This is a genomic window from Psychrobacter sp. APC 3279, from assembly GCF_030407795.1.
Lineage (GTDB): Bacteria > Pseudomonadota > Gammaproteobacteria > Pseudomonadales > Moraxellaceae > Psychrobacter.
This window is the reverse complement of record NZ_JASDCR010000003.1, coordinates 1-57671: the sequence shown is the minus strand read 5'-3', so window position 1 is coordinate 57671 and position 57671 is coordinate 1. Positions and strand designations below refer to the sequence as shown.

Below are 57671 nucleotides of genomic sequence, written 5' to 3'. Positions count from 1 at the left end.
GAGTCGCGCTCAGCAGTATCCAGCGCTCTCATTGAGCCAGCAGCAGCGCCATCAAGCACTGTTTGATTTACTGTATTGGCGTGTGCAAGTGACTGGTAAACATGCATCCGAAGTCACACTGACAACGGCTGCCAAAAACAGTCTCGGGGCCAAACTTGCGCTAATGCATTGGTATGGAGAACAGCAGCGCTTTACAGATGCTAATAAGGTATTGGCCGAGATAAATGCGTTATCAAGCACGCAGCGTCAAAATTTAGAGCCTCTATTGTCGATTACCCACAGTCAGCTACTAAGTGAACAAGGTAAGTGGCAACAAACCGTAGATGTCTTAGAGAGTCAACAGCGCCTATATCCTGAGCGCCGTGACTTACGCCTCTATCTAGCCGAAGCGCTGACTAATAGTAATCAACCGATAAAAGCTCAAGCCTTGTTAAAACCAATAACAGAACAGCAGCCAAGCGATCGTTATGCATGGCAAAGCTTACAACTTGCCAATGAAAAACTTGCTAAGACCACCACCTCACCACAGTTAGCCAATATCGCGACGATTAATGCATTGCGCTATCGCAGTTATGATCAGCTATGGAACGGGCGTTATGAGAGTGCGCTGACCTCTTTGACACAAGCCAAACAGTTGACGGAAAATCTGCAAACCACAGATCAGGCCAATAGTGCGCGTCCGTTATTGGCCAATATTAACGCAGAACTCAAAGCAATAAAAACCGCCAAAGACTTTAAGCCTTAGGCGGTTATTTATACAGATTAGCCTGCCAATCAATAGCAAGTGCTAGCCTTGTAACGCGTCTTTAACCATTTTAGAAATCAAAGCAGGATCAGCACGGCCAGCTGTTTTATTCTTCAAAACACCCATGACGCTGCCCATATCACGCATAGACGTAGCACCTTGCTCAGCGATTTCAGCATTTACCAATGCCATAATCTCGTCTTGATTCATTTGCTGCGGCATAAACTCGTTGATGATATCAATCTCAAACTGCTCTTTGGTAGCCAAATCATCACGGCCATTTTCTGTAAAGATAGTTAGTGATTCTTGACGCTGCTTTAGCTGCTTTTGCAAAACTTCTAATACTTGCGCATCATCAAGCTCTGTCTGACGGTCAATCTCGATTTGTTTCACTACTGACTGTACATTGCGCAGTACTTTAACGCGCTCAAGCTCACGAGCTTTCATTGAAACTTTGATATTGTCTGATAACGTCTGTTTAAGTTGGCTCACTGCTATTATCCTTATCGATCTGTTAAATGCTATTCGTTAGAGGTTGTTTGTTAAATTTTTAGAACGAAACCTGCTGATAGTGGTTTTAATAAAAAATTATGTCAGCAGTAATAACAAAAATTGTAGCATAAAAAACGCCACTGATATCGATTGATAACAGTGGCGTTAGTGTAGCGCTTGTACTTAGCTAATCAGATTACTGATTAGTACATACGAGTGGTACGAATAGTTTCGCGTTGTAACTTCTTCTTATAACGCTTTACGGCAGCAGCTTTTTTACGCTTACGTACTTGCGTTGGTTTTTCATAAAACTCACGCTTACGTACGTCTGATAATACACCAGCTTTTTCACAAGCACGTTTGAAACGACGGATAGCGATATCAACTGGTTCGTTTTCTTTAACCTTAACTGCAGGCATGAAGACTCCTCGATTAGGATGAGATATAAGGGCATTAGTTTGGCTGTATATTAGTATTTAGCCGTAATATCTCAAGATTACAGGCATCAGCTCAAACTAGGACAATTCTCACGCATTAGCGTAAGGGCAGGTATTTTAATAAAAAATACCAACAAAGTCAATGATTTTAAGTATTTATTGCCGATAGGTTGTTCAATTAGATAGCTATTTGAATTTGGCTCTCAAACTATGAATTCGACATATATACAACGCTTTATCAATAAAAAATCCCTACCGTCTATAACGGTTTGATTGGAGTTTATGCTATGATAATTCCCATATTATAGGGTCTATTGAACATTCAAATATTAGGACTGCTGATAGCTAAAGTTACACTAAACTAGGCGAAAACCGACGATAATGTCGAGATCTTAGCTAGGTTTTCAACAACGGTTGGGGTAATTTTAGCATCAGCCTTTCAGGGCAGTACTCTTTTTTGTCAATATATGGCGAAATAGTTTGACCTAGAATGACTAGGCTTCAACAATTTCACTGCATATTGTCTAAAAAATAGTGACTGTCAGCACCCCATTTGAAAGTTCGATAGACCCTAGTAAGCCTATGAACCGTCTTGTGTGTATTTTATTGAGGATGTTGGAATGAAAAAAACAGTATTTAACACGGCATTAAGCACCGCACTTATCGTAGCTTTAGGTATGAGCGTGAGCGCTTGTAGTGGCGGCGAAGAGCATGAAGAAATAATGGCAATCGATCGCGTTGACGAAGCTGCTGAACTTGCCATCAAAAATGCACCACCAGCTGAAGAAATGGAGTTCCCAGAGACAGCACCAATGCCAGCGGCTGATGCAGTGGGTACAGAAGCTGACGCTGATACTACAGAAGCAGCAGCTACCGATAGTATGGATACAGCCGCTGCTCCTACTGACAGCGCTGATATGGCGGCTACTGACGATACAGCTGCAGCCATTGCTGAATAATTTAGTGGTTAATGGACTATTAACTCAATGGACTATTAAACAGTCGTTGGTCGTATACGTAAGTACTTTAAGCTTATATAACGCACCTCTAATTGATTGCAGACTGACTAAGTAAGGGTAAAACCATGATTGATATACAACCGTATATGAACAAGCTGAAATTGTCTGTGATCAGCATGAGTGTGGTATTTGCTGTGAGTGCTTGTAGCGGTGATAACACAGCTACGGAAGAGTCTACAGCAGCCAATGAGCCTGTTACCGCTATAGAAGAGAAAGCTGTAGCAGAAACCGAAGGCACGACGCCTGAGTCTGTGGTTGAGCCAGAAACAGATACAGATACAGAACCAAAAGCAGCAACAGAGTCTGCCGACATAGTAGATGACGCAGTGGCAACACCTGAAACTGATTCTGAGCCTGAAGTGTTGGCAGCAGATGCAGGTGCCAAACTGTATGAATCAAATTGTCAGGTGTGTCATGCTGCAGGTTTGCTCGATGCGCCAAAGTATGGTGATACAGCGGCTTGGACAGCTCGTCTGACCAAAGATAAAGAAACACTGTATATGCACTCGGCTAAAGGCTTTAATAAAATGCCAGCGCAAGCAGTAAACGGTGTGACCGAAGCACAAGTTAAAGCAGCTGTTGATTATATGCTAGCGTCGGTAAGCTGATACTCTATATTAGAGTATGTCAGCTATTGAAATTTGCTAAACTGGCCGTCATTGTGACTGACAATGACGGTTTTTTTATGCACGTTTTTTGTCATGTCAGTCTGAGAATATACAGCTGTATCAAGCGAATTCGAGATAGTGTGTGGCTGATTGTATTATAGTCGGTGAACTACTAAACCGCTACGGCGTTACCCTCCTTAGATGTACTACTTGTACAATCTGCAGTCGGCTGCCTTGTACTCATTTTAGAGTTCTTTGACTATAGTTATCCAGTTTCTCAAAATGATGTAAGATAAAAGTGCGATAAAAATAGCACGAAAACGAAAGTATAAAGGCAAAAGTATGAAAGTATTGGGCTTAGAGACCTCTTGTGATGAGACGGGGCTAGCGATTTTTGATAGTGAGCAAATAAATAGCGACAACCAAGGTTTGGTCGGGCAAGTACTGTACTCTCAGATTGAGCTGCACGCCCTTTATGGTGGCGTTGTGCCTGAGCTTGCTAGCCGCGATCATATTCGTAAGCTAGTACCGTTACTTAATGAGCTACTCGAACAGTGCGATATGACAAAAAGCGAGATCGATGCGATTGCCTATACCAAAGGGCCTGGACTTATTGGTGCATTGATGACAGGTGCATTATTTGGACGTAGCTTGGCATATGGTTTAGATATCCCAGCGATTGGTATTCATCATATGGAAGGGCACTTACTTGCGCCGCTGATGGGTGCAAACCCTCCAGCATTTCCTTTTGTCTCTCTACTAGTATCTGGTGGGCATACGTTACTCATTGCTGCCCATGGCGTAGGGCAGTATGAGATATTGGGTGAGTCGATCGATGACGCGGCGGGAGAGTGCTTTGATAAAGCGGCTAAAATGCTGGGTTTACCTTATCCTGGCGGCCCTAATATAGCCAAGCTGGCAGAAACTGGTAACCCTGACGCTTACGCACTACCAAGACCAATGCTCCATCGGGGTCTAGACTTTTCGTTTAGTGGTATGAAAACAGCCGTGCATAATCTTATTAAAGATACGCCACATTCAGGAGGGTCGGGTAATGGTGCTGACAGCGATCCAAAAATTCGTGCTGATATTGCCGCTAGCTTTCAGCATGCAGTGGTCGATACACTGGTGAAAAAATGCGTCAAAGCACTCAAGCAAGCAGATATGAGCCGCTTAGTAATTGCGGGCGGGGTCAGTGCCAATACTCATCTGCGTGAGATGTTAGAGGCTGAACTGGCTAAGATCAATGCGACGGTTCATTATGCACCGCCTGCGCTATGTACGGATAATGGCGCGATGATTGCTTATGCAGGTTTTGAGCGCTTGCAAGCAGGACAGTCTGATGATTTGGCCGTTAGCTGTATTCCGCGTTGGCCGATGACAGAATTGCCAGCTGTGTAATTGAGCCTTTTGTTCAATACGTTTATATGAATTAAGGACAGTCTATGCAGTGGCTTGCTATTGGCTTGGGCGCAGCATTCGGTGCTTGTTTGCGAGCTTGGCTATCGCGTTTTAATGCTTTGCACGGTTGGGTGCCACTCGGTACCCTGAGCGCCAATATCTTAGGCGGACTGCTGATAGGGCTTGCGCTAGTATGGTTTGAGCGCATGGGAAGCAATTTATCTGATCATGTACGCGTGTTTGTGATTACCGGATTTTTGGGCGGGCTAACGACCTTTAGTACGTTTAGTGCAGAGGTATTTGGCTTTATCCATGACGGGCGGCTGCTGGCAGGATTAGCGCTCATCGGCCTGCACGTTGGACTGACATTATTAGCAACCGCGCTTGGCTTTTATTTCTTTAAGCTAGTTTTGTAGGCGTTGATAGATATTAATCGTTTAAGAGTCTGTTATAAGTGGTTCCATTATACCAGTCTGTTTTAAGTAGTCTGTTAATAGGTTTTTGGGGTGAAATAGCTGGTTCCGCTGGGGTATACGCAAGACGAAACCCGTAGCTTTGATTATGTTTGAGTTCGATGTTTATTTTGCAACATTGCCAAGGATTTTAAAAAATTATTTTTCCAAAAAACAAACCAGCCATAAAAAAACCGGATACCAAAAACGATAAATATGTATAAACCGTTGATGTATAAATTATGAAACCATGCTTCTTGGTCTATCAAACCTAACGTGAACCAGTTTGCATTGGTTAAAAACGCTAACATGCCAATGGCCATAAAAAATCCAAAAATAAGTGACCAAGCACAACTACGTAAAAAAGACATGAAGCTATGAATACTTCTAGGGTCAATCTGCTGCATTCCCATCCATTTCAATGGCTTCCACAATACGATCGACAATGCCGCTAAGATAGGAACAAACATCATCACTCGGATAAAGTGGTAAAACATTGCGGCATCACCAAATGGAGAAGCCAAAAACGCCCATTCATCGCCAAACTGTTGCTTCAGTTTGGTATCTGCACTATTACCACTAAAATATAAATCAAAAAATTTTCTGTTCTCATTAATTGGTGGTAGCGTCAAGTTATTATGTATCCAACCAATGCACATATTGACCCAGTCAGGCTGCCACACTAGGCTCAGATCTCTTATCCAGCAGCGGGTATACAATATATCGAAGAGTATGAATGCAAATAAAAATGCCAGTGATAGCGTTTCTAATCGGTTAGGTGGCAACTTGCCATTGCTAGTAATCTGCTTATGTACCTGCTTTCTTTGCTCAATATCCTCTATGCTGTCTAATATTTCATACACTTTGGCAGTGGCTTGAAACAGGTACGCATTTTTGCCTTTTATCAGCCGATACCAAAACTTAGGAACACTTAAGGCCACACATAAGAGCAAGAATCATACTGAGTTGAGGATTAGGTTTTGAATATCGTTGAATACTGGTATGCGTATACCAATAGAAAACAAACCAACGAAAAACCAAAATAGGCAGATGAGTAAGTAGTAGAAGAGATACTCTTCATAGAGACGGCCTGATGTCATCCATTCTTGGATAGATTCGTTATCGGAAGATGTCTGCATTAGGGTTTTAATCTTTTTTCTTAGGTAAATTGGTATGTATATTAATAATTGTCTACTTTAATTAAAAGTGATTTAAAAAAAGTGATTTTTTAAAGCGAAAGCACCCCAATTTTCACTCAGAAAGCTCGCTTCGTGTACATTACCAAGTACACCGCGACCACCTAAATAGCTAAAGATACTGATACCACTAGCCTATAGCCTTATATTCAAGTCCTCACTAGGGAACCATTATTTTCCCCAATGCCTATCATAACGTAAGAAAGCGAACGATATTTTATAACCAAAAAATGTAATAAACAGTGTAATATTAAACTGGCTTTACAATACCCTCTAACAAATTCGCAAACCCCTGCATATACGCCGTATCTCGACTTGAGGTACGCGTCGCTGCGTACAGCTGACAATGAACCCCTTCTCCTAGTGGTCGTGATACGACCCAGCCTTTTTTCTCGTATTCAGCAACCACCCAATCAGGCAATGCTGCTACGCCGCGTTCACTGGCGACCAACTGAATTAGCATCGCGGTCAGCTCTGTCGTACGAACACTCTCAAAGCTTACTTGTGCTGGCGTCATAAAATTGGCAATGATGTCGAGACGCTTGGCCTCTACGGGATAGGCAATCAATGTCTCGTTAATCAAATCATTGGGGTCAATAAATTTTTGAGTAGCTAAATCATGTGTTGGTGAAAGTACCAAACGACTCTCATATTCAAACAATGGCTGATAGCTGATACCATCGAGCGGTAAATCACTGGTAGTAATAAGCAGATCAATATCACCTTCCATGAGTAGATGATGCGGCTCAGGCTCAAACCCTGTGGCAAAGTCCAGCTCGACATCTGACCATTCACGGCGATAGTGGTTAAGTATCGGCATCAGCCAATCAAAGCAGCTGTGACACTCTGATGCTAGGCGTAATCTACCTGCTTGACCATGTGCTAAGCGTTTGAGGTTAGATTTGGTACGAGTAACTTGCGGTAGGATGTTGTCTGCCAATGCCAATACTGCTTTACCAGCTGGCGTAAAACTAAGCGGGCGCGTCCGGCGATTGACCAAGCTGATGTCGTAATAGTTCTCAAGCTCTTTTAATTGATGCGAAACGGCCGAGGCAGTAACGTGCAGCTCATCCGCCGCTGCTGCAAGTGAACCATGCGCTCGTAGCGCGGTTAATGTATTAAGATGACGTAGCTCAAGCATAATGTAACCTAACCGCTAAGGTGAGAAAAATTCATTATAGTCAATATAGCGCTGACTTTCACTCATAGTCCATTATTAATGAGTAGTTCATAAGCAATTAGTCAGCAATTAACATCTAGCGCTTGCGTAACAACAACTGTGAGATAACGACCAATACTAGTGAAGCGACCAGCAATAACGTACCAATGGCGTTGACTTCTGGCTTGAGTCCTACGCGCACCATAGAATAAATGCGCAGCGGTAAAATCTCATAGCTAGGCCCTGTAACAAAGGTCGATACCACTACATCATCTAGCGATAAAGTGAAAGCTAGCAACCAACCTGCCATGACCGCAGGCAAGATAACGGGAATCAATACGGTGCGCACCATGGTTGATTCGTTAGCACCCAAGTCGCGTGCCGCTTCCATTAAACGCTCATCTAAACTATTCAATCGTGCAAAGACGGTAATGACAACAAAGGGTAGGCAAAAAGTAATGTGCGCCAATAGCAGTGAGACAAAGCCCAACTGCAAACCAATCAGTAAGAACAATGCTAATAATGAGATAGCGAGTACAATCTCAGGCGACATCATCAGGACAAACAGCAGACCGTTTAGCAAGCCTTTACCGCGAAAATTATAACGGTGTAATGCCAGCGCTGTAAGCGTACCTATCAAAGTTGAGACGGTGGCTGCCACCAATCCTAATACAATAGAGTGCCAAAACGCATCGAGCATTGCTTGGTTATTGAATAGTGATTCATACCACTTTAAGCTAAAGCCGCCCCAGTTGTAGCCAATTTTTGACTTATTAAAGGACATTACCACTAAGACGATGATGGGCAGGTACAACAAGGCATAAATCAGTCCGAGATAGCCTTTGGCGGCGATACTGCCAATTTTGAGCGTACGATTTTTTTTATTCGGTGAGCTATAAGACATTAGGCCACCTCGTTAAAGTCAGTCTTGCCAATGCGGCGGCTACTGGCACGGTAGGCAAGTAATAATACTGCCATTGCCAGTGTCAATAACACGCTGGCCGCAGCACCAAAGGGCCAATCACGCGCATCCAAAAATTGGTTTTTGATAATATTACCGACCAATAAGTTACGAGAACCACCCAAGATATCTGCCACATAAAACATGCCCATCGCAGGCAATAGCACGAGCAGTACACCAGAGATAATTCCCGGTGTCGTTAATGGCAATACCACATGCCAAAAGGTCTGTGTTTTAGTTGCACCCAAATCCTGAGAAGCCAATAGCATGTCATTACGCAAATCGGTAAATACGGCATATAGCGGTAGCACCATAAACGGGAATAACAAGTAAGTTAGTCCTGCAATCACCGCGCCTTGGGTATATAGAATATCGATAGGGGTGTCGATTACGCCAATTGCCAATAGCAATTTATTAATCAAGCCATTGTTAGCAAATAGTAATTTGAGCGCATAAGTCCGTACCAAAGAGTTGGTCCAAAAGGGCAGGATCAATAGCAGCATAAGCAGCGGTTGCCATCGTACTTTTACCCTAGATACTAGCCACGCAAAAGGATAGCCCAGTAGCAAGCAGATGATCGTTGTGATACCTGCCATCCATAATGAGTGGACAAATACCTCAAAATACAATGGATCAATCATCCGCACATAGCTGTCGATGCTAACAGGTAAGCTAATAAACGCACTGCTATCACGGGTCAAAAAACTGACAGCGATGACTAGGATATTTGGTAATAGTGCAAATATCAGTAGCCACCCCCAGATTAGCCAAAGCGTAGCGGTACGAAATGGACTTTTACTGCCTAAGTGGTTGCGGGCCATCAGCTACCATCCTTTTGTACAGTCTTGTCTGGCACAGCTTCAGAGTCTTCTGGCAATACCCATTCCCAGCCATCTACCCATGAGACTTTGACGCCCTCGTTTAGTTTGTAATCAAAGCTCGGGTCATCCTCATCAAAAAACTCAGAGGCCTTAATGATATGACCATTTGCCAGTTCGATAATCGAGTCTAAGGTGCTACCTTTATAGTTACTCTCGATGACACGGCCTAACAGTCCGCTATGTTCGTTGTCTTTTGGATCGTATATACGCAGGTCTTCGGGGCGAAGTAGTAAGTTGACGATATCGCCCACTTGTACATCGTTGGCAAAATTGGGACGACGTAAGTTGCGTAAGGTGGTTGGCCCTTCTTGTGCTTGCGCTTCACAGACTTCGACCTCGATACGTCCGTTAGTCACTTTGCCATCGCGATCTGGCTGGTCTGGATGGACACCTTTGACCTGAGCTTTAAACAGATTGGTCTCGCCGATGAATTTTGCAGTAAACAAATTGGCAGGGGTTTCATAAATCTCGATAGGCGTACCGATTTGCTGGAACGTACCGTCTTTCATCACGGCAATACGGTCTGACATCGAGAGCGCCTCTTCTTGGTCATGGGTCACGAAAACAAAGGTGATGCCTAGCTCACGTTGCAGACGCTTCAGCTCAGATTGCATTTGCAGGCGCAGTTTGTGATCGAGCGCGGATAATGGCTCATCAAGCAATAGTAGTTTAGGACGGTTAATCACCGCACGTGCAATCGCAACTCGTTGCTGCTGACCTCCAGACAAATCTTGCGGCTTACGGTTGGCTAAATGTTCTAGCTGTACCATCGCTAGCATCTCGCTAACACGTCTTTGGATTTCATCTTTTGGGACTTTCTTTAGCTTTAGACCATAAGCCACGTTTTGGGCGATGCTCATGTGAGGGAACAGCGCATACTGCTGAAATACGGTATTGACCGGACGTTTATCAGCGGACAAGCCTGCCATCTGTACGCCATCCAAATATATCGCCCCAGCATTAGGCTGTTCAAAGCCTGCAATCAAGCGTAGTAATGTCGTCTTACCACAGCCTGATGGGCCAAGTAACGTCAGAAACTCACCATGCTTAATATCAAGGTTAATGTCTTTTAGGACTTCGGTTTGATCATAGGTTTTTTTTAGACCAGTCAGTTGCAGCAGCACCTGATCATCATGAGGTGACGCAGAGGTGTTATGCGTATTTTGAGATAAATCGGTCATAATATCTGTTCCTAAGCGTCTAACATCTATATGCAGCTGGCTGTCATTATAGGGATTGGCATGAGCGTAAGCACGATTTGATTACGGTCTAAATGCTGCCTGAGTGCTGCGTATTATAACAAACCCTTGATATAAGTCAGTGCAAGTTCGTTATAAGTTACGCGAGTCATACTGTCGTAGCAGCGATATATACAGCTGTATTTTTAGATGTGACTACATTCACCTAGCGATATTTAGACAAATTTTTTTACCGTTTTTTGGTTTTTATTCCTATACAATCACGTTATGGCTGACAAACATGATTAGCCTGATAGTTTGGCGATAAATAGCCAATGTATGCTTGAATACATGTATGCAAAACAGCTTATAACTCTAATATTATTGATGATAAAGGATCTCTCATGCCTACCGATATACGTCCAACCACAGGTCAAGAAGCGCTTGAGCTTTTAAAAGCAGGTAATGCACGCTACGTTGATAGCCTCACCAGTACCGATGAGTATATGCAGCGCCGTCCAGAGTTGGTCAAGGATCAAAATCCATTGGCTATTATTTTGGGTTGTTCAGATGCACGAGTACCAGTTGAGATTGTTTTTGATCAAGGTTTGGGAGATTTGTTTGTTATACGAGTCGCAGGTAACGTGGTTGCACCATCGCAGATTGGTTCAATCGAGTTTGCAGCTGAAGCCTTTGGTACGCAATTGGTAGTGGTACTTGGACATTCAAAATGTGGCGCTGTCACGGCTTGCGTTGAGACATTGATTAACCCTGAGCAGAACTATTCACCTAACTTGCAATCTATCGTTGATCGTATTCGTCCAAGCGTTTATAACTTGCACGAACTAGCAACCGCCAATGGTCAAGACGTCGATGCAGACGAGCTGGTCGATCGCTCAATCCGAGCTAACGTACGTATGTCAGTCAGTCAACTAAAGCATGGCTCACGTGCATTAGAGGACTTAACCAATAGTGGGCAGCTATTGGTAGTCGGTGCTGAGTATGATCTCGAGACAGGAAAAGTGCGTTTTTTAGATAGCTAGTCAGTCTTAGATAGCTTCAGACAACTAGCTAGTTAGGGCATACAGACGAACACACCTTGTTCATATTCTTACAAAACCCTATCAGTTATTTCGCCATTTTTTATTATGATAAGAGAACGACGCAAATCACGACAATCGTGACTTGCGTATTTATACATTTATTTTTTGAATTATATTAGGATAATTATGTCTACTTCATCTAACAACAATAACCACGCAATAGACCAGCCTGCTAGCAGCGTTAATACTGATGGTGTTCAGCCAATTTCGTCACAGACGACCGGTTTTACTTTTAACCACACCATGCTGCGTGTTAAAGACCCTGTTAAATCGCTAGCGTTTTACACTGGCGTCTTGGGCATGACCTTGCTTGCTGTTAAGAAGTTTCCTGACATGGGATTCGATTTATATTTCTTGGCTAAGTTGACCGAGAGCGAGCGCGAAAACTTGCCAACTGGCGATGATCTAGAAATTTTCGCTTTCCGTCAACGTGGTATTTTGGAGTTGACACACAACTACGGTACCGAGACAAAAGCTGACTTTAGCTATCATGATGGCAATCAAGATCCACAAGGTTTTGGTCATATTTGTTTTAGCGTTCCAAGCTTGGATGAAGCGGTTGCTTGGTTCGATAAAAACAACGTCGAATTCAAAAAACGTCCAGAAGATGGCAGCATGAAAAACATTGCCTTTATCAAAGATGTGGACGGCTACTGGATCGAAATCGTACAGGCCAATTTGATGGGCTAAGTAACAGAACGACAGCCCCTATTAAGATAAGTGCGCTAATAGAAATAAATAGAATAAAGGAGTATCACCCATATGCCTACCTCTGAGGCAGACACGACACTGAGTGCTGAGACAGCTGCGCAGGCTACGACGACAGATGGATTGACCTATCAAAGCATCCTTGGTTCGGCAAATGAGATATGGATTGGCTTTGTTGAACGCATCCCATATTTTGTCGCATCAATTATCGTTATCCTAATTTTTTGGTTTTTATCGATTGTCTTTAAAAAAATCGTTCACAAATTATTAGGTAGTCGTAGTCGGCATCAGAACTTGGTTAAAGTGTTTCAGCGGGTAGGCGGGGCGCTTATTTTCTTTATTGGCTTTATGATAGCGATGGTTATTGCAGTACCGGGGTTCACCCCTGCTAAGTTGATTGGCGCGCTCGGTATTGGTTCTGTGGCTATCGGTTTTGCTTTTAAGGATATCTTCCAAAATTTGCTCTCTGGTATTTTGCTGCTGATTTCAGAGCCATTTCGTATCGGTGATCAAATCGTTTCAGGCGACTATGAAGGAACAGTCGAAGATATCAAAATCCGTGCAACCACCATCAAGACTTATGATGGCAGGCAAGTGGTGATTCCAAACTCAGATCTCTATACTTCAGCATTGACTGTCAATACCGCTTATAAGCAGCGCCGTCTACAAGTCGCAGTTGGTATCGGTTATGAAGATGATATCGAAGCGGCCAAAGCTGAAATTATAAAAGCGCTAGATAAGATAGAGAGCGTCTCAAAGAAAGCAACGCCAAGTGTGATCGCTACTGGTTTTGGTGGTTCATCCATTGATCTAATGGTACGCTGGTTCATCGAAGATGGTACGCAAGCCAATAAGGTTGCCTCGATTCATCAAGTAATTGTAGGTATCAAAACCTCATTGGATGCAGCGGGCGTAAATATTCCATTCCCAATACGTACGATCGATTTGAGTGATCCTTCAGTAAGTGCAATCGTTAATAAAATGAACGAGCAACAAGACGCTGTGGATGTGAATAAGACAGTGGCAGAGTAGCGCGCTCAGTGAAATGTTTATTTAGTTTCGAAACCTTAATTCCCACAATAGTTAGAAAATTAAAAAACCGCCATATCAATTGATATGGCGGTTTTTATACGTGTCTACTTGCTATAAATGTAGAGGCTTATTCGTCTTTTGCTCTAAAGTCGGTATGGCACGATTTACAGCTTGCACCAACTTGTCCAAAGGCAGGTTTAACATCGTCCATACTAGTGGCATTTTGAGCGGCGGCGTTTAGCTCAGCAGTGACTTTTTGAAAGTTTTCAGCTTCAGCACTGAATCCATCAGCATTAGACCAAACCGCTTCGGTTGCATTACCTACCGCTTCTGAATCTTCAAAATGACTCCAAGGCTTGGCGGCATCTTCCGCCAAGAACGCCGCTTGCTCTTTAAATACATCGGCATCAAATGTGTCAGGTGCTTTTGCCATATCACCCATAACGCCCATTGCATCGCCCCAGTTTTTCATGGCGTCTTGACGCGCTTGCACGTCAGGGTTAGATCCTGTTGAGGTGCTACAGGCCGTTAGACCCAGTGCAGCCGCTATCAAAGTAACGCTAAACAGAGATTTGAAAGATTTGTTGGTATGAACCTGTGCCATATGACTTACTCCTTTAAACTTGGCTAATAGTAAGCGCGATTATAAACGCTCGCTTTGACTTAAAATATAGTTATACAAAATACTGCCTAAAATTCTTCTGAGCACAGTTGCTAATAAAGAACGTCTTCTATTGTAACGGTTATCTGCGCGATGGGAATTATATAGTTGTTATATCCTCGTAATATTTTAAATAAGCATACCTTAACTTGGTTGTGTGTGCTTAAGGTTGATTGCGATAATTGTATAGTAGCTGCACAACGTATTTCTGTACGATAACAACGTGAGAATGGTTCATTTGGATAGTACTGACAATAAAAAAGGCCAGCGAATAGTAGCTGACCTTTTTAATATTTTCCAAAAATATGAATGCTGTGATATTTACGAAACTTATAGTGCTAACCAATCACGCGGTTTTAGATAATAATCGGTCAACTCAAATTCAGGCGTTCCTTCAGCAGGCTCAAAACGATAATGCCAACTGGCAAGCGGTGGCATACTGACTAGGATGGATTCAATACGTCCGTTGCTTTGTAGTCCAAATAGCGTGCCACGATCGTAGACCAGATTGTATTCGACGTAGCGGCCACGGCGATAGAGCTGAAACTCGCGCTGCGCTTCAGTATAAGGCGTATTTTTACGTTGTTCAAAAATCGGCATGATACCGTCAAGATAACCGTTGCCAACTGCTTTCATAAAGTTAAAGCAAGTCTCAAAGTCCCAACCACGACTTTCAGTACTGACGTCATCATAAAACAAACCACCAATGCCGCGCTGCTCATCACGATGGCGCAGATGGAAATACTCGTCACACCACTGTTTAAAATCAGCGTAAATATTGTCTCCAAAAGGTGCACATAGATCATGACAGACTTGATGCCAGTGTACACAATCAGCGAGTACCGGATAGAATGGCGTTAAGTCAAAACCACCGCCAAACCACCAGATAGGTGCTTCACCTTCCGCTTCTGCTACGAATAAACGCACATTGGCATGGCTCGTAGGCACGTTTGGATTTTTGGGATGGACAACCAGTGACACGCCCATTGCTTGGGCTTTACGCCCAGCGATATTAGGATGACGCGCGGTCGCAGAAGCAGGGAGGTTATGTACATGAATATGACTAAACATGACGCCCGCTTTTTCGATGACCTCGCCATCTGCCAATACACACGACCGACCACCGCCGCCTTCAGGACGTTCCCAGTCATCAGGTACAAAGGTCGCATACTCGTTGTCATTAGTGCTGCCGTCACGCTCTTGTGCTTCTAGCGATTCACAGATACGTGCTTGTAAATCAACCAAAAACTCACGCACTCGCATGATGTCGTTATTGGTTGGCGTCGTCACGGACGCTACCGTTGATAAGTCTGTTTCGTTATTTGTATTTGTAATACTCATAAGATATCTATTTATTCAGGTGTATGGCGGTATTAAGGTCTGTATCGAGAGAAGCGTCTATATCAAGATTGATATTTTTATCAAACAAGTGGCCCATGCGATCACGTTTGGTTGCTAGATATTCCGCATTCATATCATTGACACCAACCAACAATGGCACCCGTTCAACAACATCAATACCATGCTCAGTCAGATAAGCGACTTTGTTTGGATTGTTGGTAATGAGCCTGACAGCGTCAACACCGACATGGGCAAGCATCGGACCACACATATCATAGATACGCGCATCGGCAGGCAAGCCCAACATGAGATTAGCATCCAACGTATCATGCCCTTGATCTTGGAGGGCATACGCACGAATCTTATTGGTCAAACCAATACCGCGGCCTTCTTGACGCAAATACAAAATTGCACCGCAACCGGACTCTTGGATAGCTTGCATGGCAGTATTGAGCTGTGGACCACAGTCGCATTTCAATGAGCTAAACGCGTCGCCTGTCAGACATTCAGAATGAATACGAATGAGCGGTACTTGCTTCGCTATCGATTCGTTCTTTTGGTTCAATATCGTGTCGTTTGAGGATTGGCTAGCCATGACATCTGTCTGTTGATCGACCACATCTAGACCAACCGTCAGCATGACATGCTCTTGACCTTCGCTATTTTCAAAGATATGAATATCAAACTCGCCGTGACGAGTGGGTAATTTGGCACTAGTGATAAATTGATATGACATTGCTGTCCTACATAAGCCTAAAGTCGTGGCGGTGAAAAGTATGTTATTGCTGTTTGAAACGAGCACTGTTTGAGTCGGTTACTGTTCGAGATAACTATTGTTCGAGATAACTACTGTTTTCGAAATAACTATTAGTTGAGATGAGCATGTCACCTAAACTTTGCTGCTAAGATTAAGATGATACCAGTATAACCTGTTCATAAAGACAGCGTGCTCATTGTATTTTTTATAAAAACACACAAAGTTCACAGACGACGCACGATGATTAAAGCGACAATTAAAAAAAAATGCTATTATGCCATACTATTTTGACGGATACAGTGACAAGTCTTTACCCTTACATTACTATGTCGTCACTAACATCCGCTATTGATGCAAAATAATAGGGCATAATGTCACCCCTCAGTAGTCAATAGTATAAAAGCATCAATATTTTGATATCAAAACGTTGGTATTGACGCGCAGTCTATTGTGCTAGCGTGTGTACTGTCGTAAGTAGCGCAGCTATACAAATACGAAAGTTGCATGAATAATTATATGGTCGATTACATCAATGATGATGTAGGTATTATTGACGTCTTTTGATTATAGTCACCGCTATATTTTAAAGACACGTCTTGTCAGCAGATTGGTAGGTATCGTACGGTTTATGCAGCAGTCACCTCATTCTCCAAAGTCTCAGTCCCTATCTACATCAGTGCTGGATTCTGCTGCTCAGCTATCGAGCTTACAGCAGACCTATACTGTGATTCCACGTGTGCGTCCTCATACGCCATTGCTTGATGCAATTGATACACCCACTGACCTCAGCACGCTTTCGGCTGCCAAGCTTATTACGCTGGCTGATGAATTGCGCCTTTTTCTATTGTATTCAGCTGGTCAGAGCGGTGGGCATTTTGGTGCCAATTTGGGCGTGGTTGAGCTGACCATAGTATTGCATTATTTGTTAGAGACGCCGCAAGATCAAATCGTCTGGGACGTGGGTCATCAGGCTTATGCTCATAAAGTACTGACAGGTCGCCGTGAGCAGCTAGGTACTATCAGATCTAAAGACGGTCTGACGGCATTTCCCGAGCGCGCAGAGTCTGTCTACGATACATTTGGCGTTGGGCATTCATCGACCTCTATCTCAGCTGGTCTGGGCATGAGCCTCGCATTGCGTTATCAAGGCCGCGAGCAAACGGTTGCTTGCATCATCGGTGATGGCGCAATGACAGGCGGTATGGCATTTGAAGCCATGAATGACGCAGTACAGCAAAATGCTGATTTGCTAGTCATTCTAAACGACAATGATATGTCGATATCTTGCTCTATTGGCGGATTTTCACGACATCTAGCGATGCTTTGGGAATCAGGTTATCAAGTTGATATCTCTGAGTCAGGTGAGCCAGTACTCTGTCACCGTCCTGATATGCAAGCGTTCGATCGCCGCAAACGTCATAAAGAGATGCGTGATGTTCCGCAGCTAGAAGACAACTTATTCAAAGCCATTGGTTTTACCTATTTTGGTCCATTTGATGGGCATAATATTCCTGAGCTATTGCGTGTATTGTCATTGGCAAAGCAAGTATCAGGTCCCGTATTGGTGCATATCTATACCACTAAGGGTAAAGGGTTTGCACCCGCAGAATTGGATCCAGTGGGTTATCACGCAATTAGTAAGTTGCCTGTCGAAGATAACGAAGCAAAAACCAACGCAGCTAATACTTCAATAGCAAAGGCTTCAAAAGATAAGCCAGCGTTAAAATATTCGCAAGTGTTTGGCCAGTTCTTATGTGATAAAGCGGCCGAAGACGATAAGCTACTAGCTGTCACCCCTGCCATGGAAGAAGGCTCAGGGATGACGGACTTTGCTCGTCACTTTCCAGAGCGTTTCTTTGATGTGGCCATTGCTGAGCAACATGCTGTCACGCTAGCGGCTGGGATGGCAACTCAGGGTGTCAAACCTATTGTTGCAATTTACTCAACGTTCCTGCAGCGTGGATATGATCAGCTGATTCATGACGTTGCGTTGCAGAATTTAGACGTAATGTTTGCCATAGATCGAGCGGGCCTAGTCGGTGAAGACGGTGCGACGCATGCTGGCGTGTTTGATTTTGGATTTTTACGTTGTGTGCCTAATATGGTGATTGCAGCGCCAAAAGATGAGAACGAATGCTACCATTTGCTCAATACTTGCTATGAATATCCAGGCTGTACGGCGGTACGTTATCCGCGTGGTACAGGCACAGGTGCTGATATTAAGCAGCCAGCCCAAAATTATAAAGTTGGTGAAGCGGTTGTTGAGTCAGTATTAGGTAAAGCTGATGCACCTTACAAATTGACACTATTGGCCTTTGGTACGATGGTAGCAACTGCTCAGCAAGCAGCAGAAACCCTAATAAATAACGATGCAGCGTTAGATTGCCAGATACAGGTGGTTAATATGCGCTGGGTAAAACCGCTCGATACGGTAATGCTTGAGACGCTATTAGCACAAGAGGTCACTCATATAGCCACCCTAGAAGAGCATATGATTATGGGCGGCGCGGGTAGTGCAGTGAATGAGTATTTACTCAATGAATCGGCTGCCTTTAAGCAAAGTCGTCCAGCTATTGCTAATATCGGTATTCCTGATCGTTTTATTGCTCATGGCTCTCAAGCAGAGCAATTGGCTGACTGTGGTTTAGATGTCGAGGGCGTAATCAAACAGCTTAGAACGCTCTTATTTTAAGCAATGTTTTTAACGTTACAATATTATTTTAAAAAATTAATGCGTTAAAAAGGCATGAATTAAAACTGATATAAGCTCCTTAAACGGAGCAAACGCCTGCTAGCCGCAGGTGCTAACTTTTTTACAACTTGCGCAGTTTAGATGATCGCCAAAGTACTGGCTTGGTCAGCGTAACGGTTTTTTCGTTTTTATCGAACAATTTTAGTATAATGCGGGTGTCTTTTATAAGTTTTCGTTTATAAAAGACACGTTTTTAATCGCATAGATGTGGTGTGATGCGGCGGCTGTTTGGCATGTTGTGGGCACAAAGTTAGTCTTATTTTTTATATTCATTCATCAAGCAAATAGGTTATTTATGGAACCCATGGTCGTCATCGCAGCGCGTACTGCTGAAAAAGTTGGTAAAGAGATTTTATATGCGCATCAAAACCGCCACAAAATCGAATTAGATATTGAGTCTAAAGGACTTGATGGTTTGGTTACCCGCATTGATCGCTTTAGCGAAGAGCTCACGATTGAGACGTTAAAGGCCAGCTATCCTAATCATTCATTTTTGGGTGAAGAGTTCGGTATGCAAGAAGGCCGCGGCGAAGATGCTGACTGGTGCTGGATTATCGATCCACTAGATGGCACTAAGAACTTTGTCCACGGTGTACCGCAGTTCTGCGTATCTATCGCAGTTCAGCACAAAGGCGTTACCCAACACGGTGTGGTTTATGACCCAGTACGTGATGAGATGTTCTCAGCGAGCCGCGGTAAAGGCGCGCGCTTGAACAATCGCCGTATGCAAGTGAGCGAGCGCAAAACCATTGATGGCGGTTTCTTTACGACCGGTCATCCGCTTGAGCGTAAGCGCAATGGCGAAGTTATCTCTTATGCCAAACAGCACTTTGAGAGCTTACAGAAGATATCTGAGGCAGGTGGTCAGGTACGTCGTATGGGTTCAGCTGCGCTTGACTTGTGCTATGTTGCCGCTGGCCGTTTTGACGGTTATTTTGAGATGTCTATCAAGCCTTGGGACATCGCTGCGGGCGAGCTTATCGTAACTGAAGCACGCGGTGTGGTGGTTGATCATACTGGCGCGCACAACTCTATGACATCAGGCTCTATCTTTGCTTGTAATGTGAAATTGCTTAAGCCATTGATGCAGACGGTTGTACCAATCTGGGGTGACGCAATCTAAACGTTAATCTTAATGGTATTAACGTTTAGCGCTTTCAGGATTTAGATGTGGTTAGTGTCTAGATTGAGCATGAATGAAAAAAGCTGGTTCCGTTATGGAGCCAGCTTTTTTGTTTTATCATTACCCTTATTGCCAGCTTTATCTTCAACGGTAATACCTTTGAATGCTAGCTCCTTACTGGTAGTTTCTAGTAGCTGCAACTCTTCTTCTATCAGCATCAGCATATCTTGTACGCGAGGTAATGCCTTGCTACAAGCGGTAATACCAAACTCAATCTTATCTAGATAACTGGCTAAAGTGATATTCATCGCTTGACCATTAAAGACGATAGAAGCGGGGTACAGTGATTGCAAACGAGCACCATTCCAGTACAGTGGTTTTTCAGAACCAGGTACGTTGGAGATAATCAGATTAAATGCCTGCTTTCTAGGAAATAATCCTGTCGCCAAATTGATGCCTTGCCACGCGTAGGAGACGATACTGTAGTTAATGACCTGCGCTTGGTTCATGCGGCGAAAGCGACGTTTGCCATGATTCATACTACGATGGATAAGCTCTATCCTGCGCAGTGGATTGTCCAAATGCGTACCCAAATTTGCCAATACAAATGACAGCTGATTGCCCGAGATACTGTTATCAGTACGCAGTGACATCGGTACAAACGCAATCAACGGTTTGCTTGGTAGTGCATCCATTGAGATTAGATAACGACGAATAGCACCCGCACAGACCGCCAGTACCACATCGTTCCTGCTAATTTTGAGCCTTTCAGCGATATCGTTAAACCGTTTTATATCATAAGACTGTGCAGCTATACGTCGTGAAGCTGATATACGTTTATTCAAGATACTCATCGGTGCGTCAAAAGTACCGACGTACCCTTCATCACCATAGTTTTTCACATTATCTAGCAGTTCTGTAAATACAGGTTTGATGGTAGATATCTGCTCTTTTATGATGCCTCTGATAGATCGTTCGGCAGGTAGTATAGCGTTTACTTGGTTACGATGGCGCGCCATCAATGACCAGACAGGGAGAGTAACTGGCTCGGTTGGCGATTGAGATAAGGATTTTTGAACCAAACGCATCGCCGCGATGCCATCAACCAAAGAGTGATGAATCTTAAAATACCACGCAAAACGTTCAGGTCCACCTTCGACTTCTGGCTGGATACCTTCGATAACATGACATTCCCACAAAGGCATGGCACGATCTAATAAACGTCCATGTTCTCTTGAGACGTACATCAATAGTTCACGTACGCGCCCAGGACTTGGTAGCGCGACATGATGCAAATGATGTTCGACATCAAAGTCTTTGTCTTTTTTCCAAAAGGCTAAATGCTCAAGTACCTGATTAAAAGGAAAGCTGGGCGGCACATCAGACTCTTGCATTTGTTTTACCAATTGATAGACAAAATCGCTATCCGCATTGTCTGGTAATTCAAATACAAACAGTCCACCAACATGCATGGGCTGTTTACGCGACTCAAGAAGTAGAAACAACTGGTCGACTGCTGTGAGAAGTCGCATAATAAATCCTTTTATGACGATAAGTGTTATGTGAAAATTATAATAAGTAGATATTCAATCAAATAACATTTTTTATTATTTTATAGAGCGTGTTAAGCAATTAACCATAGCACTGACAGCACTATACGTAAATACTCAACACGCTCTATTATGATATGTCATTTATACTTCAATTTATTGAAAGAAATACCCAGTCTGTGGTGAGCTGGCAGTAGCCATCTTACGCATAGGCATACGACCTGCCAAAAACGCAGCGCGACCTGCCCACATAGCATGTTTCATTGCATGTGCCATCATTACTGGATTTTGTGCATTGGCAATGGCTGAGTTCATCAGTACGCCATCACAGCCAAGCTCCATTGCAAGTGCAGCATCAGACGCAGTACCGACACCAGCGTCAACCAATACGGGTACTTTGGCATTTTCGATTATTAAGCTAAGTGTATGACGATTAAGTAGACCAAGTCCTGAACCAATCAAGCTGCCAAGCGGCATAATGGCGACACAGCCCATGCTTTCTAATTCTTGTGCGACGATAGGGTCATCTGACGTATAAACCATCACTTCAAAACCATCATCGATTAATACTTTGGCGGCTTTTAAGGTTTCCATAACGTTTGGATATAAGGTTTTCTCATCACCCAATACCTCAAGCTTAACCAAATTATGCCCACCCAATAACTCGCGAGCAAGCTTACAAGTGCGAATGGCTGTTTCGGCGTCAAAGCAGCCAGCAGTATTCGGTAATATCGTATATTTATCAGGTGAAATCACATCTAATAAGTTAGGCTCATCACTGTTTTGTCCAATATTGACACGGCGAATAGCAACGGTCACGATTTCGGCTGCTGAAGCGGCAATGGCTTCTCCAGTCTCTGTCATGTCTTTATACTTACCGGTACCGACTAACAGACGTGAAGAAAAGGTACGGCTACCGACAGTAAAGGTATCTTGTAAAAGTGGTGTTGGGTGAGTAGTGCTAACGTTCTCTGACATAACGGAAAATCCTAATATCGAGCGGGAGAAGGGACAGACAAAATATGATGGGTAATCTAAGCAATCTAAAAGGTGTAATAGACAATGGCAAGCGGTCTGCAAAAAAACCGCATGATATGCTAACTCTGATAGCAATAATATGTGCTAGGCGATAGGTATAAAGCGCCAGTCACATAAAATAATACCCGTCTAAAACAAAATGCTATTATAACAAACTCATGCAACCTTACTGGCAGTCTTTTTTGATTCGAACTGTTAAGGACAAGGCATCCATCATGTCTTGGCGTGCGTACTTCTTATCCTCTCCTCACTTACTGGGCCGTCTTTATGATGCAGTTGCCATACAGCTTTGCGAAACGCCATCAGATTTTGGCCATACTTGCGATAGATCCGGAATTGCCGCCAACATTGGTACTCACCAAAGCTACTCCGTTGTCAGCGATCAATGAAGCGGTACGGTTTTTACAGCAGCAAGGCATTCGCGGTGTACCCACTTACGAAAGCGTCAGCGCGGACGATTTTGAAAAACGTATGAACGCCGCTTATGCTGGCAATACAGGAGAGTCGCAGCACATTGCTGCTGGACTTGAAGACCATCCTGATCTCGATAGCTTGGCAGATAGCGTCCCTGAAACTGAAGACCTGATGGATCAACAGGATGATGCGCCTATCATACGCTTGATCAACGCCTTGTTGTCCGAAGCCATCCGTTTAAGCGCCTCAGATATTCATATTGAGACCTTTGAAAAGCGTTTGGTCGTCCGTTTCCGAGTTGATGGTGAGCTAAAAGAAATTATCACACCAAAACGCCAACTGGCTCCATTGTTGGTTTCGCGTATTAAGGTAATGGCTAAGTTAGATATCGCCGAAAAGCGAGTGCCGCAAGATGGTCGTATCAGTTTAAGACTGGCAGGGCGAGAGGTCGATGTGCGTGTATCGACTTTGCCCTCGAGCTTTGGTGAGCGGGTGGTGATGCGTCTATTAGACAAGCAAGCAGGTCGTTTGAATATGACATATTTGGGGCTTTCTGATAGTGACTACACTGAGCTAAAGCGCTTAATCCATCGTCCGCATGGTATTATTTTGGTAACAGGGCCGACTGGCTCGGGTAAAACTACCACGCTCTATTCGGCGCTGACTGATCTGAACGATCAAACCCGTAATATCTTGACTGCTGAAGACCCGATTGAGTTTCAGCTCGATGGTATTGGACAAACGCAGGTCAACAATAAAGTAGACATGACATTTGCTAAAAGTTTGCGTGCAATGCTCCGTCAAGATCCCGATGTAGTGATGGTTGGTGAAATTCGTGATTTAGAGACAGCAGAGATTGCCGTACAGGCATCTTTGACAGGGCATTTGGTACTATCGACACTGCATACCAACACGGCTATTGGCGCGGTCACTCGCTTACAGGACATGGGTGTTGAGCCGTTTCTGTTGTCGTCGTCGCTTATTGGCGTAGTAGCACAACGTTTGGTACGTACTTTATGTTCACATTGTCAAAGCTGGCAGGCTGCCGATACCGAGCAAGCCAAGCTATTTACCGAAATTGGCATTGGCTCAACGCTGAAAAGTGATATCAAAGATATAGTAAATGAGTCAATTCGCCTACCCAAGCCAGTAGGCTGCGATAAATGTAATCAGTCAGGGTTTAAAGGACGTACTGCTATATATGAAGTCGTGCCAATCGACGATACATTGCGCCGTATGATTCATAGCAATACGGCTGAGTATGAGCTAGAAGAGTATGCGCGCCAGCAAACACCGTCGATACGTGCAGATGGCTTACGTAAGGTCATAGAAGGGCGCACAACATTGGAGGAAGTGCTGCGAGTGACGAAGGAGAGTGCGTTAACTGATGACACGATATTGGTATAAATTTGCGAACTAGATACTGGTATAGCAGACAAAAAAATAACTGGCGTGGATAGCCAGTTATTTTAGTTTTAACGTTTTTCTTATTGTGAGGTTTTAGCGTTTTCAGCCGCTATTATTTTGCAGCCATACATTCAATCTCAACGCTTATCAAGCAGCCAGTTCTGATACGCCAAAAGCTGAGCGTACAAGATAAGGCTTTATCATCTCAGCTTTATAGACTTTGTTAAAATCATCAAAGTCATCCATATCAGTCAGCATGACCATACATTTAACGATATCAGACTTTCGGTAGCCATATTTTAATAGCGTGCTATGGATATTATCTAGCACTTGTTTGGTTTCAGCTTTGATACCGCCTTTGACCAGTTTGCCCTCTTTAAAGCCAATTTGTCCCGACATATATAATGTATTGCCCACGCGTACAGCCTCTGAAAAAGGATAAGTACCGCCATCGCCCAAGAAAGTAGGAGCAGACTTAGCAATGCTGACAGCCGTCGTTGTATTGGCATTAGCGCTATGAACAAAACCCAATGAGCACATAGTAGCTAGCGCTAGCGTAGATAGGCAAGTGCTAAGTTTGGACATACTGTTTCCCCATTGGGTTTATTATCAATTTTTATTGACTACTTGTTATCACTATTATTTTGAGTAGATGAGGCGTCGTTTTCTTCGATTGGTGCCTCGGTTTCAGTGTCATCTTCTGCAACTTTTTCAGACGTTTTACCTTGGCGGCGTGCCTCTAGCTCCGCTTTTGGTATCCATGCCCACGTCATCTCAACCACAATTGGATCGCGGTCACTATCAGATTCACGATCTTTGATGACACAAGGAATAACCATCTCACCTTTTGGTGTGTTTAGGATATCCAAACGCTGTTCATCAGACAAGCTTGCAATAGCAGCAATTTGACCTTTTTTGATTGGACGATGGAAATTTACCGAGTAAGATTTAATCAGCAGAATGCGATCAGAGGGTAAGTTTAAACCCAAAATAAACCCCGTAGCCGTCTCAGCCAGTAATGTGATGGCGACTGCATGAATAGAGCCGATATGGTTTTGGACGGCTTTATTGTTGTTTAAACTAACGACGACTTGGTTTGGTTCTACCGTTTCATAATAAATGCCAGTTGTACCGACATAGGGAACGACCTTGCCAAAGGCTTTAGATAAAATACTTGAGCGTGCACCAGCAGGCAGATATTTGGTGACTGATAACAGTTTGGTAAATTGATTACTAATTGGTTTTAGCGTGCTACTGGGTTTCTCAACTGAAGATTTTGTGCTGTCAGATACTTTGGCTGGCAGTTTATTGGTCAACTTGGCGGGTAGTTTTTTTAATAATCCTGACATACAAAATTCCTTAACGTAAATGAGTTGAATGACATTCTTAGCGTGGCTTTTTATGATAGCGACACAAATATAGGTTATAAAAATCGCTATAAATACTATGGTACATCAACCATTGCCTTCCTACTATTATTAGCATGAACTGCTGCGCTTACAAAACTATAGTAGCGTGGCTATGTTGCTAGGTTATGTCATCAATTTAGATCGCCACTTAAAGCAGCCTAGTCATCTTATATATCAGCATCATTTGGACATTGGGATTTTCAAATGATTGGTATAGTCAGTTCAATATAACTCAGATACAAGGAAGCTGAGTGGAGGTATTACAAGTAGTAAATTAAGCGAGACTGGCACCCTATCCAATTTATAGAGGGTTGACTATAGTTACCATGCCAATAGATAGCCACGTTATAATGACAAAATGTTAGCATGTCTATTTCAAACCTGTTCTCAATGCCGCTGGATAACGTTATGCCTGATATGTCTGCTCATGAACCGACCAATATTATTTATACGGGCGTTGCTGGTACAGGTAAAACCTATAGATTGCTGCAAATCGCGAAGCAATACACCGACTATCTACCCAAGGCTGAAAATGAAGACTTATTAGCACAGCTGCTGCAAGGTCTAAGCTGGCGCGAAGTATTGTGTCTGGTGTTTTTAGATTTACGTGCTGAACAACAGGATTTGTTAAAGGTACGAGAAATTATTGATCATCCTTTTTTTATGACCAAAGCTGCTCAGAACTCACGTGAGAAAAATCTGGACAGTACAGCTTGGCTAGAGTTACGCAGACATAGCCCTACGAACTCTCAAACAGTCAGTTTTGATAACCGTGCTAGCCAAGCTTATTTTGATAAAGACAATAGTGGATCATGGTATTTATTGCCAGAGAGTATGGTGCTACTAGAAGATTTATCGCAGCAATTAGCAGAGTTTCAGCAGGCACAGCGTGACAACCAAGCCCATCAAAATCAAAACATTGCTCAGCAACGCTTTAGTATGGTGAGCTTCCATCAAGCCTACGGTTATGAAGAGTTTGTAGAAGGTATACGGCCTGTCATGAGTGGCATCGCTCAAGCAAATAACAGCCCTTCTAATCAAACTCAAATGAGTTACGCGGTGCAAGATGGAGCATTCCTGAAGCTATGCCTACGCGCTGCCCGTGACCCTCAGCAGCGTTATGCCATGCTAATTGATGAGATTAACCGTGCTAACGTGTCACGGGTGTTTGGCGAGCTTCTCAGTTTGATAGAGCCTGATAAACGAGCGGGCAAGCCGAATGCAATGACAGTGAGTTTGGCATATTCTGGGCGTGCTTTTAGTGTGCCTGCCAATGTTGATATTTATGCCACTATGAATGTCCAAGACCATTCTTTAGCACCACTTGATATGGCATTACGCCGACGTTTTCGCTTTATTGATTGTCCGCCGCAGCCTAATTTACTATCGATAATTTATGACAGCAATGACATCGATACTGGACTGTCTGACGGTTCAGAAGCAGGTACGATAGATTTGAGTAAATTATTAATAGGTTTAAATAGACGTATCGTGCAGACATTGGGAGTAGAAGCGCAGTTGGGGCATGCGTTTTTGTTCGCAGTCACTCAGTTAGAGCAATTACAAACGGCTCTCGTTGAACAAATTATTCCTCAATTGGCTCAAGCAGCTGGTGGTCAAATTACGGTGCTGCAGTATATCTTTAGAGATGAGCAGCAACCGACGAGTAAGCAGTTCGTACAGGACAGTCAAGCATTGATGAATGACGACTTGTATCATCAGATGAACAGTCAAAACAATGCTTCCGCTGAACACCAAATGTTTGCAGGGCAGGGTTCTTTTCTTGGTCAGTCTATGAGTATGAATAGCTATACTATCAATGCCGATTTGATCGCTAGGGATGGTGAGTTTAATCATGCTACTATCTATCAGCGTTTGTACTAGCAGGGTAACTGTTCAGTGATAACAAATAATCCATATTACGCCAAAGAGCACGCTATTAGGGCAAACAGTCGCCAGACTCGAATCCCCAATAATAATGTCGCTACCATGAATGTTATCACCGTGTTTGAGCATCAACGTCTGACCGTGCATGATTTTTTGCACGCGTCTGACTTCGATTGGCTAATAGCGCAAGAGTTTGCAGCATTTACTATCAAGCGTAAGCAAGGCCAATGGCAGCTTAAGGTTGGGCACTATATTGGGATTATTCTCCTACCTAGTGGGATGACACTTGAGATATTGCCAAAACTCAATCAGTCTACTCAGTCTAGCGATATCGTCCAGACTCGTCATTGGGTACAGGGTATGCTATCGGATTTGATACATCTTGATGTGCATAACAATCGTAAGCTACCCAATACGAAAAATTTCGGTCAGTTTAGTTCCCAGTCCACTCCTTTACCGTTAAAAGAATTGCCCATATCAGACTGGCTGATTGAGCAGTTTTTGCAGCGTTTAATGGATTATCAACCAACCAAGCATTATCAGGCTCAGGTTGACAATCAGGTAGCACTGCAAGGTCGATTGCTAATTAAAGAACAACTGCGTCACAATAGTATGCAACCGCATAAGTTTATCTGTGAAAGTAGCGTATTAAGTCACGACATGTTGGCCAATCGATTGATTAAGAGTGCATTGGTTTACTTAATGCCTTTATTGCCCCAGCTTATTTCTTCAAAACTGTTGCAGCTATGGCAGCAGGTGTCTACGCTCAACAACCGCGAAATGCAGCAGGTAGCGTTAATATATGCTCAAGCAAAGCGTCAGCTAGACGTTCAACCACTCCAAAAGCAAAAATTGCACGCCGCGCAGCAGTTAGGAGACTTGGCATACTGGTTACTAAAACAGACGACAGCTGCGACAGGTAATGGTATTGATCCAAATAGACAAAACTGCTCTCAGCTAAGATTGTGTTTATTGATTGATATGAATCAAGCTTTTGAGCAATGGGCAAGTCAGCGTATTGCATCGATTTTTCAACAGATTAGTAGCAATTACCGTCCTTTTTATCAAACCCAAAGTGTCTGGCTAAACGATGCTGAAGGACTAGCGTGCTTGTCTATACGGCCTGATTTGCTGATATTTGAAACTGCCTCTGATGATTGCCAAAATCAGAACGATACAGCAGCTAGTCAAACTAAAGCCAAAAACAAAACCAAAGGTCGCTACAGTCATGTCATCGACATTAAGTGGAAGTACTTACCACATGCTGCTGCAATTAGTGCGAGCGACGCTTATCAATTGACCAGCTATGCACAAGCTTACTTGTCGGGGCAGGTCTGGTTGGTTTACCCAGTGCTAGGTAGTGATAGGCAGCCAGTAGCGCTCAAGCAGCAAACTCATTATGGTAGTAATGATAGCGACAGTAGCGATGATAATAAAAACAATGAATCAATTGATGCCCATTTATGGTTAATGCCGTTTGATGTTTTGACAGGTACGCTCAACGGTGAAGTACTGCCACATCTGGACAAAGCTTAATATCGTTATCAATGACAGCGCGAATGACTGACTGATTGATAGGTAAATAAGAAAAGGGTCTTGCTACCGTTATTTTGGCGAAATTGACGTAATTTTAAAAAAATTAGCGATTATTTGAAATTAATCGAAAATAGGTGTTGACACAATCGCCTTTACCCCTTAATATGTGCACCTCGATAGCGAGGAACATTAACAAGTTAGCGGCATTGCCAACAACGAGTTGATTAACAAACTATCGTGATAATAGAGAATTTCGGAGTGTGGCGCAGTTTGGTAGCGCATCTGGTTTGGGACCAGAGGGTCGTAGGTTCGAATCCTATCACTCCGACCATCTATTTTAAGAGCCTTACAGGCTTTTTTTTATGTATAACGGTTTAGTTTCTGATATAGTAAAATATATCGTAAAGTAAGCTTAGTATATAAAAGTCCTCTAAGAGCGCCTGTAGCTCAGCTGGATAGAGCATCTCCCTTCTAAGGAGGTGGCCGCAGGTTCGAATCCTGCCAGGCGCACCATTTAGCCTGCAAATCTTGCCTATTCTTTGGCAATAGTTATGGCGGTTGTAGCTCAGTTGGTAGAGCCCCGGGTTGTGATCTCGGTTGTCGTGGGTTCGAGTCCCATCAGTCGCCCCATATTTTATTTTGTATATATCTACATACAAATCATATCTTAATCTAAAAATATATCAGTAATAGCACTCGCCCTTGATGGCGATTTTTTTATGCCTATTCGATTTTATCTCTATATTACCTTTATAATATTAAACAGATTGAGTTTGATAGCACCTTCAATACTAGATAATCCCCCAAATTTTTATCATCATTTCCTGTAGGTTTTCCTTAAGGCCTAGCGTGACTGTGTCTACTCTATTATTGTTTAGTAATTCTAATAAGTAAATAGACATGACGTTTTAAATGCTGCATTATGCTTAAGTGTTATCACATCCATTGTATTTAATAATAATTATTTATTGGAGCAAGTATTGGTATAGAGGAAACTGACAGAAATCGTTATTAAGAATACTATTATTTTTTTAAGATGAATCGTTATTAATCTGCATTATTGAGGAATTGATTGATGGACGCACTGAGTGTATTGCTGCAAAACGTGCATTTATTTGAGACTAAGTATTATCGTCTAAATGGCACTGGCAATTGGTCTTATTCTATTACTAGAAAAGACACCATTTTATTTTACTTAGTAATGTCTGGCGGTTTTTGCATCGATGTCGGTAATGGTCTACGAGAAGCTCGCGCTGGCGACATGATCATGATTCCGAATGCGCACAAACATGTGAGTTATGCACTCAACCATCATGGCGATGTTGCTGAGTCGCTTGATGAGCTATTGAGCAATTGCACCGAGCGTACACTTGATATCGATGGCGATGGAGACCCCAATTCATCTTTGATACTGATCGAATGTAAGTATGACAAAGAGATGATTAATCCTCTGTTGTCGGTACTGCCACCGATATTACCTGAGCTCAATGATGCTGCTGACGGTCGGTTTGAAGTGATTGATGTAGAGATAAAGCTGCTAACATTAGAAGCTGAGCGTGAGCGTATGGGCAAAACGGCCGTAATCAATCATTGGGCGAGTATCATGATGATTGAGTGTTTGCGCGTCTATATCGAAAGCTTGCCTGAAGCCACAGAAAACTGGCTCAAAGCCATGAAGGATCCATTTTTGACCAAAGCGCTAGCCGCGATGCATGGGGCACCGAGTGAGAGCTGGACCATTCATCAGCTTGCCGAAGTAGCAGGGATGTCGCGTTCTAGCTTTGCACAGCGATTCAAAGACACCGTTGGCATGCCGCCACTGACTTATCTGATCGATTACCGCTTACGATTGGCGGCTCGTTATCTACGCTTACAGCAAAACAGTATTAGCCGTATCAGCGAGATGGTGGGCTACGCCTCAGATTCGACTTTTAGTCAGGCATTTAAACGTGTGTATGGTGTCTCGCCAAAAGCATACCGTCAGCAGTATCGACAGAATAATCTTGCATAGTTCTAGTTGCTGTTTATTTAAGTTATTTAAGTAGAATCTCAACGATAAGCGCTAGGGTCATCTATATGTCCTTAGCGCTTTTTTTTATTTGTGAATGCTTGTTATTTGTAGTTGTTGAACCACTCATATCTATAAGGCCTTTAGTAATTTGCTATGGCTATTTTAGTTAAGGGCAGCTGACATTGAGTCTGTGTTAAGGTACTATAGGTTGATGAGTCGTCGAGACAAAAGCGTTGGTACTATAACGCGTTATATGTCCTTATACGATAGGTATATAAAAGGATCGAGACGATGTTTATTTTCGCTGCTGATGGTATGTTATGACTGAACCGACCGCAAAGCTAAATGCAGGAAGCAATGGCCAACAAGAGGCTGGTGCAACTGCTAAAATAGAAAGTAATGTTAATAAAAACACTGCTATAGAGAACCCGCATGTCGGCAAAGATGCTCCGAAAAATGAGCCGGTAGAGACACCTGATAAGGCGGCATTATTGACGATGTTTACTTTGTCAGATATCGAGGCGGTAGCAACTGAAGCAGTAATATCTGAGTCATCTGATAGCCTTACAGTAGCTGCAAAACCTGTGGCTCAAGAAACCAATGTTGCTACGCAGCGTGTTGCGCTTTATCGTGCTCAGCATGAGCGTACTCGACTGTTATATATGGCATCTGCCAATACGCGTCCTACTTACTTAGTACAAACCTTGAAGCCGCAATTCGCAGAATATCAGCAATATTTACTTGCGCAGCAGCTTGATAAGCGTGGGTTGATGGATACGGATACGCTCGAAAGACTCTGGCAGCAGCTGCATGTGGTCGATGACATTATTGCAGATATCGTACGTCATATGCCTGCACAGCAGCCCGCCGGTTGGCAGCTGACGACTCAAGATGGTCGCAATCCATTGTGCTTTGCTACGGTCGGTAAGTTAAAGCACGGCAAGCCAATTCGCGACCAAGGTAGTCTCAACAGTTATGTACTTGGGCATTTTGGCGTGAGTAGCTTTACCTACGATCGAGGCTATTATATCGGTCATGTGGTTGGTTATTTATTCAGCTGTTATTATTGTGCCCATCTGTCGATCACTTATGGCGTCACAGCCCTTGGACAGCAAGTCGTGGCTGACTATGATTACGCCAGTCTTGAAACCCCGCATATGGTTAGATTATTACAAGGTCTTGACGGTTATTGCAAAAAACGCATTTATCAGTTGGCCGTTATTTGTGCGCGCTTGAGTGTTTTCGCGAGTGATAAACGTATTGAAAGAATGCTAATCGCTGAGGTCAATGACTTTGATAAAAAGCTACAGCAGCAGCATTTGGATGTCTTATTATTACAAGGTTTAATGCCTGATAGTAATGACTCAACGCCACTGCTCTAAGCGTTGAATGTCAAATTAATAAATTTCTATTAAGTCATAAATTATAACTGTCTACCTGTAAGCCTCTTAGGATATCTGTTGCCATGCCTGCCTATCATTTCAAAGCGCTTGACGACCATGGCGTTGTCCAAAAAGGCTTGCTAGAAGGGGACTCTGCGCGGCAAATTCGCCAGCAGCTGCGTGATAAGCAATGGACACCCGTTGAAGTCAATCCGGTCAATGACAGACAGAGTCAGAGCAAAAACCGCTACAAAAAACCGTCTGCATACGAGCTGGCATTGCTGACACGTCAGCTATCTGTGCTACTAGCAGCGGGTATCCCACTTGAGGAAACCTTGGCAGCGGTTGCTAAGCAATCCCCAAAGACTCATATCAAATCCCTGATGCTTGCAGTGCGTTCACATGTCTTAGAAGGGCTCAGCTTAGCACGTGCCCTGCAACAAGCCGCTAGCTTTCCACCGTTATATATCGCTACGATTGCTGCAGGTGAAAAATCTGGTCACCTCGATCTTATCCTCAATCAGCTAGCAGATTACACCGAAAACCGTTTTGCCCTCCAAAAGAAAATCCAAGGGGCTATGGTCTATCCAATTGTCCTGATGGTAATGGCAATTGCGGTAATTATGGGGCTGATGAGCTTCGTCGTGCCCAAAATTGTCAAAGTCTTTGAACAGTCTGAGCAAGCACTGCCTTTAATTACTCAAATCGTTCTCACGCTATCGAATATCATTACTCAGTGGTGGTGGTTAATATTACTGGTATTGGCAAGTACCGCATTTTTATTCTACCGTTTTGCCCAAACGCAAGCAGGTAAATTAACTATCGATAGCGTGGTGCTTAGATTGCCGATACTAGCTAGATTGTCCAAAGGTCTGAATGCCGCGCGGTTTGCCAGTACCCTTGCGATACTAGTACGATCAGGGGTGCCACTGATTGAGGCATTACATATTGGGGCTGCGGTCACAACCAATTTGCATATTCAAAAAACCATTATCACTGCGGCTGATAGGGTGACAGAAGGCTCTAGCTTGTCTAGCCAACTAGAGAAATCTACTTACTTTCCACCGATGATGGTACAGATGATAAAAAGTGGAGAAAACTCAGGCGAGCTTGAAAATATGCTGAGCCGTGCCGCCAATATGCAGGAGGCAGAAGCAACCAATTTTATCAGTACTTTATTATCACTACTTGAACCTCTAATGCTGGTGCTGATGGGCGTAGTAGTTATGATTATTGTGATGGCGGTTATGCTACCTATCGTTAATATGAACGATTTAGCAGGCTAGGTTCAGTCGCTAGCCTATGATTCATTATGCTATTCATATACAGACAGCTTTCCTATTTCAAAATTTCTATTTTAACTCTCTTTCACTCTACTCATATCACCTCACTTGCTTGCTAAGCCTTGGACTAGCTTTCTTAAGGTTTGCTTACTGTTGTATATTGTTGAACGAACGCTATTTTTGCTATGGCAAACATAAGCGCCGCGCTATAGTAAGCACGAATCAATAGTCATACAGTTGGTGTCATTCAATATTTAGCTTCGGCTGAAATAGCAAACTCAAACTAGGCGCAGCGCTGGATAAAAATAAAACCATGGTTTATAGTGACAATAGTTTCAGAACTCATTGATATATCATTGATGAGAGCCACAATAGAACGCCACTTTTACTATTTACATAACTGTGATGACCAAAGCGATGACTATGACTGACAAATTCCAAGTAAATATGACGCCAAAAAGTGTTATTCAGAATATGCAATCCCATTCAAATATTGTAACTGACCATAAGACCGCTTCTTCAGCTATGCGGCGCAGTGCGATAAAAAAGTCTGGTCAAGCAGGATTCACTCTTATCGAGATTATGGTCGTTATTGTGATCCTAGCCATTCTTGCTGGATTAGTGGTACCAAAAGTAGTTGGTCAAAGTGATAAGGCCCGTGTGAAAACAACTGAAACGGCGCTTGCCACTGTCTCAAATGCGTTAGATATGTATAAGGTTGATAACTCCCGCTATCCGACGACCGCTCAAGGGTTAGAGGCGCTTACGACACCGCCAGCTGATGCAAAAAACTATCCTGAAGGTGGGTATATTAAAGGTGGCTATCCGACCGATGGCTGGGAAAATGAGATGCAGTATGTTGCACCAGGTAGTGAAGGGCGACCTTACGATTTATTTTCGTTAGGTGCTGATGGTCAACAAGGTGGTGAAGGTCAAGATGCGGATCTTTATGCTCAGTTATAAAGCTTAGTAACAGACGTATAGTGAACAAATTCTGATACTGATATAGCTTTGTAGAATGAAATATTCGTTCATCCATGCACTTTCAACAATTTATAAATATCAACCAATATTCCCTTATTGGTTGATATTTTTTATCAGTAGATAAATCGCCTGCTGTTCATTACAAGTTTGATAGCCAGTGCTATAAATATATCTAGGCGCTCACCAAAATAGTCATCGCAAACTGCAATTAAAGGTAATCATTTATGTTGATCCAAAATTCTAATAAATACTTTTTTAAAAACCTTTATAAATTGGTTCTAACCGTCGCCAGTACTTCATTAGTAACGGTTCTGTCAATGACATCGATCAGTGTACAAGCAGCAGGGTTAAATGACTTATTTAAAAATAGCTCCTCGGCAAAATCAAAGTTCTTACCAGTGGATGAAGCCTTTCAGGTGGTAAGTAATACCAAAGCGACGTCCAAAGGCACACGGCTGTCGATCAGTTTTGAAATTACGCCAGGACATTATGTCTATAAGGATAAGCTTACGTTGAGCTTCCCTAAAGGAATAAGCGCCACGCCGTTCGCTTTTAATCAATCACCAGTATCAATCAATGATCCGACCTTTGGTCAGGTTCCTGTATTTACGCAAAGAAGCGTCATTGCAACCACAACACTGACGACGAGTAATGGTAAGGGCGCCAAAAACGCGCCTGTTATTATTGGTTGGCAAGGGTGTGCAACGGCTGGGCTATGCTACCCACCAGAAAAAGTTAAAACCAAAATAGACATTGCTGCGACACGCAGATAAATAGCGAGCAGATTGATTAAAATATCGGTAATAATAGGTAGCCATTCATGTCCATCAAGACATCACCAAAGTCTTCATCATTTAGCGTATCTACCCATTCGAAAAAATCCCATATCTTAGCGCTTGCCATCGCTAGTGGCTCATTGCTGACAGGTTTATCAGCGACATCGACGGTACAAGCGGCAGGGTTAGGCGACCTTTTTGGTAGTAGTGAAAGCTCATCGAAGTCAAAGTTTTTGCCAGTAGATCAAGCGTTTCAGGTGAGTACAGATAGTACCCCTGTCAAAGCAGGTACGCGGTTATCTGTTAATTTTGATATCACTCCTGAACATTACGTCTATAAAAAGCAAATCAAGCTTACGCTACCCGCTGGCGTGACGGCTGCACCTTTTACCTTTAGCCAGACACCATATTCGATAGATGATCCAACATTTGGCAAGGTACTGGTATTTGACCAAGCGAATATGGTCGCTACCACCACACTGACAAACAATAGTGGCAAGAATATAGAAGACGCCGCTATCGTCGTCGGCTGGCAAGGCTGTGCAAAAGCAGGACTGTGCTATCCACCTGAAAAGATTAATACGACTGTCGATATTGCAGCGGCATCGACGCAGGTATCAGCAGATAGTGAGAGTATTGCGAGCTCGACCGATTCAGAGAATAATGCTACGGCGACACCAGAGGAAGTAAGCTCAACAGCTCTTGATAATACTTTGCCTGATGAGGCGCAAGCACTGACAGACGATGGGGCTATTGACTATGATCTCATTGATGACAGCGTTGTAGAGTATGATTCTTTAGATAGTAATGCAGCGACGAATACGATTTCTGCAGCAAATAGCAGCGTAACAGGCGAGACGGCCAATAGCGAAAACGCATCAAACAATAGTTTTGTTGATAGCGATCCTTTTGGTTTGGCCTCTCACCCTTGGCTGGCATTAGTACTATTATTTTTAGCAGGCTTAGGCTTGGCCTTGACGCCATGTGTGTTACCGATGTTACCTATCGTGGCCAACATTGTAGCCCGCGAACAAAACCCAACGGTCAAACGCGGTGTCATCTTGACCACCAGTTACGCGATTGGGGTAGCGACTGCTTATGGTATTTTGGGCGCTGTTATCGCAGTATTTGGTGAGTCGTTGGGTATTATTGGCTGGCTACAAAACCCCATTATTCTCATTGGATTCGCTATCGTCTTTGTCTTGCTAGCACTATACATGCTCGGTGTTTTCACGGTTCGCTTGCCACAAGCAATCAGTCGCAAGATGCAAGGCTTGAGCCAAGCAGGGGATAGCAAGCTAGGTAGTACAGGCGGCAGTTTAATCGCTGGGTTCTTATCAGCGCTAGTCGTGTCACCTTGTGTTTCTGCACCATTATTTGGGGCATTATTGGCGGTTTCTACCATTGGTAGTCCGTTGCTCGGCTTTGCCGCTCTATTCATGCTGGGTTTTGGTTTATCAGCGCCGCTTATCCTAATCGGTGCTACTCAAGGCAAGATTATGCCAAAGGCAGGCGAGTGGATGAATTGGGTAAAGCAAGGCTTTGCTTTACTGCTGTTTGCCGTGGCACTGCTATTGATTGAGCGCGTCTTTATATCGCCAGTCATGCTGATGGTATGGGCATTGTGGTTTATGGTCGTGGCAACATGGGCATGGAGTTGGCTAGGTAAAGGTCGTATGCTGACCCAAGCACTAAGCCTTATCACTGGTATTTGGGCAGCGTGTTTAATAGTCGGCGCTGCATTGGGCAATGACGATAGCTTACATCCATTAGCGTCATTGGGTGCAGCACCGATGATGGTACAGTCAACGTCTGGTCAACCAGCGAATAGTGATAGCACCACTGATAAGACAATCACGACGCTTGCAGAGCTAGATGCCATTGTCGCAGCCAATCCGAATGTTATTGTCGATCTGACAGCAGAGTGGTGTATTGAGTGCCGGATTATGGACAAGAACCTGTTTCACAATCGTCCAGCACAGATGCAAGATTGGCAATTAGTGAAGCTCGATATCACTGAGACGACAGCAGACTCAAAAGCCGTGTTGTCTCGTTACCAACTCTTTGGTCCACCAGCGCTACTGTATTATATTGATGGTCAGCTAGTAAATCAGCAAGTGGGTGAGATTGGTCGCTCAGAGTTTGAGCAAACATTATCGGCGTTGAATAATTAACATTTAACAATGAACACTTAAGAAACCAGTGTAATATTTCGAAAATTCTTAAGAATATTAAGAAGGCCAGTATACTAAGAAAGGTATGCTGGCTTTTTTAGTACTATTAAATTCATACTATAGAATATATATTAAGTATTTGTTATATAAGCAATTATATTAATAGGTGCTTATTTTAACTATCGATAAAGCTAGTAACGTGCTTATATTTTCATTACAATAAGGAAACAATGCAGCAGGGGCATTAATTGTCATTTTTTCCGCTCCTAACATCTGCGATTAGCTGATAGTCTCAGTCAATTCTATTTTAGCGATAACGCTAATGGCCATATTAATTACCTCATATACTCTGCTAGCGCTAATGCTAGTTAGATAAAGGACACTTATGTTTGCCCATACCATTACTCAGCGTCACCAACAGCCGTCTTACCAGAATGCACCTATGCCTCTTCGTATTGCAGTTGCGCTTGCGTTGAGTTGTACCGCGATACAAGTACAAGCTGCTGATGATTCTCAAACCTATAACGAACTGCCAGCACCCGAAGCTGCGTTTGAATACGAGGGTCTTGACCTATCACAGAGTCTCGATAACAGTGCGATATCTTCTGATGTGGGTACACAAAATGGCAAAATAATTAGCAAAGAATTTATTGCTCAGCAAGCCAAGCTGTTTTCTGAATGTACGCAAGTCCAGTCTAGTGCTGCTCGCCTCGCTTGTTTTGATAAGGTAGCTGAACAAGGTAAGACACCAAGCTATACCTCAAACAAACAACCAATTGATTTGGCAAAGACCTTTCAAAGTACGGTCTCAGGTAATCCAAAAGTGATATTGGCTGAGTCTCAAACGGCGATGAGTGGGACTACAGTTGAAGATGCAGATACCATTTTAATGACCAGTCAGCAAACAGCAGCCAGCAAATTGAAGGCAAATGGCAACGTAGAAGTAGATGCTGAAACGAATAGCGAGGCACAGATTTTAGAAAATGTCGGTGTCACTCAAACAGACATCGAAAAATTCTCGCCACTCAGTCTATCTTATGACCTAGATAAAAACAGTGAGCGTGGTACTTGGACGGTTAGACCATATCGACCGACGTATCTGTTGCCATTATTTTATACTTTCGATCCCAATTTAAATCCAAGCACACCATCACAAGAAACAGATCCTTTTGATTCTAATGACATACGTGAGACTGAGCTAAAGTTCCAATTATCCTTAAAAACAAAAGTCGCAGAAGATTTGTTTGATACCAGTGCTGACCTATGGTTTGGCTATACTCAAGAATCACATTGGCAAGTTTATAACGAAGACAACTCACGTCCATTCCGTGCTACCGATTATCAACCTGAAATATTCTTAACCCAACCTGTGACAGCAGATCTTCCTTTTGGTGGACGTCTGCGTATGTTGGGCGCAGGTGCTGTCCATCACTCGAATGGACAAGATGATCCATTATCACGTTCATGGAATCGTGCTTACCTCATGGCAGGCGCAGAGTGGGGCAGACTCTCAGTCATACCGCGCCTATGGGCTCGAGTAAATAACGAAAGTAGTAGCGATGACGATAATCCAGATATCGAAGACTACATGGGCTACGGTGATATCAAATTCTTGTATGATTTGCCGGCTGATCAGAGCATTAGCGGTACCTTGCGCTACAATCCAGGTACCAATAAAGGTGCTGCGCAAATCGACTATATCTATCCTATCTCAGAGAACGTTAATGGTATGGTTCAGCTATTCCAGGGTTATGGTGAGTCGATCATTGATTATAATCATGAAAATACCTCTATCGGCTTTGGTATTGTACTGAATGATTGGAAAGGGCTTTAATTCGGAAAAGGCATCAATTTGAGAAAGGCTCTAATATAAGTGAAATTTATGATAAGTTATGACAAATAATAGTTTATGCGCCGCTTAGCGCCTTATCAAACTGGACTGTGGTTGGCAGAGTATATGGATATGCGCTGCCAACTATGCCGTATTTATCGTAGTACACCACAATCTCAACTACTGCATCATCAAGCGCAATCTAGCCTAGATAATATAACGGATATGCCGCCTACACGGACAGCTTTAAAGAAACACTCTTTTCTTACTGATATCATTCATCTAGCAAACAGCTATTTGAGCAGTGGTTTACTTTGTGCTCACTGTCACAACGATATCACTTGGTTGCCAAGACCGTTTGAAGTTGATATCGCTCCTAGCGTATCTCTATCTATCCAAGCTTCTACTTACTACGAGTATCCAATACGTCAAGCTATCCGAGCATTTAAACATCAAGAGGATATGACGAAATTGCCGTTACTATTACATACCATACGTCAGTTACCGCGACCACACGGTTGTCATCGCAATAACAGCGTGATTGTTGCTATGCCAACGACAAGTCAACGATTGGTCAAACGTGGGTTCGATCCTGTCAGTATTCTATCTGCTCAATTGTCTAAACATTGGCAAATTCCTTTATGGCAAAGCGTTAAGCGTATTGACGATACAGTTAGTCAGCAAGGACTGACTCGTGCTGAACGTCTTAGCAACTTAGATAACGCTTTTGCTCTAATCGAAAGCCCTCCTACAAAACGCTTACTACTATTTGATGACGTATCTACCACAGGTGCAAGCTTACAAGCACTAGCGCGAGCGTTCATTCCACCTGCGGAAGTAAAACCAGCAAAGGATAGCAGTCATAATAGTTATCAAATTTTTGCTTACGTGTTAGCCCATGGCAGCAAATCCTAAACCTAGTATATTTTTGTCAGTAATATCTAATTATTGCTAATATATTTCCTTAACGCTATATTATTATAGAGATGTACATTAATTTGTTGTTCTGAGCTAAATTTTTAAGCGGTCTTTTGGTGAACTAATATATAAGTCAAGGACACCGGAAAGCACCTATAGGCATTCTTAGGTGATATTCATTAAATATCGTGGAATGAAAATTGCATGTTATTAAATAAATATATGTAGAAAATCATGGTAGTAAGGTAACAATATAAGATACTCATAATCAATATGACGTAAGTAAAAGACAGATAATTGCAGTTTTAAATAGGAATACGATGTGAATGCATCTTTGAACACTCCACTACCTAAGCTAAAGAACGTAAGCTCAGGTTTTACCTTGATTGAATTGATAGTAACCATTGCTGTTCTTGCCATTATTGTGAGTATTGCAGCGCCGAATATTAGTACCCAACTTGCAAATCAGCGCGTGAAGTTAACGGCGTCAGTAATAGAAACTGCTCTAAAAGAAGCTAAAGCTGAGAGCATTATTCGTCGACAAAATGTAACGGTCGCATATAACAACACTGCCAATACGATTACTTTACAGGCGAGTGGTGCCAACATATCTAGTTATGACATTAGTGCAAGCAGCACGGTAAGTATTACACCTACAACAGTAACGGCGGTTATTTTTCAGCCAAATAAATTGATTGCTGGTGATGATGATATATCATATTCCATCTGTGATAGTGGATCTAGCAACGAAACGCTTGGGCAAGTACGTGTTAATAAAATTGCTAATATCGATACTACAAACACTGGGAGCTGCTGATGGTAGCAAAATCTACGCAGAAGGGTGTAGGGCTAATTGAGGTGATGGTCGCGCTATTGTTATTAACAGTAGCCGTACTGGGCTACACAGCTTTACAGGGCCAGGCTATTAAGTCAACAAATGAAGCATATGAGCGCACTCAATCTCTAGTAATAATGCGCACAATAGCCGAAAAGATACGAGCCAATCCTTCTGGTATAGCGACTTACGAAAATCAGATAAACGCTTCTGCTGCCAATAGTGCGCCAGCTAAGCAGTGCGGTCTAAATGGTGAGGCAATAACGGCGCTCTGTACCCCAGCGGAGGTTGCTGAAGCTGAAAGCTATCTATTTAAAACAGAACTGGCTAACTATGATTTTCAGATTCAGATGCATCCTTGCCCTAATACAGGCGGTACAGGTACAGATGCGGCAAACAACATTATGTTCTCTTACTGTCTTATTGCAGCGTGGGGCGATACCACACCTACTATCGGTACAGATGGTGAAATCGATTGTCTCACTGAAAGAGTAGTGGGTGAGGATGATGTTGTAGAAGCGGCTGGTGGTAATTATCACGTCAAGGCGACATGTATGATGATGGAGATATAATATGAAGACGATCGTTCATACGTGTATCAAGCAGCCTACATCATATTTGAGTCATATATCTAAGCCTTCTGCTCGTAACAGTGGTTTTACTTTGGTTGAGCTGATGATAGCGCTGGTATTAGGTCTACTAATATCAGCTGCTGCGCTTCAGATTTTTTATACCAGTTCTGTAAACAGCCGTAGACAAGAAGCAAGCTCACAGATTCAAGACAATGCAACTTTTGGCTTGGCCCAAATGCAAAAGCATATCAGGCGTGCCAATTATGGTGCCAAGCCAACAGCGACTTTTGATGAATATTTTATGAATCATAGAACACCGCAAGGGGGCGTTGTACTGACTGCGCCTACTGGAACACCTCTTGTAAGCGGTGGAGCCAAAAACTGGCTAACAGACAATTTATCGGGTTTAGTGTTAGATGGAGCTGCCATTTCATCAGAATGGCTAACTCAGAATCAGTCAGCAAAGAGCAAAAGTAATCTGGATGGTATAGACAATAGTGACCAGCTAACTATTCAGTATCAGGCAGGTTCTGCAAGTATGTTTGATTGTGAAGGCGCTGCAATACCAGAAGGTTTTTATGTGATTGAGCGTTATTTTGTTCGAGATGCAGGCCTAGCATGTGCATCAGCCATTTACGACTATGATGAAGCAACTGCTGGAAGCATTACAGGTATTGATATAAAGGAATATACTGTACCAGCAGTTCCTGCAATTCCGGCGGTAACTACACCGCCTACGGCAGCCGCTGTGCCAGCAGTAGCAGCGAAAGTGAAGTCTAACAATCTGACAGAGGACGGCACAGTCATCATTCCTAATGTAGACTACTTTAGAGTGATGTTAGGTATATCGTCCAGTACAGATTTTGCGACTGATCCTGCTAGTGCACGTATAGCTTATACGCCAATACCAACAGATCTAAGTATTCTCGATGACCAGCGTATTTTTGGTATACAGTTCGGTATATTGGCACGCTCAGACAATCCCACTGCAACAGCACAAGACAACAATGCTCTGAGATTTACCATACTTGATAAAAGTGATCAAAGCTTAAACGCTGCAACGGTATCTGGACCAAAAAATCTGCGTAATGTGTACGAAAGCACTGTACTGATTCGCAACGCGAGAGGTGGGTTGTAATGAACAATCAGATCAGAACAGACCGACAGAAAATAATTGCAACCACTATGCATAGGGAGTCTGGTGCCGTACTCATCGTGGTACTACTGGTATTGATATTGATATTGATCGTAGGAGCGATAGCCGTTCGGCAAAGTACCACAGACCTTAGAGTGGCAACAGCAGGCCAAGTCAATCAGCTTTTGTTTCAAGCAAATGATGCAGCGTTTATGAAAGTAGAAAAAGAAGATCGAATTCTAAGTAATAGTCGAGAGGATATCGATGTACTCAAAGGTTATATGTCAAATATAGAACGAGCTGGTCATGAAGTGAGTTTATGTGTGCGACCACGTAGTACTCGATTATTCAGTATTCTCGAGATCAGTGAGCGTAATGAAAATGGCGATTTACTGACAAATCGAAATAATGGATATTGTGACCCTAGTGACAGCAATGACTATGTGAGCGAAGGTCGAGTTATCACACAATTGTCATTTGTCAGACCTGATGACTCAAGTTCAGAAGGTGCATTTGTACGAGAGGTAGTAGGTACTTACTCAGGTGATTTTACAAAACCAGAAACAGGTGGGAACGCTACTATCAGTTGTACTAAGTTTGAAGGTTATGCAACATCAGTCATACCTGCTTTTTCTGATGTACCGTTAGGCGATGCAAGTAGTACAGGAACAGCGACTATTGCGGGTTGTTTTAAGCAGCCACGTACAGGAGCATCTACCGTTGATACCTGTCTTGCTGCATTAGGTGTGCCTTTTCAGACACATCAACAGCAGTATATCAATCAGCCTGTAGGCGTAGAGTGTCTCTCTGGCAGCTAAAGATCAGTTAACGCATTGCAGATGATTTTTTTAAAATAGATTAAGTAAAAGCGGTAGGTTTTATAGACCGAAATCAAATCATACAGGTGGTTATTATGAAAATCTCACGCGGTAAAAAAATTAATGCGTCCTACACCATGACAAAAAAACGGTCTATAAAATTACTGTCGCTTGCCATACTGGCATCAGCAACCAGTAGCGTCAATCATGCCAGTGATCTTGAGATATACCAAGCACCAGAGGGCGGCAAGGTTGTCATCACCATGATGCTGGATAACTCAATCAGTATGAGTTATACAAGGCAGTCTGACAGCATCAATAATGACTATGGTATAACAGGAAATACTTATCAGTATGATATTACACAACCTATTTATGATAACAATGGTATAGAAATCAATGGCTCTTCTGTGAGTTACAGAGTGTATTATCGTGTGAGCAACGATAAGCTGTATTTCGATCGCATATCACGTTTAAAGATGGCATTGATTCCTATGTTTGCCAACCCCAAAAGTGATGAAGGATTTGGTGCTGAGACGAACCTTGATAAATATATGATTGGCTTTGGTAGCTTTTTTGGGGATAGCCGAGAAGGTGGCGGTAAAATAGATGCGCCAGCCATGCCTCTAACGCTTGCAAATAGAAAAGAACTGCTTGGAAAGTTGGTTGATCTACAACCAGAGACATTTACACCGATCGCCAATGCTTACGCCGAGGCAGGAGCTTACATGCTCGGGACTAATACTCAGGTAACAGAGACTGAAACAGTATATGAGGAAGTAGGTTATTTAGAGTATCGCAGTGCAAACAATCGAAAGTACTACTTATATAAGTGTGAAAGTGTGAGCTCAGACACGTATACATATAACGGTGATACATACTCTGACTGTAAATCTAACCGTTACGATTATATAGATGGAAACACTAGCTCTCGTAGCCAGATTAACTTTAGTTTATTGGGAGACTACGAAACTGATCCAAGTAAGATTAAACAAGTTTCAGTCCGTAACGTTGGAACGAGATATCACTATTATAGAGAAGTAGAAAGAGATTCAGGAGCCAATTCTGAGAGTGGTTTTTCGCGATCAGAAGATAGTACCAAAAATGCGACAACGTATAACTCCCCCATTGATGGGTCAGACAATCAATGCAACGGCTACGGTATTTACTTTTTGACTGATGGTGAACCAAACGTAGCATCTGACGAAACAATTAATTTAATGAACAATAGTTTGTCAAATAGTACGCTAACTATGGGGAACTCATGCAATTCCGATCTAGCAAACTCAGGCGCTAGGTTTGGCAATGCCTCAGGTTGGCAGTGTATTGGTGAGTATGGCCCACTATTAAACAGTATCAGTAATTCTAAAAAGACAGCGATAAAGACGGCGACCGTCGGCTTTGGTAGCGTTTATCAGACATTATCTGAAATACCGAAAGTAACCAAAAATGTGAGGCTTGATAACGGCACAGTGGAAGCACGAGAAGTGTATAACTGTGACGGTGTGTCGGATAGGGACGCCAAAAACTTATGCAAACTGGGTGAAAAGGGCTATGAGTTCGGTGAAGGCGGGTTTTACTATACCAAAGAGAGCAAGGATATCTCTGACAGTGTAAAAAGTTTTGCAAAATCTCTGGGTGACAATGTCATCCAGCCCATATCGACAGGGACGATGTCAGTACCGCTAGATAGCTTAAGTGGATTAAAGTCACGTGGCTTTGCCTACTTACCGATACTTGAGCCAGTACCAAGATCACCATTGCTATGGAATGGCAACCTAAAAAAATATAAAGTAAAAAATGCAACCCTTTTCGGCGCGGATAACAACCCTGTTTTTTCCAATACAGATGGTGAATTTGCCACTAACACTCATGACCTGTGGAATACTCTCTCAGGTGCTCTAATACCAGATCAAGGTAGGCCGCAAGTGGGCGGTGCCTATCAAAAAGTGTTTGAAAACGCGACTCCGCCTACTACTGGTGATCGCAATCTATTTGTTGATAGTGGAAGCGCGCTTGTTAACTTGACAGTCGATGTAGCCAATGTACCTAACAATTTTGACGCACTCAATCCACTATCTGGTAATGAAAGCGATCAAAATAAGAAAAAGCGCGCTTTGCTAAACTTTATGGGTTATCCGGTATCAGACATTGGTGTCACAGATGGCGTCGCGCTCGATGCAACAAAAAATAAATCATTAAAGAATATCGGTGGTGTTTTACACTCTATACCGCAGCTGATTACTCAAAAGGTTAATATTGATGGGGCAGGTAAGTTCGATGTGAGCAGTCGTAAGGATTATGTGCTCTACGGTTCTATGGATGGTGCACTACACATGTTGGACGACAGTACTGGTGAGGAAACTTTTACCTTTATTCCAAAACAGATACTAGAGCTGCAGCCTGATGCCATCAGTGGCGAGGGTAGTGCAGTAAATGGTAGCTATCCTTATGGTGTCGATGCACCTTGGCTAACCTATGCATCCTATACCGTAAAAGCAACTACTGAGGGAGAAGGTGAAAGTGCGCAGACCACAAATAGTTACGAAGCGTCTCAGAGCTTTGCATTAGGTGGACTACGTATGGGCGGGTCAATGTATTATGCCCTAGATGTCTCAAACCCTAAATCACCCAAAATGATCTATAGTGTGGGATCAAACTATGCCAATCGCCTAAAGGGTGATACGACAGCGCTGAGTGGTACAAAAAATGGTGTGACCAATAATACATCGGTTGAGCAACAAGCCTATGCTCGCATGGGACAGACATGGGGTAAGCCGACGCTGGGTTATGTCAAAAGTGGTGGCAAAAAAGTCATGGTCAGCTTTTTGCCGGGTGGTTATGATGACTGTTATGAAAATCCACAATTTAAGCTAGGAGATAACGCAGATAGCGAAAGTTGTGCAGATAAATCAAAAGCTCAAGGTAATGCCATGTATATGGTACAAGTGGGTGAAGTCGAAACAGATGCGACAAGTAAAGAAGAAACCGTAAAAACTTCTACCAACAATGGCAATTTACTTTGGTGGGCAAGTAATAGCGGTAGTAACATCACGGCGGCCTCTAATGCTACTACTCCCTCGTTACAGTACTCACAAGCCGATGATCTTAAGCACAGTGTAGTGACGCAGGTCAGAGCTTTGGATCGTAATTATGATGGCTTGATTGACCATATCTACTTTGCTGACTTAGGTGGGCAGGTTTGGCGCGCTGATATCAACAACAATGCAGATACTGCAAACTTTAAAGTAGACCGTGTGGTAAAAGTATTAGACGTTAGTGACCAAGCATCAGACGGAGATGCACCTCCTCGCATCTATGAGCGCCCATTGATTACCTTCCATAATGGTACACACGCTTATATAGACGATGACAATCAAACAGGACAGTACTCAGGCGTACAAGCGATCGTGACAGTAGGCACAGGAGATCGTAGTAGCCCAGTATCAGCAGAGAGAACTAAACCGGATGCGTTGTATAGCATCATAGACAAAGATGTCAGCCGCAACGAATTGTTTTACTATGGTACAGAAACTGCGCCAACGCTGAACTTACGTACACCAGTCATCAAGGTTGCAGGGACGAGTACCAGAAATGACAAGCTACAACAGCTCACTTTTACTGATGCAGATTTAGGCACGAATGGTATTAGAGCGCGTATGCAAAACAATACTATTCAAGGCTGGTATATGCCTCTAACACATTGGCTAGATGAAGATGCAAAAATAGGCGGCAAGTATAAGCTTAAAATGTTTAACGAACCAGATGCTATTGCTGGTGTGTTGATATCTTCTTCTTTTAATCCAGATGAAGGTCAAGCAGCCAATACTTGTAGTGCGGGTGTGATCGGAGAAACACAACGTGAGCGTACCTGTTTGCCTTATGGTGTTTGCCTTGACAATACAAAGTCTGAAATACTGACATCACGCTCATCGTATAGTGCTGGTTTGGGTATCGTTGATAATATCGTTAGTCAGTACAATGATACCTCTACCTTTACCTCGTTAAAAAATTATTGTGAAGGTGATGACTGCGAACCAGAAGTTATCTGTACAGGAGATGACTGTAGTGACGTTAATCAGTGCGTGGGTCCTAACTGTGACGCGGATGCGGGTGTCAATGTCGATCAGCGAATTAACCCATTAAGTTGGATGGAAAACTAAGATGCCAGTGCCAAAAAGCAGCCGTCATGCTATGCAGTCAGGTTTTACTCTGATAGAGATGATGGTTGTGGTCGCTATCGTTGCTATATTAGCCGCTGTTGCTATACCAAGCTATCGCGCCTTTGTTATTCGCAATGCGGAAGCAGACGTACAGCGAAAAATGCTCTCTCTCTCAAATGAGCTTGAGCAATGGCGTGCCAAAGCTTTGACTTACAAAGGGTTCAGACCTAAGTCAGATGCTATCGCAAATAGTACGGGAGCAATCAATCAGCCTAATAATAATCCACGTTATACTATTACACTTGGACATATCACAGGTGATACCCCGACATTCAGCACCCTCCATGAGGGAAGTGGGCGTGCTAACAACTGGATAATGGTGGCCACACCAGTGGATTTGACAGGGGCGGATAATTTTTTGCTCTCAAGTCAAGGGTTACGCTGTGCAAGTAGTAGCAGTTTCGATGTTACAGATGCAGATTGTACAGGAGCGACAACATGGTAAATACGGCATCATTAGAGAATGTATCAGTTGAGCCTGTTAATCAGAAAGGATTTACACTGATAGAGCTGATGATAGTGGTTGCTATCATCGGTGTTTTGGCAGCTATTGCTTACCCGAGTTATCAAGGATACATTGAGCGAACCAATCGTGCGGATATGATGAGTGAAATGCATCAAATAGCCAGTCGCATTGAGTCAAATAAGATCAACTATCAGCGCTATGATAGAGTGCCACTTTCCTCTATATTTTCATCTACTGTTGCTACTGACGGTAGTACAAATTTTCCTGTTTCGGGTGCTGCGTTATATACAGTGACAGTAGGTACAGGGTCATGGGGAGAGACAGACTGGACTACAAGCACGGGTACATTAGGAGGCCGTGAATGGACGATTATAGCCACACCAGTGACAGGTCAGCGTATGGCAAGTGATGGTAGATTGACCTTGGATAGTGAGGGCGAGAAATGTCGTATAGTAGACTCCATCAAAAAATGCGGTAGTAGCGATGAATGGAATAAGTGATAAAAGACCTAAATGAATGTGCTGACAAAAATTGTCACAGTCAGTTACTTTTTGTTGTTAAAGACAAACATGATTGACAATTTTCAGCAGACTAAGGGTAACATTGAGCGCTATTAACGATAAAAAAAGACATTAAATGGTTTCAAAAACAAGTTGAAGCGTTTGTAGGATATTTTTTAAGTAAAATGAGGATGATTTTGATGTTGGCACACTATCTGCAACATCTATAGTAAGAAAAACATTATATTTATAGCTGGCAGTTAGATAATAATTCTATTGCCATATTATCCAAAAGGACATGTCTATGAACGCTCAAAAAGGTTTTACCTTAATCGAACTAATGATCGTGGTTGCCATCATCGGTATCTTGGCGGCGATTGCTTTACCTGCATATCAGAATTACACCGCTCGTGCGCAAGCAGCAGAAGCTATCACTCTACTAGGTGGCTTAAAGACACGTATCGTCGATATCGCAGCTACCTCTGGTATAGATACAGCTTGTAGTACGGCCGCTGCTGTACCAGCTGAAGGAACTGAAGGTCAGCCCGGATATGTACCGGCAAAGCCAGCTGGTGCTTTAGCAGCAGCAAATGGTTTTACTCTAAGCGGCAAATACGTGAATAACATTACTAGCAGTGTCGACAATAACATTTGTACTTTAACTGCAGTGTTTAAACCTAAGGGTGATGGCTTAAATGATAGAATCGCTAGTAAAGAAGTTGATTTTGTCTACAACCCTGATTCTGGTGCATGGGATTGCAAATCAAACCTAGTAGACGCTGTACGTCCAAACACTTGTAGCTTAAGAAGCTAATATCGACTCATAAAAGTCTGCAAATAAAAAAAGCCAAGCATGATGTTTGGCTTTTTTTATATCTAAAATACGTGTTAGTACAACTAGCACATTAAGAGCCTATAACGTAAGAGGTTGTTTGATATGGAGTCATCGAATACAAACCGCATTCCGTTGTCACAGTCAGGGTTTACGTTAATCGAAATAATGATTGCTGTTGCTATTATCAGTATTTTAGCAGCAATCAGTATGGTTGGTTATCAGACACATATACGAAAAACACAGATAATGACTATTTATCAAGAGATTAATAATTTTCGAACGCCGTATCAGATGTTAATGAATGAAGGGGCAGGAGTAACTGCATTCAGTCCTACTGGATTAAATGTAGGTGAAAAATCTAAGCACTGTCAGTTTAGTGTGATACCACCTAATGCAGATGCTGTTACCCCTAATGCAGTTACTTGTCAAATTCAAAATCTCAGTTATCTATCAAATGAATATATAAGTCTTAATTTAACAGCAAATGGTAAGTGGCATTGCACAGCGTCTACTGGCATATCAAAGTTTTATTTACCTCAAGACTGTCAATAAAAACCCCATCTAATAGCATATCGCTCTTAGATGGGGTTTTCATTTATCTAGATATTAAGTAATTTAAAGTAAAGCCTATTTCTCTAAATACTGAATCTTACCTTCCACGCCATCCCATTTCGCGGCTTCTGGCATTTGCTCTTTCATCTCAGTGATGTTTGGCCATTTTTGTGCCAACTCTTCATTTAGTTGAGTAAATATCTCTTGCCCCTTCGGCACCTCGTCTTCTGAGAATATCGCATTGGCAGGACATTCAGGCTCGCATAGTGCGCAATCGATACACTCATCAGGATCGATGACAAGAAAGTTTGGGCCTTCATAAAAGCAGTCCACAGGACAGACTTCTACACAGTCGGTGTATTTGCAAAGAATGCAGTTATCTGTAACGACAAAGGTCATAGTGATGTCTACCTGTTATTGATTTGGCTTTTGGCTAAATAGAATAGTCGAAAATAAAGCGTATTTTAGCGCCTTTACTACGATTTGACAATTCCCTTTAATGACTAATGATTTTCTTCAAATGATAAAGTAAATCATGCGCCTGCTTAGGTGTCAGACTATCAGGATCAATCATGCTTAGCTCATCTTGTAGGCTAAATAGCTGATTTTGTTTTAAATTGTCCATTATGTCTGTCGCTTGAGCAGTATGAGTTATTTCTTGATCTAGAGTAGTATCACTATAACTTTCTTGCCGTTTATCCTTTACTGACTTAGCTAATTCATTTTTATCATCAACAGTTTTTGCTTTATCTACGGTTAAATGGTCTGACTGTAAGTTGTCTGCTAAATAGTGCTTAGCATCCTCTAGCACTTGAGTGGGAATACCAGCCATTTTTGCGACATGCAGCCCAAAGCTAGAACTCGCTGCGCCATCTTTAATTTGATGCAATAACAATAATTGACCATCGACTTCACTAGCTGCTACATGAACGTTACGGATATCGGTATGATGCTTGCCAATATCATTCGTTAATTGGGTCAGCTCAAAATAGTGAGTGGCAAATAACGTCAGGCAGCCAATCTCGACTAGGCGATTGACACAGGCATGGGCGATGGCCAAACCGTCAGTGGTGGCAGTACCGCGACCGACTTCGTCCATTAATACCAGTGATTTATTCGTTGCTTGATTTAAGATATTGGCCGTCTCAATCATCTCTACCATAAAGGTCGATTTGCCACCTGCCAAGTCATCAGCTGAACCAATACGCGTAAAGATGCGGTCGATATCACCAATATGCGCACTAGCTGCTGGCACAAAGCTGCCGCAATGTGCGAGCAGTACAATCAGCGCGGTCTGGCGCATATAGGTCGATTTTCCACCCATATTAGGACCGGTAATCAGAAGCAGTCTTTCAGCATGCTCATCACTACCTAATGCACAGTCATTGGCGACAAAGTAGTTTGTACTTAAGGAATTACCGTTTCTACTGTTGGCGTTGGTTTGATTTAATGCCGCTTCAACCACAACGTGACGACCTTGACGAATATCAATGTTGGTTTGATTTTTGGTCACCGATTCGCTTTGGTCTTTTGTATGTAGCCCCATGATTGGGCGCTGCCAGTTATACGTCATGGCAAGCTGGGCCCAATTGCTTAGCACATCTAGTTGGGCGATAGCCGCGCTAAGCTGTTGTAGTTCAGCCAAATGTTGGTTTAATTGAGTGAGCAGCTCTTGATATAGCTGTTTTTCACGAGCCAACGCCAAGGACTGGGCACTTAGGTACTCTGTCTCGACTTCCTTTAGCTCATCAGTGATAAAGCGCTCGCTGCTTTTAAGCGTTTGCCGACGGATAAAGTGGGCAGGGGCATTCTTCGCCTGCATTTTGGGCAATTCAAAATAGAAACCGCTAACTTTATTAAAGCCGACTTTTAGACTCGGTAATTGATTGTCTTGACGGGCACGCTCGACCATCTCGTCTAGCGTCGATTGAATATTGTCATGCAAATGAGTAAGGCGATCAAATTCTTCATCAAAGCCCGCTGCCAGCATTCCTCCATCGCGGATATGCGCAGGTGGTTCAATGACAATAGCGCGCTCGATTAATTCGGCGACAGATTGAACAGCAGGTAACTGAGCTGGCAATTGCTGCATTAGCATTGGTAGCAGGCCAGCGTCTTCATGACTGATACCAGATGTTGTCAATAGAGTAGTCAGCTGTGCGCTACTAGCGATACCATCGGCAAGCTTACGTAAGTCACGAGGTTTGGCACTCATTAGCCCGATTCGACTGCTGATTCGCTCAATATCGCCAATAGTATTCAGCGTTTCTCGTAAACGTGTAACCAGTAAGCTATCTTTTATATCTTGTTTTGACTCAATTGAGTCACTCTCTGGGTTTAGCAAACAAGTTATCGCATCTAGACGCATAGTGATACGTGAATGCTGACGCAGTGGACGTTTCATTTGCTGCACAAGTAGGCGTTTACCCATCGGAGTCTGACAATGATTCAGCACAGATATCAAAGAAGTGCCATTGCTACTAACTGGGGTAAATAGCTCGAGATTTTGCTGGCTATTGGCATCGATAATTAGGTAGTCATCGCTGTACTCAACAATGAGTTGGTTGACTTGAGGCACGTGGCGTTGTTGAGTCTGACGGGCATAGTGGATAAGTGCAGCGCAGCTGGTTTGCGCAAGTGGAGCCTCAGCAATGCCCAACCCATCGAGACGCTGAACCTCAAACTGCTGACAAAGCGTGTCATTAGCGTGCCCACGATGAAAATCATTGGCAGCCACTTCTATAATAGGGCAGTCCAAATTTCGTCGTAACCACAGTAGCCACTCTGAATCAGTGCTTCCAGTGCTGCCGCCAACGCTATCAATAAGCGCTTCACTAATGATGCATTCACTGGGCGCAAAACGTGCTAATACAGTAAGCATTTGAGTTTGCAGATGATCTATATCGTTTTTATCTGCTATCAGTGTCTGGGTAGTCAGTGTACCTGCAGCCAAATCCATCTGGCTAACGGCTGCTTGTAACGTCTGGATATTGTCTTGCGTTTTCACAATCGCAATATCGATGGCGACCACAGTCGGCGTATGGTTGGGGGCAATCAGTGCGTCATCAGTAATAGTACCTGCGGTAAGCGTTTTAACCACTTCACGGCGCATGATGCTACCAGCAGCAGATTTGCTTTTGTCTTTCTTTTGCTTGTCGCCCATCGCAGGGACATTAGACTTATTATCAGCGTTGCCAGTTGTCGACTCGTCAATTTGTTCGCATACAACCACTGTCTGACCAGCAGCGATCAAGCGTGCCATATAGCTATCGGCTGCATGAAACGGCACACCTGCCATGGCTATCGTGTTGCCTGCCTTATCCGTACCACGGCGCGTTAATGTGATATCCAGTATCTGCGCCGCACGCTTAGCATCGTCAAAGAACAGCTCATAGAAGTCACCCATCCGGTACAAGAGCAATGCTTGTGGATAGTTGGCTTTCATGGTTAGATATTGCACCATCATCGGCGTATGGTCTGCTAGGTTATAGACGGCATCGCCTATACTTAAGCAGTCAGAGCTCTCTTGTTTTGATAAGGGTTTTTCTGATGGATTAGGATTTGACGACTGATTTTGTCCAGATGGCTTTACGGTCATGCAGAGTCTCTTATAGTGCTTTAATGAGTGGTAATGAGTATTTTGTGATAGGGGTACTAAAGGGTTATTTTTCTTATATATGAGTTTGATGTATAGCTTTGAGCTTTGGCTTTATCAATAAGCCAATCACTTGTAGATAAATGGCTTAACGACAAATTCTGAGCCAAGATGCAGTGGTAGCAAGCTTATAAAAATCAAAATGTAAAAAATAAATAAAGTCGCTAAAAAAGCTAAGAAATTTAAGAAGGTATTCGCTATTTTAACACGTCCTACTAGGTTTTTACTGTGGCAAATATCTACTCGTTGCCCTTGTATCCATCAGCGTCATAACCATATATAATGACGGCACACTTAATTGGGCGATACTAAATTAGGTAGTACTTAGTCGGGTGATGACAAGGCAGAGAGCTAAGCTTTGGCTAATGCGCACTAATTATCGAATATTCCATAGGTCAAAAAATTATGTTATCAAAGATTATAGGCAGTGTGGTTGGCACCAAAAATGACCGCGAATTAAAACGCATGCGTAAAGTGGTCAGCAAGATCAACGCACGAGAGGCTGAAATACAAGCCCTGTCTGATGAGCAACTACAACAAAAAACTGAAGAATTTAAAGCCAGACATCAAAAAGGCGAAAGCTTAGATGCATTATTGCCAGAGGCGTTTGCTGTCTGCCGCGAAGCATCGTTACGTGTTAATGGCATGCGTCACTATGACGTGCAGCTGATCGGTGGTATCACCTTGCACGAAGGTAAAATCGCTGAGATGAAAACTGGTGAAGGTAAGACCCTAATGGGAACCTTGGCCATGTACCTAAATGCGATCAGCGGCAAAGGGGTTCATCTGGTCACGGTTAACGATTATTTGGCTGCACGTGATGCTGAGCTGAACCGTCCGTTGTTCGGATTTTTGGGTATGACTGTTGGTGTGATTTACTCACAGCAGCCGCCACAAGAAAAAATCGAAGCTTATCAAGCCGACATTACCTATGGTACCAATAACGAGTACGGCTTCGATTATCTGCGCGATAACATGGTGTTTAGTCTTGCTGAGAAAAAACAGCGCCCGCTAAACTTTTGTATTATCGATGAAATTGACTCAATCTTGATTGATGAAGCTCGTACGCCGCTTATTATTTCGGGTCAAGCTGAAGATTCATCACGCATGTACGCGCTGATTAATACGATTATTCCTGTGCTGATTCGTTCAAAAGATGAAGAAGCAAACAAGAACAACGAAGAAGAAGACTTCTGGATTGATGAAAAAAATCGCCAGATTGAGATCAGTGAAAAAGGCTACGAAAAAATCGAGCGCTTCTTAATCGAAGTGGGCGAGCTGGGTGAAAATGAAAGCTTATATAGCCCAAGTCGTCTGCCACTTCTGGCTCACGTTCAAGCTGCCATCCGTGCGCATCACGTATTTGTCAAAAACGTTCACTATATTGTCGATGAAGGCGAAGTGGTCATCGTTGATGAAAATACAGGCCGTACTATGCCTGGTCGTCGTTGGTCAGAAGGCTTGCATCAAGCAGTAGAAGCGAAAGAAAACGTTGAGATCCAAGCAGAGAACCAAACGCTTGCCACCACGACATTCCAGAACTATTTCCGTCTATATGACAAATTGTCCGGTATGACGGGTACCGCTGATACTGAAGCTGCCGAATTCAAATCTACTTACGATCTAGATGTTATTGTCATTCCAACGCATGAGCCGATTGCTCGTATCGATATGGATGACCAGATTTTCTTAACCAAGTTAGGCAAATACAAAGGCATCATTCGCGAAATTAAAGAAATTCAAGCCAAGGGCGCGCCAGTACTGGTTGGTACAGCGACGATTGAGGCCAGTGAAGAATTGTCTTACTTGCTCGACCAAGAGGGCGTCAAACATAACGTCCTAAACGCCAAGCAGCATGAGCGTGAAGCAGAAATTATCGCACAGGCAGGTAGCCCAAAATCAGTCACGATCGCCACCAACATGGCGGGCCGTGGTACGGATATTATCCTTGGTGGTAACTGGCAGTCGTTTATCGAAGATATCGATGCGGTGAGTCCAGAAGAGATGCAGCGTCTAAAATCTCAATGGCAAGTCAAACATGACCAAGTCGTAGCAGCTGGTGGTTTACATATTATCGGCTCTGAGCGCCATGAGTCACGCCGTATCGATAACCAGCTACGTGGTCGTGCTGGTCGTCAGGGTGACCCTGGTATGTCACGCTTCTTCCTATCGCTTGAAGATGATCTGATGCGTATCTTCGCAGGCGATCGCGTGGTCAATATGATGCGTGCGATGGGCCTCAAAGAAGATGAAGCCATCGAACATAAAATGGTCTCTAAATCGATCGAAAATGCGCAAGGCAAAGTTGAGAGTCGCGATTTTGATGCTCGTAAAAACCTACTGAAATATGATGATGTTGCCAATGAGCAGCGTAAAGTTATCTATGGTCAGCGTGATGATTTATTAGCAGAAATGGACTTATTAGAAGCCATCGAAGTGATGCATCATGAAGTGTATAACGCGATGATCAATCAGTTTATTCCACCTGGATCTATTGATGATCAGTGGAATATTGACGGCTTAGAAGACGAGTTAGAAGACGAATTCAAAATCTCGATGCCGATTAATGATTGGTTGGATGAAGATCGTCGTCTGGATGAAGAAGGGCTGCGTGAGAAAATCGTTCAAACGGCGATAGATCGTTATCACAGTCGCCGTGAGCAGATGGATGAAAAAGACGCCGCTCAGCTTGAGCGTCATTTCATGCTACAGAGTCTAGATAAGCATTGGAAAGAGCATTTAACGCAAATGGATCAGCTACGCAAAGGTATTCATCTGCGGGGTTATGCACAGAAAAACCCTGAGCAGGAATACAAGCGTGAGTCGTTTGAATTGTTCCAAATGATGCTTGGTGCAATTAAGTCTGAGACTGTACAAGACTTATCACGTGTTCATATCCCAACCAAGGAAGAGCTGGAAGCATTAGAAATTCAGCAACGTGAGAACGCTGCCCATATGCAAATGCAGTTTGAGCATGACGATGTAGATAACTTGGATAGCAATGCGAGTGGTTCAGCTGCTCAGCCGCAACCACAAAGCCGCACTCTAAACAGCGGTGCTGCGGCAGCTGGCGTTGGTGCTGCTATAGCAGGTAATGGTAGTAATGCTAATGAACCAAACCCATATGCAGGTATGAATATCAGTCGTAATGCAGCGTGTCCTTGTGGATCAGGTCTTAAATACAAGCAGTGTCATGGTAAAATCTAATCGTTAGTTATGGAAAATTATTAGCTATATACTGAAATGCTATTAAAGCAAGCTCTTACCTGAAAAAGCCCTTATCTTAAGTAGATAGGGGCTTTTTTATATCTGTTAGATAACTTATGCAAACTTAAAACTTGCTAGACTAGGGCGTGTCATCAATTAGCACAGTTATTTTAGAATAAGCTATAGTAACTCTATATTTAGCAATCTGAGTAAAACCCTCATGACAAGACGCCATGCCCTACGAGATGACCAATGGGCGAGAATTAA

At 43.0% G+C, this 57671-nt stretch carries 48 protein-coding genes and 3 tRNA genes (1 of these 51 running past the window's edge); 34 read left to right on the top strand and 17 right to left on the bottom strand.

Annotated features, from left to right (window positions below):
* A protein-coding gene (locus QL898_RS02065; RefSeq protein WP_290175622.1) for a M48 family metalloprotease crosses the window boundary here: on the top strand, positions 1–745 show its 3' end. 860 nt of this gene lie to the left of the window's left edge; the window shows 745 of its 1605 coding nt (coding positions 861–1605); the start codon falls outside the window, past its left edge; it ends in the stop codon at positions 743–745.
* Between the two features lie 42 nt (positions 746–787).
* Here QL898_RS02065 and QL898_RS02060 read toward each other — a convergent pair whose 3' ends face one another.
* Both QL898_RS02060 and rpsU read right to left on the bottom strand, forming a co-directional pair.
* A complete protein-coding gene (locus tag QL898_RS02060; RefSeq protein WP_057758141.1) occupies positions 788–1237 on the bottom strand; it encodes a GatB/YqeY domain-containing protein in 450 nt (149 codons plus the stop codon).
* Between the two features lie 203 nt (positions 1238–1440).
* Positions 1441–1656, bottom strand: a complete 216-nt coding sequence (gene rpsU, locus QL898_RS02055; RefSeq protein ID WP_010195908.1) for a 30S ribosomal protein S21 — start codon at positions 1654–1656, stop codon at positions 1441–1443.
* Positions 1657–2294: 638 nt separating this feature from the next.
* Between rpsU and QL898_RS02050 the strand changes: the two genes are divergently transcribed.
* The 4 genes from QL898_RS02050 to crcB all read left to right on the top strand — a co-directional run bounded on the left by QL898_RS02050 (position 2295) and on the right by crcB (position 5118).
* The gene (locus QL898_RS02050; protein WP_134292356.1) at positions 2295–2633 is read left to right on the top strand and encodes a hypothetical protein; all 339 of its coding nucleotides are present in this window, start codon (positions 2295–2297) and stop codon (positions 2631–2633) included.
* A gap of 125 nt (positions 2634–2758) precedes the next feature.
* Positions 2759–3301 carry a c-type cytochrome gene (locus QL898_RS02045; protein WP_290175621.1) on the top strand — a complete coding sequence of 181 codons (543 nt, stop codon included), beginning with the start codon at positions 2759–2761 and terminating at the stop codon, positions 3299–3301.
* Positions 3302–3643: 342 nt separating this feature from the next.
* On the top strand, positions 3644–4702 hold the full coding sequence (gene tsaD / locus QL898_RS02040) for a tRNA (adenosine(37)-N6)-threonylcarbamoyltransferase complex transferase subunit TsaD (protein ID WP_290175620.1): 1059 nt from the start codon (positions 3644–3646) through the stop codon (positions 4700–4702).
* A 44-nt stretch (positions 4703–4746) separates the two neighbouring features.
* The gene (crcB, locus tag QL898_RS02035) at positions 4747–5118 is read left to right on the top strand and encodes a fluoride efflux transporter CrcB (RefSeq protein ID WP_102078044.1); all 372 of its coding nucleotides are present in this window, start codon (positions 4747–4749) and stop codon (positions 5116–5118) included.
* Positions 5119–5261: 143 nt separating this feature from the next.
* On the opposite strand, the gene QL898_RS02030 is transcribed toward crcB, so the two are convergent.
* The 6 genes from QL898_RS02030 to potA form a co-directional block, all read right to left on the bottom strand.
* Positions 5262–6095 carry a hypothetical protein gene (locus QL898_RS02030; protein ID WP_290175619.1) on the bottom strand — a complete coding sequence of 278 codons (834 nt, stop codon included), beginning with the start codon at positions 6093–6095 and terminating at the stop codon, positions 5262–5264.
* Positions 6096–6110: 15 nt separating this feature from the next.
* Positions 6111–6293, bottom strand: coding sequence for a hypothetical protein (locus QL898_RS02025; protein ID WP_290175618.1), 183 nt, complete (start codon positions 6291–6293; stop codon positions 6111–6113).
* Positions 6294–6600: 307 nt separating this feature from the next.
* Positions 6601–7491, bottom strand: coding sequence for a LysR family transcriptional regulator (locus QL898_RS02020; RefSeq protein ID WP_290175617.1), 891 nt, complete (start codon positions 7489–7491; stop codon positions 6601–6603).
* A 115-nt stretch (positions 7492–7606) separates the two neighbouring features.
* The gene (potC, locus tag QL898_RS02015; RefSeq protein ID WP_290175616.1) at positions 7607–8413 is read right to left on the bottom strand and encodes a spermidine/putrescine ABC transporter permease PotC; all 807 of its coding nucleotides are present in this window, start codon (positions 8411–8413) and stop codon (positions 7607–7609) included.
* Entirely contained in the window at positions 8413–9291 is an 879-nt protein-coding gene (potB, locus tag QL898_RS02010; protein WP_290175615.1) for a spermidine/putrescine ABC transporter permease PotB, read from the bottom strand. Before potB ends, potC begins: the two co-directional genes overlap by 1 nt.
* Positions 9291–10532, bottom strand: coding sequence for a spermidine/putrescine ABC transporter ATP-binding protein PotA (gene potA / locus QL898_RS02005; protein ID WP_290175614.1), 1242 nt, complete (start codon positions 10530–10532; stop codon positions 9291–9293). Before potA ends, potB begins: the two co-directional genes overlap by 1 nt.
* 401 nt (positions 10533–10933) lie before the next feature.
* On the opposite strand from potA, the gene QL898_RS02000 reads away from it, so the two are divergent.
* From QL898_RS02000 to QL898_RS01990, 3 genes are all read left to right on the top strand, one after another.
* Positions 10934–11572, top strand: coding sequence for a carbonic anhydrase (locus tag QL898_RS02000; RefSeq protein WP_057758161.1), 639 nt, complete (start codon positions 10934–10936; stop codon positions 11570–11572).
* Between the two features lie 186 nt (positions 11573–11758).
* Positions 11759–12322 carry a lactoylglutathione lyase gene (gene gloA, locus QL898_RS01995; RefSeq protein ID WP_290175613.1) on the top strand — a complete coding sequence of 188 codons (564 nt, stop codon included), beginning with the start codon at positions 11759–11761 and terminating at the stop codon, positions 12320–12322.
* A gap of 72 nt (positions 12323–12394) precedes the next feature.
* Positions 12395–13372: a mechanosensitive ion channel domain-containing protein gene (locus QL898_RS01990; protein ID WP_290175612.1), complete on the top strand. Its 978-nt coding sequence runs from the start codon at positions 12395–12397 to the stop codon at positions 13370–13372.
* A gap of 127 nt (positions 13373–13499) precedes the next feature.
* On the opposite strand, the gene QL898_RS01985 is transcribed toward QL898_RS01990, so the two are convergent.
* The 3 genes from QL898_RS01985 to ribA form a co-directional block, all read right to left on the bottom strand.
* Positions 13500–13976 (bottom strand): cytochrome c, encoded by a 477-nt coding sequence (locus tag QL898_RS01985; RefSeq protein WP_290175611.1) that lies wholly within the window; start codon positions 13974–13976, stop codon positions 13500–13502.
* Between the two features lie 387 nt (positions 13977–14363).
* Positions 14364–15323 carry an oxygen-dependent coproporphyrinogen oxidase gene (gene hemF, locus QL898_RS01980; protein WP_201568599.1) on the bottom strand — a complete coding sequence of 320 codons (960 nt, stop codon included), beginning with the start codon at positions 15321–15323 and terminating at the stop codon, positions 14364–14366.
* A gap of 58 nt (positions 15324–15381) precedes the next feature.
* A complete protein-coding gene (gene ribA / locus QL898_RS01975) occupies positions 15382–16110 on the bottom strand; it encodes a GTP cyclohydrolase II (protein ID WP_290175610.1) in 729 nt (242 codons plus the stop codon).
* A 649-nt stretch (positions 16111–16759) separates the two neighbouring features.
* On the opposite strand from ribA, the gene dxs reads away from it, so the two are divergent.
* Together dxs and QL898_RS01965 are read left to right on the top strand one after the other, a co-directional pair.
* Positions 16760–18823: a 1-deoxy-D-xylulose-5-phosphate synthase gene (gene dxs, locus QL898_RS01970; RefSeq protein WP_290175609.1), complete on the top strand. Its 2064-nt coding sequence runs from the start codon at positions 16760–16762 to the stop codon at positions 18821–18823.
* Between the two features lie 355 nt (positions 18824–19178).
* Entirely contained in the window at positions 19179–20006 is an 828-nt protein-coding gene (locus tag QL898_RS01965) for an inositol monophosphatase family protein (protein ID WP_057758174.1), read from the top strand.
* Positions 20007–20098: 92 nt separating this feature from the next.
* Here QL898_RS01965 and QL898_RS01960 read toward each other — a convergent pair whose 3' ends face one another.
* Both QL898_RS01960 and QL898_RS01955 read right to left on the bottom strand, forming a co-directional pair.
* Entirely contained in the window at positions 20099–21538 is a 1440-nt protein-coding gene (locus QL898_RS01960; protein WP_290175608.1) for a wax ester/triacylglycerol synthase family O-acyltransferase, read from the bottom strand.
* 174 nt (positions 21539–21712) lie between these two features.
* Complete coding sequence (locus tag QL898_RS01955) at positions 21713–22534, bottom strand: thiazole synthase (protein WP_101205496.1); 822 nt, start codon at positions 22532–22534, stop codon at positions 21713–21715.
* Positions 22535–22861: 327 nt separating this feature from the next.
* Between QL898_RS01955 and gspE the strand changes: the two genes are divergently transcribed.
* On the top strand, positions 22862–24415 hold the full coding sequence (gene gspE, locus QL898_RS01950; protein ID WP_290175607.1) for a type II secretion system ATPase GspE: 1554 nt from the start codon (positions 22862–22864) through the stop codon (positions 24413–24415).
* A gap of 147 nt (positions 24416–24562) precedes the next feature.
* Here the strand turns inward: gspE and QL898_RS01945 are convergent, their stop codons facing one another.
* Entirely contained in the window at positions 24563–25000 is a 438-nt protein-coding gene (locus QL898_RS01945; RefSeq protein ID WP_290175606.1) for a Rid family hydrolase, read from the bottom strand.
* A 38-nt stretch (positions 25001–25038) separates the two neighbouring features.
* Positions 25039–25764 carry a DUF4442 domain-containing protein gene (locus QL898_RS01940; RefSeq protein ID WP_290175605.1) on the bottom strand — a complete coding sequence of 242 codons (726 nt, stop codon included), beginning with the start codon at positions 25762–25764 and terminating at the stop codon, positions 25039–25041.
* A gap of 426 nt (positions 25765–26190) precedes the next feature.
* Between QL898_RS01940 and QL898_RS01935 the strand changes: the two genes are divergently transcribed.
* From QL898_RS01935 to QL898_RS01830, 22 genes are all read left to right on the top strand, one after another.
* A complete protein-coding gene (locus QL898_RS01935; RefSeq protein ID WP_290175604.1) occupies positions 26191–27708 on the top strand; it encodes an AAA family ATPase in 1518 nt (505 codons plus the stop codon).
* A gap of 105 nt (positions 27709–27813) precedes the next feature.
* A complete protein-coding gene (locus QL898_RS01930; protein ID WP_290175603.1) occupies positions 27814–29247 on the top strand; it encodes a hypothetical protein in 1434 nt (477 codons plus the stop codon).
* Positions 29248–29501: 254 nt separating this feature from the next.
* Positions 29502–29578 (top strand) — tRNA-Pro (locus tag QL898_RS01925).
* A 105-nt stretch (positions 29579–29683) separates the two neighbouring features.
* Positions 29684–29760 (top strand) — tRNA-Arg (locus QL898_RS01920).
* A 41-nt stretch (positions 29761–29801) separates the two neighbouring features.
* Positions 29802–29877: transfer RNA gene (locus tag QL898_RS01915), tRNA-His, on the top strand.
* Between the two features lie 445 nt (positions 29878–30322).
* Entirely contained in the window at positions 30323–31258 is a 936-nt protein-coding gene (locus tag QL898_RS01910; protein ID WP_102094695.1) for an AraC family transcriptional regulator, read from the top strand.
* A 320-nt stretch (positions 31259–31578) separates the two neighbouring features.
* Complete coding sequence (locus tag QL898_RS01905; protein WP_290175602.1) at positions 31579–32640, top strand: hypothetical protein; 1062 nt, start codon at positions 31579–31581, stop codon at positions 32638–32640.
* Positions 32641–32723: 83 nt separating this feature from the next.
* Positions 32724–33926 carry a type II secretion system inner membrane protein GspF gene (gspF, locus tag QL898_RS01900; RefSeq protein ID WP_057758190.1) on the top strand — a complete coding sequence of 401 codons (1203 nt, stop codon included), beginning with the start codon at positions 32724–32726 and terminating at the stop codon, positions 33924–33926.
* A 522-nt stretch (positions 33927–34448) separates the two neighbouring features.
* Positions 34449–34886 (top strand): type II secretion system major pseudopilin GspG, encoded by a 438-nt coding sequence (gene gspG, locus QL898_RS01895; protein ID WP_102078113.1) that lies wholly within the window; start codon positions 34449–34451, stop codon positions 34884–34886.
* A 245-nt stretch (positions 34887–35131) separates the two neighbouring features.
* Positions 35132–35680: a protein-disulfide reductase DsbD N-terminal domain-containing protein gene (locus tag QL898_RS01890; RefSeq protein ID WP_290175601.1), complete on the top strand. Its 549-nt coding sequence runs from the start codon at positions 35132–35134 to the stop codon at positions 35678–35680.
* 47 nt (positions 35681–35727) lie between these two features.
* Positions 35728–37857: a protein-disulfide reductase DsbD gene (gene dsbD, locus QL898_RS01885; protein WP_290175600.1), complete on the top strand. Its 2130-nt coding sequence runs from the start codon at positions 35728–35730 to the stop codon at positions 37855–37857.
* Positions 37858–38242: 385 nt separating this feature from the next.
* A complete protein-coding gene (locus tag QL898_RS01880) occupies positions 38243–39691 on the top strand; it encodes a phospholipase A (protein ID WP_290175599.1) in 1449 nt (482 codons plus the stop codon).
* A 75-nt stretch (positions 39692–39766) separates the two neighbouring features.
* Positions 39767–40603, top strand: coding sequence for a ComF family protein (locus QL898_RS01875; protein ID WP_290175598.1), 837 nt, complete (start codon positions 39767–39769; stop codon positions 40601–40603).
* Positions 40604–40928: 325 nt separating this feature from the next.
* Positions 40929–41423 carry a prepilin-type N-terminal cleavage/methylation domain-containing protein gene (locus QL898_RS01870; RefSeq protein ID WP_290175597.1) on the top strand — a complete coding sequence of 165 codons (495 nt, stop codon included), beginning with the start codon at positions 40929–40931 and terminating at the stop codon, positions 41421–41423.
* Positions 41423–42013, top strand: a complete 591-nt coding sequence (gene pilV / locus QL898_RS01865; RefSeq protein ID WP_290175596.1) for a type IV pilus modification protein PilV — start codon at positions 41423–41425, stop codon at positions 42011–42013. The genes QL898_RS01870 and pilV overlap by 1 nt, the downstream gene beginning before the upstream one ends.
* A 1-nt stretch (position 42014) precedes the next feature.
* Entirely contained in the window at positions 42015–43151 is a 1137-nt protein-coding gene (locus QL898_RS01860) for a PilW family protein (protein ID WP_290175595.1), read from the top strand.
* Positions 43151–43966, top strand: a complete 816-nt coding sequence (locus QL898_RS01855) for a PilX N-terminal domain-containing pilus assembly protein (RefSeq protein WP_290175594.1) — start codon at positions 43151–43153, stop codon at positions 43964–43966. The genes QL898_RS01860 and QL898_RS01855 overlap by 1 nt, the downstream gene beginning before the upstream one ends.
* Positions 43967–44061: 95 nt before the next feature.
* Positions 44062–48129 (top strand): PilC/PilY family type IV pilus protein, encoded by a 4068-nt coding sequence (locus QL898_RS01850; RefSeq protein ID WP_290175593.1) that lies wholly within the window; start codon positions 44062–44064, stop codon positions 48127–48129.
* 1 nt (position 48130) lies between these two features.
* Positions 48131–48634, top strand: a complete 504-nt coding sequence (locus QL898_RS01845) for a prepilin-type N-terminal cleavage/methylation domain-containing protein (protein WP_290175592.1) — start codon at positions 48131–48133, stop codon at positions 48632–48634.
* Positions 48628–49155 (top strand): type IV pilin protein, encoded by a 528-nt coding sequence (locus QL898_RS01840; RefSeq protein WP_290175591.1) that lies wholly within the window; start codon positions 48628–48630, stop codon positions 49153–49155. Before QL898_RS01845 ends, QL898_RS01840 begins: the two co-directional genes overlap by 7 nt.
* Positions 49156–49459: 304 nt before the next feature.
* Complete coding sequence (locus QL898_RS01835; protein ID WP_290175590.1) at positions 49460–49969, top strand: pilin; 510 nt, start codon at positions 49460–49462, stop codon at positions 49967–49969.
* 123 nt (positions 49970–50092) lie between these two features.
* Positions 50093–50542 (top strand): pilin, encoded by a 450-nt coding sequence (locus tag QL898_RS01830; protein ID WP_290175589.1) that lies wholly within the window; start codon positions 50093–50095, stop codon positions 50540–50542.
* Positions 50543–50617: 75 nt separating this feature from the next.
* On the opposite strand, the gene fdxA is transcribed toward QL898_RS01830, so the two are convergent.
* Together fdxA and mutS are read right to left on the bottom strand one after the other, a co-directional pair.
* Entirely contained in the window at positions 50618–50941 is a 324-nt protein-coding gene (gene fdxA, locus QL898_RS01825) for a ferredoxin FdxA (protein WP_075101791.1), read from the bottom strand.
* 97 nt (positions 50942–51038) lie between these two features.
* Positions 51039–54140 (bottom strand): DNA mismatch repair protein MutS, encoded by a 3102-nt coding sequence (gene mutS, locus QL898_RS01820; RefSeq protein WP_290175588.1) that lies wholly within the window; start codon positions 54138–54140, stop codon positions 51039–51041.
* A 462-nt stretch (positions 54141–54602) separates the two neighbouring features.
* Here mutS and secA point away from each other — a divergent pair, with 462 nt between their 5' ends.
* Positions 54603–57404 (top strand): preprotein translocase subunit SecA, encoded by a 2802-nt coding sequence (gene secA, locus QL898_RS01815; protein ID WP_290175586.1) that lies wholly within the window; start codon positions 54603–54605, stop codon positions 57402–57404.
* The last annotated feature ends 267 nt before the right edge of the window (positions 57405–57671 follow it).

What these genes read in the sequence shown, in the direction of transcription:
- rpsU (WP_010195908.1), bottom strand. Translation starts at nt 1,656, where the DNA reads ATGCCTGCAGTTAAGGTTAAAGAAAACGAACCAGTTGATATCGCTATC.
- QL898_RS02050 (WP_134292356.1), top strand. Translation starts at nt 2,295, where the DNA reads ATGAAAAAAACAGTATTTAACACGGCATTAAGCACCGCACTTATCGTA.
- QL898_RS02045 (WP_290175621.1), top strand. Translation starts at nt 2,759, where the DNA reads ATGATTGATATACAACCGTATATGAACAAGCTGAAATTGTCTGTGATC.
- tsaD (WP_290175620.1), top strand. Translation starts at nt 3,644, where the DNA reads ATGAAAGTATTGGGCTTAGAGACCTCTTGTGATGAGACGGGGCTAGCG.
- crcB (WP_102078044.1), top strand. Translation starts at nt 4,747, where the DNA reads ATGCAGTGGCTTGCTATTGGCTTGGGCGCAGCATTCGGTGCTTGTTTG.
- QL898_RS02025 (WP_290175618.1), bottom strand. Translation starts at nt 6,293, where the DNA reads ATGCAGACATCTTCCGATAACGAATCTATCCAAGAATGGATGACATCA.
- QL898_RS02020 (WP_290175617.1), bottom strand. Translation starts at nt 7,491, where the DNA reads ATGCTTGAGCTACGTCATCTTAATACATTAACCGCGCTACGAGCGCAT.
- potC (WP_290175616.1), bottom strand. Translation starts at nt 8,413, where the DNA reads ATGTCTTATAGCTCACCGAATAAAAAAAATCGTACGCTCAAAATTGGC.
- potB (WP_290175615.1), bottom strand. Translation starts at nt 9,291, where the DNA reads ATGGCCCGCAACCACTTAGGCAGTAAAAGTCCATTTCGTACCGCTACG.
- potA (WP_290175614.1), bottom strand. Translation starts at nt 10,532, where the DNA reads ATGACCGATTTATCTCAAAATACGCATAACACCTCTGCGTCACCTCAT.
- QL898_RS02000 (WP_057758161.1), top strand. Translation starts at nt 10,934, where the DNA reads ATGCCTACCGATATACGTCCAACCACAGGTCAAGAAGCGCTTGAGCTT.
- gloA (WP_290175613.1), top strand. Translation starts at nt 11,759, where the DNA reads ATGTCTACTTCATCTAACAACAATAACCACGCAATAGACCAGCCTGCT.
- QL898_RS01990 (WP_290175612.1), top strand. Translation starts at nt 12,395, where the DNA reads ATGCCTACCTCTGAGGCAGACACGACACTGAGTGCTGAGACAGCTGCG.
- QL898_RS01985 (WP_290175611.1), bottom strand. Translation starts at nt 13,976, where the DNA reads ATGGCACAGGTTCATACCAACAAATCTTTCAAATCTCTGTTTAGCGTT.
- ribA (WP_290175610.1), bottom strand. Translation starts at nt 16,110, where the DNA reads ATGTCATATCAATTTATCACTAGTGCCAAATTACCCACTCGTCACGGC.
- dxs (WP_290175609.1), top strand. Translation starts at nt 16,760, where the DNA reads ATGCAGCAGTCACCTCATTCTCCAAAGTCTCAGTCCCTATCTACATCA.
- QL898_RS01965 (WP_057758174.1), top strand. Translation starts at nt 19,179, where the DNA reads ATGGAACCCATGGTCGTCATCGCAGCGCGTACTGCTGAAAAAGTTGGT.
- QL898_RS01960 (WP_290175608.1), bottom strand. Translation starts at nt 21,538, where the DNA reads ATGCGACTTCTCACAGCAGTCGACCAGTTGTTTCTACTTCTTGAGTCG.
- QL898_RS01955 (WP_101205496.1), bottom strand. Translation starts at nt 22,534, where the DNA reads ATGTCAGAGAACGTTAGCACTACTCACCCAACACCACTTTTACAAGAT.
- gspE (WP_290175607.1), top strand. Translation starts at nt 22,862, where the DNA reads ATGATGCAGTTGCCATACAGCTTTGCGAAACGCCATCAGATTTTGGCC.
- QL898_RS01945 (WP_290175606.1), bottom strand. Translation starts at nt 25,000, where the DNA reads ATGTCCAAACTTAGCACTTGCCTATCTACGCTAGCGCTAGCTACTATG.
- QL898_RS01940 (WP_290175605.1), bottom strand. Translation starts at nt 25,764, where the DNA reads ATGTCAGGATTATTAAAAAAACTACCCGCCAAGTTGACCAATAAACTG.
- QL898_RS01935 (WP_290175604.1), top strand. Translation starts at nt 26,191, where the DNA reads ATGTCTATTTCAAACCTGTTCTCAATGCCGCTGGATAACGTTATGCCT.
- QL898_RS01930 (WP_290175603.1), top strand. Translation starts at nt 27,814, where the DNA reads ATGAATGTTATCACCGTGTTTGAGCATCAACGTCTGACCGTGCATGAT.
- QL898_RS01910 (WP_102094695.1), top strand. Translation starts at nt 30,323, where the DNA reads ATGGACGCACTGAGTGTATTGCTGCAAAACGTGCATTTATTTGAGACT.
- QL898_RS01905 (WP_290175602.1), top strand. Translation starts at nt 31,579, where the DNA reads ATGACTGAACCGACCGCAAAGCTAAATGCAGGAAGCAATGGCCAACAA.
- gspF (WP_057758190.1), top strand. Translation starts at nt 32,724, where the DNA reads ATGCCTGCCTATCATTTCAAAGCGCTTGACGACCATGGCGTTGTCCAA.
- gspG (WP_102078113.1), top strand. Translation starts at nt 34,449, where the DNA reads ATGCGGCGCAGTGCGATAAAAAAGTCTGGTCAAGCAGGATTCACTCTT.
- QL898_RS01890 (WP_290175601.1), top strand. Translation starts at nt 35,132, where the DNA reads ATGTTGATCCAAAATTCTAATAAATACTTTTTTAAAAACCTTTATAAA.
- dsbD (WP_290175600.1), top strand. Translation starts at nt 35,728, where the DNA reads ATGTCCATCAAGACATCACCAAAGTCTTCATCATTTAGCGTATCTACC.
- QL898_RS01880 (WP_290175599.1), top strand. Translation starts at nt 38,243, where the DNA reads ATGTTTGCCCATACCATTACTCAGCGTCACCAACAGCCGTCTTACCAG.
- QL898_RS01875 (WP_290175598.1), top strand. Translation starts at nt 39,767, where the DNA reads ATGCGCCGCTTAGCGCCTTATCAAACTGGACTGTGGTTGGCAGAGTAT.
- pilV (WP_290175596.1), top strand. Translation starts at nt 41,423, where the DNA reads ATGGTAGCAAAATCTACGCAGAAGGGTGTAGGGCTAATTGAGGTGATG.
- QL898_RS01860 (WP_290175595.1), top strand. Translation starts at nt 42,015, where the DNA reads ATGAAGACGATCGTTCATACGTGTATCAAGCAGCCTACATCATATTTG.
- QL898_RS01855 (WP_290175594.1), top strand. Translation starts at nt 43,151, where the DNA reads ATGAACAATCAGATCAGAACAGACCGACAGAAAATAATTGCAACCACT.
- QL898_RS01850 (WP_290175593.1), top strand. Translation starts at nt 44,062, where the DNA reads ATGAAAATCTCACGCGGTAAAAAAATTAATGCGTCCTACACCATGACA.
- QL898_RS01845 (WP_290175592.1), top strand. Translation starts at nt 48,131, where the DNA reads ATGCCAGTGCCAAAAAGCAGCCGTCATGCTATGCAGTCAGGTTTTACT.
- QL898_RS01840 (WP_290175591.1), top strand. Translation starts at nt 48,628, where the DNA reads ATGGTAAATACGGCATCATTAGAGAATGTATCAGTTGAGCCTGTTAAT.
- QL898_RS01835 (WP_290175590.1), top strand. Translation starts at nt 49,460, where the DNA reads ATGAACGCTCAAAAAGGTTTTACCTTAATCGAACTAATGATCGTGGTT.
- QL898_RS01830 (WP_290175589.1), top strand. Translation starts at nt 50,093, where the DNA reads ATGGAGTCATCGAATACAAACCGCATTCCGTTGTCACAGTCAGGGTTT.
- fdxA (WP_075101791.1), bottom strand. Translation starts at nt 50,941, where the DNA reads ATGACCTTTGTCGTTACAGATAACTGCATTCTTTGCAAATACACCGAC.
- mutS (WP_290175588.1), bottom strand. Translation starts at nt 54,140, where the DNA reads ATGACCGTAAAGCCATCTGGACAAAATCAGTCGTCAAATCCTAATCCA.
- secA (WP_290175586.1), top strand. Translation starts at nt 54,603, where the DNA reads ATGTTATCAAAGATTATAGGCAGTGTGGTTGGCACCAAAAATGACCGC.